The sequence below is a fragment of the Streptomyces echinatus genome, assembly GCF_014203595.1.
Classification (GTDB): Bacteria; Actinomycetota; Actinomycetes; order Streptomycetales; family Streptomycetaceae; genus Streptomyces; species Streptomyces echinatus.
Genome location: NZ_JACHJK010000007.1, coordinates 57,672 through 114,626 on the forward strand (window position 1 = coordinate 57,672; position 56,955 = coordinate 114,626).

Sequence of the window (56,955 nt, forward strand, 5' to 3'; positions counted from 1 at the left end):
ATATCCGGCCGGGCGCTCGGCGACGTGTTCGCCAGGCCCGAGACGCTCGGCGTCGTGCTCGGCCTGGTCGTGGGCAAGGCGGTCGGCATCTTCGGCGGCACGTGGCTGACCGCCCGCTTCACCCGCGCCCAGCTCAGCACGGAGCTGGCCTGGGCCGACGTCTTCGCCGTGGCCTCGCTCTCCGGGATCGGTTTCACGGTCTCGCTGCTCATCGGTGAGCTGGCCTTCGAGGGCGACGCCGTGCTCACGGACGAGGTGAAGGCGGCCGTCCTCACCGGATCGCTGATCGCGGCGGTGTGCGCGACGGTGCTGCTGAAGCTGCGCAATGCCCGGTACCGCGGGCTGTGCGAGGACGAGGAGCGCGACGAGGACCTCGACGGCATCCCGGACGTCTACGAGCAGGACGACCCGGCGTACCACCTCCGCATGGCCGCGATCCACGAGCGCAAAGCCGCCGAACACCGGCGTCTGGCGGCCGAGCGGGCGGCCGAGGCACGCCACGGGCTTGCCGAAGTACCGGGCGGGGCAGGCGAGGAGAGCGGCGGTCCGGCATGATCTGACGAGACGGTACAAAACAAGACGGCCGCACACGCACGACGGCTACCCGGATGGCCGTACGGAACCGACGGCCGTTCCACACAGCGCATGTGCGGCACGAGAGACCTCTGAGGGAGAACGCGATGAGCGCACCCGACGGCAGCCCGGTCGGCGCCGAACGCAGCATCGGCCAGCTGTTCGCCTCGGCGACGACCGATTTGTCGGCGCTGGTGCACGACGAGATCGCCCTGGCCAAGGCCCAGCTGAAGCAGGACGTGAAGAAGGGCGCGGTGAGCGGTGGCGCCTTCTCGGTCGCCGGCGCGGTGCTGGTCTTCTCCCTGCCGATGCTCAACTTCGCCCTGGCGTACGGCATCAGGACCTGGAGCGGCTGGAACCTGGCCGTCTGCTTCCTGCTGTCCTTCGCGGCCAACGTGCTCATCGCCGGCTTCCTCGCGCTCATCGGCGTGGTGTTCGCGAAGAAGGCCAAGAAGAGCCAGGGCCCGCAGAAGGTGGCCGCCTCGATGAAGGAGACGGCGGGCGTCCTGCAGAACGCCAAGCCGCACCCGCGCCCGGAACTGCCCGAGGACCGGGCGCCCGCGGCCATCAAGGCTGTGGCACGCTCGTCGTCATGACGGACCCCGCCGCCCTCTCACCCGTGCGGATCGACCTCCCGGACGGGAGGCAGGTCACCCACCGGGATGTCGCCGCCAACGGCGCCCGCTTCCACATCGCCGAGCTGGGCGACGGCCCCCTGGTGCTGCTCCTGCACGGCTTCCCGCAGTTCTGGTGGACGTGGCGGCACCAGCTGGCCGCGCTCGCGGACGCGGGCTACCGGGCGGTGGCGATGGACCTGCGGGGCGTCGGCGGCAGCGACCGCACGCCCCGCGGGTACGACCCCGCCAACCTGGCCCTGGACGTCACCGGGGTGATCCGCTCGCTCGGCGAACCGGACGCCGCGCTGGTCGGCCACGACCTCGGCGGCTATCTGGCGTGGACGGCGGCGGCCATGCGGCCCAAGCTCGTGCGGCGCCTCGCCGTGGTGTCCATGCCGCATCCGCGGCGCTGGCGCGCGGCCATGCTGCGGGACGCCCGGCAGACGGCCGCCAACTCCTACATCTGGGGGTTCCAGCGGCCGTGGCTCCCGGAGCGTCAACTCACCGCGGACGAGGGCGCGCTGGTGGGCCGGCTGATCCGGGACTGGTCCGGGCCGCGGCTACCCGAGGACGCGGCCGTGGAGACGTACCGGCGGGCCATGTGCATCCCCTCCACCGCGCACTGCTCGATCGAGCCGTACCGCTGGCTGGTGCGCTCGCTGGCCCGCCCGGACGGCGTGCAGTTCTACCGCCGGATGAAACGGCCGGTGCGCGTGCCGACGCTGCATCTGCACGGCTCGCTGGATCCGGTGACCCGCACGCGCAGCACGGCCGGTTCGGGCGAGTACGTCGAAGCGCCGTACCGCTGGCGGCTGTTCGACGGCCTCGGCCACTTCCCCCACGAGGAGGACCCGGCGGCCTTCTCCACCGAACTGGTCAACTGGCTCAAGGATCCCGAGCCCGACCGGTGACCGTTCTGTGAGCAATTGGATGCGCGGAGTATCCGTATCGTGAACAGATGTCCCCCGAACGGCCACATGCCTGCCGCATAGGCCAATTGGGCGGCGCGGAGGCGGTTATCGACCTTCGGGCGGGGGCACACGTCGGGGTATGGGCTGGACGCACGACTACAGTGACGCACCCCGCAACCGCCGCTCGGCCGCTGGCCTGAGCATGCCTCAGCGAGGCACCCCGCAACTCGCGGATGGCGACCTCCGGGTGGGAATTCCGCGTATCCTCCGCCGCCGGGCCCGCTGGGTCTCGGTGCGCCTGCGTCACCCGCGGGCCTGACGCCGCCGCGCCGTCCTACAGGGCGCAGCTGTCCGTGTCCACCTGCTCGTTCGCCGTACGGCCCCGTTCGATGTCGGCCCGGATCTCGTCCGACGTCAGGGCGTAGCCCGTGTCCGCGTCATCGAGGGACTTGGCGAACACCACTCCGTACACCTTGCCGGCCGGAGTGAGCAGCGGGCCGCCGGAGTTGCCCTGACGGACGGTGGCGTACAGGGAGTACACGTCGCGGCGGACCGTGCCGCGGTGGTAGATGTCCGGGCCGTTGGCCGTGATGCGTCCGCGGACCCGCGCCGCGCGCACGTCGTACGCGCCGTTCTCGGGGAAGCCCGCGACGATCGCGCCGTCGCCTCCGCTCGCGTCCTGGTCGGTGAACCGCAGCGAGGTCGCCCTCAGGTCCGGTACGTCGAGTACCGCGATGTCGCGCTTCCAGTCGTACAGCACGACCTTGGCGTCGTACTTGCGGCCCTCGCCGCCTATCTGCACCCGCGGCGCGTCGACTCCGCCGACCACGTGCGCGTTGGTCATCACACGGCGGTCGGCGAAGACGAACCCGGTGCCCTCCAGGACCTTGCCGCAGCTCTGGGCGGTGCCGGTGACCTTGACGATGGAGCGCTGGGCGCGCAGGGCCACCGGGCCGTTCGCGAGGGCCGGGTCGGGCGGCTGCACGTCCTTGATCGGCTCGTCCGAGAACGGGCTGAAGACCTGCGGGAAGCCGTTCTGCGCGAGCACGGAGGAGAAGTCCGCGAACCAGGTGTCGGCCTGTGCGGGCAGCGCCCGGGAGACGCCGAGGAGCACCTTGGAGCCGCGGACCTCCTTGCCGAGCGTGGGCAGGGTCGTGCCGGCCAGGGCGGAGCCGATCAGCCAGGCCACCAGGAGCATCGCGACGACGTTGACCAGCGCTCCGCCGGTGGCGTCCAGGGCACGGGCCGGGGACCAGGTGATGTACCTGCGCAGTTTGTTGCCGAGGTGGGTGGTCAGGGCCTGGCCCACGGAGGCGCAGACGATGACGACGACCACGGCCACGACGGCGGCGGTGGTGCCGACCTCCGTCCTGTCGGTCATGGCGTCCCAGATGACGGGCAGCGTGTACACGGCGACGAGGCCACCGCCCAGAAACCCGATCACCGACAGGACGCCGACGACGAAGCCCTGGCGGTAGCCCACCACCGCGAACCACACGGCCGCGACGAGCAACAGGATGTCCAGCACGTTCACTGCTTCAGGCCTCGCCTACTCACTCCGCTCCCAGCAGCTCGGCCGGGGCCCGGGGGTCGCCCCGGGCGATACAGCACGGGGATCACCCTGTCATGCGTGCCAGTCGAGCGGGACCTGCTTCGCACGGTCCCACGGGCGTTCCCAGCCCGCGTAGTGCAGGAGGCGGTCGATCACTCCGGCCGTGAATCCCCACACCAGGGCCGATTCGACCAGGAATGCCGGACCGCTGTGGCCTCTGGGATGGACGGCGGTGGCGCGGTTGGCGGGATCCGTGAGATCCGACACGGGGACGGTGAAGACCCGGGCGGTCTCCTTCGGATCGACGACGCCGACCGGGCTGGGCTCGCGCCACCAGCCGAGCACGGGTGTCACGACGAAGCCGCTGACCGGGATGTACAGCCGGGGCAGGACGCCGAAGAGCTGCACACCGGAGGGGTCGAGCCCGGTCTCCTCCTCGGCCTCGCGCAGCGCGGCCCGCAGCGGGCCGTCGCCCTGCGGGTCGCCGTCCTCGGGGTCCAGTGCGCCGCCGGGGAAGGACGGCTGTCCGGCGTGCGAGCGCAGGGAGCCCGAGCGCTCCATGAGCAGCAGCTCGGGGCCGTGCGCTCCCTCGCCGAACAGGATCAGCACGGCCGACTGCCGCCCGGAGCCGTTCTCCGGCGGCAGGAAGCGGCTCAGCTGGAGCGGCTGGACCGTCTCGGCGGCGTGCGCGACGGGATCCAGCCAGTCCGGCAGCCCTTCCTTGCTGAGCGTCACCGGACCGCCTCGTGTCTCGCTTGCCCTCGTCATCGCCACCCCCGTCGCTCTGCCTTCTCCAACGCCCGAGGGCCCCTAGATCGTTCCGTCACGCGGCCCCCAGCGGCGGCGCCGGTCTGCCGCCCGCGTCGAGGTAGGCCTGCGGTGGCTTCAGCCGCTGCCCGGGGAAGCCGCCCTTCTCGTACTTCAGGAGCTTTTGCGCCTTCTCCGGGTCGGTCTCGCCCTCGCCGTAGGCCGGGCAGAGGGGGGCGATGGGGCAGGCGCCGCAGGCGGGCTTGCGGGCGTGGCAGATCCGGCGGCCGTGCCAGATCACGTGGTGGGACAGGTCGGTCCAGTCGCTCTTCGGGAAGAGCGCGCCGACGGCGGCCTCGATCTTGTCCGGGTCGGTCTCCTCGGTCCACCGCCAGCGCCGGACCAGCCGCTGGAAGTGGGTGTCCACGGTGATCCCGGGCCGCCCGAAGGCGTTGCCGAGGACGACGAAGGCCGTCTTGCGGCCCACGCCGGGCAGCTTGACCAGGTCCTCCAGCCTGCCGGGCACCTCGCCGCCGAAGTCCTCGGTGAGGGCCTTGGAAAGCCCTATGACCGACCGGGTCTTGGCGCGGAAGAAGCCGCAGGGGCGCAGGATCTCCTCGACCTGCTCCGGGTCGGCGGCGGCGAGGTCCTCGGGGGTGGGGTACCTGGCGAAGAGAGCCGGGGTCGTCTGGTTGACGCGCAGGTCGGTGGTCTGGGCCGACAGCACCGTGGCGACCAGTAGCTGGAAGGGGTTCTCGAAGTCCAGTTCCGGGTGGGCGTACGGGTACACCTCGGCCAGCTCGCGGTTGATGCGGCGGGCCCGCCGCACCAGGGCGGTGGACGACTCCCCGGACGGCGGCCTGACGGCGATCTTCTTCACGGCCGCGGCCTTCTTCTCGGCACCCTTGGCGCCGGCCGCCTTCTTCGCGGCACCCCTGGCCCCGGCCGCCTCCTTCTCGACGCTGCCGACGGCGACCGCCTTCTTCGCCGGCGCGGCCTTCTTCGCGGGCGCGGCCTGCTGCGAGGAGTTCTCCGGAGCTACGACAGCCTTTTTAGCCGATTTGCGTGTTTTACTACTTCCTCCGGAAGCGTGTTCGCCCACAGCGGAATCGCGACGTACAACCACCCGCCCAGCCCCCTTGGCCTGTGCTCTCACCGGCGATTTGGACACCCGGCCAGCCTAAAGCCCGGCGCCGACATCCGCCCCGGACCCCGTGGACCGGCCCCCGATTGGACCCCTGACGCTTACCCCGGGACACCTGTGCGGCATCCTTGTGACAGATCACACTGTTTGGACCGTCCGGCAAAACGGGGAACACGGTCCCCTGGTACACCGGGGAGCAATATCCCCTGAGCAGGTCGACAAGGAGAGAACTCGTGGACGACGTTCTGCGGCGCAACCCGCTCTTCGCGGCTCTCGACGACGAGCAGGCCGCGGAGCTTCGCGCCTCCATGAGTGAGGTGACCCTCGCACGCGGCGACTCACTCTTTCATGAGGGGGACCCAGGCGACCGGCTGTACGTCGTCACCGAGGGGAAGGTCAAGCTGCACCGCACTTCCCCCGACGGCCGGGAGAACATGCTCGCCGTCGTCGGCCCCGGCGAACTGATCGGCGAGCTGTCGCTGTTCGACCCGGGCCCGCGTACGGCGACCGCCAGCGCGCTGACCGAGGTCAAGATGCTCGGCCTGGGCCACGGCGACCTCCAGCCCTGGCTGAACGTGCGGCCCGAGGTGGCCGGCGCCCTGCTGCGCGCCGTCGCCCGCCGGCTGCGCAAGACCAACGACGCCATGTCGGACCTGGTCTTCTCCGACGTCCCCGGCCGCGTGGCCCGCGCCCTGCTGGACCTCTCGCGCCGCTTCGGCGTGCAGTCCGAGGAGGGCATCCACGTCGTCCACGACCTCACCCAGGAGGAACTGGCCCAGCTGGTCGGTGCCTCCCGCGAGACCGTGAACAAGGCCCTCGCGGACTTCGCCCAGCGCGGCTGGCTCCGGCTGGAGGCACGCGCCGTGATCCTGCTCGACGTCGAAAGGCTGGCCAAGCGGTCACGCTGACCGTCCCGGGGGCTGCCGCCCCCGGAACCCCACCCCGGCCCGACCGGCCTCGTCCCAGGGCGCCGGACGGGCTGTCACGGCTGTCCCGCCTCCGAAAACCGGCTGTCCGGGGCAGTCGTACGCGGCACAGTGGCCCCATGAACCGCTCGGACCTCACAGACGGCACGGCCCGCACCAGCGGCACGCACGGCGTGGACGGGGCCGGGGCCGTCCGCCGTCCCGGACTCGACGCCCAGGGCTTCATCGCCCGTGAAGGCTCCCTCACGCGGGTGCCGGACGTCTTCCGCCCGGTCGTGGCCGCCGCCCGCGACCGGCTCCCGGACGTATTCGGGGAACGGCTGCACAGCGCGTACCTCTACGGGTCGATTCCGCGCGGCACCGCGCGCGTGGGGCGCAGCGACCTGGACCTCCTGGTCGCCCTGCGCGAGGAGCCGGCCGACGCGGACCGGGACGCCGTACGGGCCCTCGGGGAGGCGGTGGACGAGGAGTTCGGACAGATCGACGGCGTCGGCACGCTGCTCTACGGGCGGGAGCGGCTGCTGAGTGAGATGGAACGGTACGACCTCGGCTGGTTCGTCGCCTGCCTGTGCACCCCGCTGCTCGGCGAGGACCTCGCCGAGCGCCTCCCCCGCTACCGCCCCGACTCCCTGCTCGCCCGCGAGACCAACGGCGACCTCGCCCGCCGGCTGCCGGGCTGGCGGGAGCGGATCGAAGGGGCCCCGGACACCGAGGAGGCCCGCCGGCCGCTCGTGCGCTTCATGTCCCGGCACCTGGTCCGCACCGGCTTCACCCTGGTCATGCCCCGCTGGCAGGGCTGGACCAGCGACCTGCGGGAGATGGCCGAGGCGTTCTCCGCGTACCACCCCGAGCGGGCGTCACAGATGCGTACTGCGGCCCACTACGGCTACGAACCCGTCGGCGACGCGGGCGTCCTGCGGTCGTACGTGGACGACCTCGGGCCCTGGCTCGCCGAGGAGTACGCGCGCGTGCACGGCACCAAGGCGCCTCGACCGGACTAGGGCCCTGCCTGGACCAGGCCCCCTCCGGATCAAGCCGGCCCGGCCCCGCACCCACGGCAAGGTCCGGACGGCGGGCCTCAGATCAGCCCGTGGTCGCTGAGGTAGTCCAGCTGGGCCCGGACCGAGAGTTCCGCCGCCGGCCACAGTGAGCGGTCCACGTCGGCGTAGACGTGGGCGACGACCTCGGCCGGGGAGCGGTGGCCGTCCTCGACCGCGGTCTCCACCTGGGCGAGCCGGTGGGCGCGGTGGGCGAGGTAGAACTCGACGGCGCCCTGGGCGTCCTCCAGGACCGGCCCGTGGCCCGGCAGGACGGTGTGCACGCCGTCGTCCACCGTCAGGGACCGCAGCCGCCGCAGGGAGTCCAGGTAGTCTCCGAGCCGGCCGTCGGGGTGCGCCACGACCGTCGTACCGCGCCCGAGGATGGTGTCTCCGGTCAGCACCGCCCGGTCGGCCGGGAGATGGAAGGACAGCGAGTCCGCGGTGTGCCCGGGTGTCGGTACGACCCTCAGTTCCAGGCCGCCGACGGCGATCACGTCGCCCGCGGCCAGGCCCTCGTCGCCGAGTCGCAGGGCCGGGTCGAGGGCACGCACGCGCGTGGCGGTGAGTTCCGCGAAGCGGGCGGCGCCCTCCGCGTGGTCGGGGTGACCGTGGGTCAGCAGGGTCAGGGCTATGCGCCTGCCGGCCTTCTCGGCGGTGTCGACGACGTTGCGCAGGTGGTCGTCGTCCAGCGGCCCCGGGTCGATCACGACGGCCAGGTCGGAGTCCGGCTCGGCCACGATCCAGGTGTTGGTGCCGTCCAGGGTCATCGCGGAGGCGTTGGGCGCGAGGACGTTGACCGCCCGTTCGGTGGCCGGTCCCGAGAGGACTCCGCCCCGGGGCTGGCCCGGCAGGGCACTTGCGTCGGTCATGCGGGGCCTCCACCGGTGGTCGACGGGGTGGTGGGCGCAGTGACGGCCGGAGGGTCCGCCGGGCTGTTCTTCCGCGTACCCGCCTCGACGGCCGGCAGCTCCGCCTTCGTCGCCTTCGCCGCCGTCGTCACCGTCGCGGTCCCGGCCGCCGGGACGTGCTTGGTGAACTCGTCGTGGCCGGGCCAGGACAGGACGATCTCGCCGTCCCTCAGGCGGGCGCGCGCCAGCACCGGCGTCATGTCGCACCCGGGCGCGGCGGCCAGCGTCTCGGCGGCGGTGCCGTACGGGAGCAGCTGGCGCAGGGTGGCGACGGTGGGCGGCATCATCAGCAGCTCGCCCTTGTCGTACCCGGCGGCGGCCTCCGCGGGGCGGATCCACACCGTGCGGTCGGCCTCCGTGGAGGCGTTCCGGGTGCGCTGTCCCTCGGGCAGGGCGGCCACGAAGAACCACGTGTCGTAGCGGCGGGCCTCGAACTCCGGGGTGATCCACCGGGTCCAGGCGCCCAGCAGGTCCGAGCGCAGCACCAGGCCGCGCCGGTCGAGGAACTCGGCGAAGGACAGCTCGCGCGCGACCAGGGCGGCCCGGTCGGCCTCCCAGTCGTCCCCCGTGGTGTCGCCGACGACCGACTCCGGGTCGGGCCCGGCGAGCAGTACGCCGGCCTCCTCGTAGGTCTCCCGTACGGCCGCGCAGACGATCGCCTGGGCGCCCGCCTCGTCGACGCCGAGCCGCTCGGCCCACCACGCGCGCGTGGGGCCCGCCCAGCGGATCTGACGGTCGTCGTCACGCGGGTCGACACCGCCCCCGGGATACGCGTACGCGCCTCCGGCGAAGGCCATGGAGGCGCGTCTGCGCAGCATGTGGACGACCGGGCCGTCCGGGGTGTCCTTCAGGAGCAGCACCGTGGCCGCGCGCCTGGGGGTCACCGGGGTGAGCGAGCCGTCCGCGAGCGCGCGGATGCGGTCCGGCCACTCCGGGGGGTACCACTGACCGTTCGCCATGGCCGGAGGCTATCCCGTATAGGGCGAATGTTCGAGAGGGGCCCGGGGCCCGCGGGGCCGCGGTGGACTACTGGGCGAGCTCCACCTGGATCTCGACCTCGACCGGCGCGTCCAGCGGCAGCACCGCGACGCCGACCGCGCTGCGCGCGTGCACGCCCTTGTCGCCGAGGACCTCGCCGAGCAGCTCGCTGGCGCCGTTCACGACACCGGGCTGGCCGGTGAAGTCGGACGCCGAGGCGACGAAGCCGACGACCTTCACCACGCGCGCGATACGGTCCAGGTCACCGACGACGGACTTCACCGCGGCGAGCGCGTTCAGCGCGCAGGTGCGGGCCAGGTCCTTGGCCTCCTCGGGCGTGACCTCGGCGCCCACCTTGCCGGTGACCGGCAGCTTGCCCTCCACCATCGGCAGCTGGCCGGCGGTGTAGACGTACACGCCGGACTGCACTGCGGGCTGGTAGGCGGCCAGCGGCGGTACGACGGCCGGCAGGGTCAGGCCCAGTGCGGCCAGCTTGGTCTCGACCGCGCTCACGCCGGCTTCTCCTGCTTCTCGCGCTTGAGGTAGGCCACGAGCGACTCCGGGTTCGGACCCGGCACGACCTGCACGAGCTCGTAACCCTGATCGCCCCAGCTGTCCAGGATCTGCTTGGTGGCGTGGATGAGCAGCGGCACGGTCTGGTATTCCCACTTCTTGGTCATGGGGGCGACTGTAGCCGCTGTGGCCCAGGGGTCCCGCGGCCCACCACGGCCCCCGTTATCCACAGCCTCCCGCGTGAGTGTCGGCCGGACTGGTTAGTCTCGAAGACGTGAGCAGGCTCCAGGTCGTCAGCGGCAAGGGCGGGACCGGAAAGACCACGGTCGCCGCCGCACTCGCGCTGGCCCTCGCGACCGAGGGGAAGCGGACGCTTCTCGTGGAGGTCGAGGGCCGGCAAGGCATCGCACAACTCTTCGAGACGGAGGCGCTTCCGTACGAGGAGCGCAAGATCGCGGTCGCACCGGGAGGTGGCGAGGTGTACGCCCTCGCCATCGATCCCGAACTGGCCCTTCTGGACTATCTCCAGATGTTCTACAAGCTCGGTGGCGCGGGCCGGGCCCTGAAGAAGCTCGGCGCGATCGACTTCGCCACCACCGTCGCGCCCGGCCTCAGAGACGTCCTCCTGACCGGCAAGGCGTGCGAGGCCGTGCGCCGCAAGGACCGGTCGGGGCGGTTCGCGTACGACTACGTCGTCATGGACGCCCCGCCGACCGGCCGCATCACCCGCTTCCTGAACGTCAACGACGAGGTGGCGGGCCTCGCGAAGATCGGCCCGATACACAATCAGGCACAGGCCGTCATGCGGGTGCTGAAGTCGCCGGAGACGGCGGTGCATCTGGTGACGCTGCTGGAGGAGATGCCGGTCCAGGAGACCGCCGACGGCATCGCCGAACTCCGCGCGGCACGGCTGCCGGTGGGCCGCGTCATCGTGAACATGGTCCGGCCCGAGGTGTTGGACGCGGCCGACGTGGAACTCGTACGGACCGTGGAGCGTTCCTCAGTGGCACAGGCGCTCTCGACGGCCGGGCTGGGCGGGGCCCGGCGCGGCGGGAACGCCGAGAAACTGGTGGACCCGCTGCTGGAGCAGGCCGCGGAGTACGCCGAGCGGCACGCGCTGGAACAGGAGCAGCGCGCGGTCCTCGGCGCACTGGACCTGCCACAGCACGAACTGCCGCTGCTCGCCGAGGGCATGGACCTCGCGGGCCTGTACGAACTCGCCACCGAGCTGCGGAAGCAGGGGTTGTCATGAGTCCGGACCGGGCGGAGGCGCGCGAGGCCCCCGAGGGGCGCGGGACGGCCGGGGCGCAGGAGGCGGCCCGGCGCCTGTCCCCCGCGCGCGTGCTCGACATCGATCCGCTGCTGGACGACCCGAAGACCCGGATCGTGGTGTGCTGCGGGTCGGGCGGGGTCGGCAAGACGACGACCGCGGCGGCCCTCGGGCTCCGGGCCGCCGAGCGGGGCCGCAAGGTGGTCGTCCTGACCATCGACCCGGCCAAGCGGCTGGCCCAGTCCATGGCCATCGACTCCCTCGACAACGTGCCACGCAAGGTGAAGGGCACCGAGGGCGACGGCGAGCTGCACGCCATGATGCTCGACATGAAGCGCACCTTCGACGAGGTCGTGGAGGCGCACGCGGACCCGGACCGGGCGGCCGCGATCCTGTCGAACCCCTTCTACCAGTCGCTCTCCGCGGGCTTCGCCGGCACGCAGGAGTACATGGCGATGGAGAAGCTGGGGCAACTGCGGGCGAAGGACGAGTGGGACCTGATCGTCGTCGACACCCCTCCGTCCCGCTCGGCGCTGGACTTCCTCGACGCGCCCAAGCGGCTCGGTTCCTTCCTGGACGGCCGGCTCATCCGCCTGCTGACCGCGCCGGCGAAACTCGGCGGTCGCGCGGGGATGGCGTTCCTCAACGTCGGCATGTCGATGATGACCGGCACGCTCGGCAAGCTGCTGGGCGGTCAGCTGCTGAAGGACGTGCAGACGTTCGTGGCCGCGATGGACACCACCTTCGGGGGCTTCCGCACGCGCGCGGACGCCACCTACAAGCTGCTCCAGGCGCCCGGCACGGCCTTCCTGGTGGTGGCGGCCCCGGAGCGGGACGCGCTGCGCGAGGCCGCGTACTTCGTGGAGCGGCTGGCCGCGGAGGACATGCCGCTGGTGGGTCTGGTGCTGAACCGGGTCCACGACAGCGGCGCCGGCCGGCTGTCGGCCGAGCGGGCGCTCGCCGCCGCGGAAAATCTTGAGGACGCCCGCATTGTGGATCAGGCGGACGGGAAAGCTGGACTTCGTAACTCTCCCGACACGTACGGCAGTTCACGACCTCCCGCATCCGAGACCGCAGCCGCTGCTCCCGAGGAAGGCTCCCCCGCCGACACGGAGCGCTCCGTCGACCGGCTCACCGCGGGCCTGCTGAGGCTGCACGCCGAGCGCATGCGGCTGCTCTCGCGCGAGCGGCGCACGCGCGACCGCTTCACCGCCCGCCACCCCGAGGTGGCGGTGGTCGAAGTACCCGCGCTGCCCGGCGACGTCCACGACCTAGTGGGCCTGCGTGACATCGGTCACCGGCTGGCGGCCGAACGGCCGGAGCACCCAGAACACCCGGAGCACATATAAGACACACCGCACGGACAGCTCAGCAACAGCTCGGCACGGCCGGCTCATCGCGCACACGGGCTCCGCGGACCCCAGCAGGGGCGCGCACGGCGCACATCGGCACTCGAACGGCGCAACCCGGCCACCTGGTCACCTGGTCACCTGCAGGACCGCAAGGCACCCGCAGGCCGGCACGACGGCCGTGTCCCGGCGCACTCCTGCCGTATCACCGCCGAACGCCTGCCGTATCCGCACGGCTCACCTCGGCGCACGTACGGCATGCGCGGCGGTCGTGGCCGGACGCGGCTCGCGGTCAGCCGCACGCAGGCACATGCGCGGCGGCCGCGGCGGTCACCATGATCACCGCTGGGCGGCACACGCGGACACGGACGCGGTGAGAACGGACGGCCGCCACGAGGCAGACCGGTCCGGAGCGTTGTGCCCCTGGAATGTGCCGGAGCGTGCCGAAGGGTGTCGCCCTCAGCTCACGGCCGCGTAGTTCTCGTACACCTCGTCGTTGTCGAGAGGCACGATCCCGGTGCCCCGCTCGTACTCCGAGCGGGCGGTTTCCAGCAGTCTGCGCCAGGAGGTCACGGTGGGCCGCCGACGCAGCAGTGCGCGGCGCTCCCGCTCCGTCATGCCTCCCCACACGCCGAACTCGACGCGGTTGTCCAGCGCGTCCGCCAGGCATTCGGTGCGTACCGGGCATCCGGTGCACACCGCCTTGGCCCTGTTCTGCGCTGCTCCCTGAACGAACAGTTCATCCGGATCGGTAGTGCGGCAGGCAGCCTGCGCACTCCAGTCGGTTACCCAGCCCATACCGGCGCCGTCCTCTCCCGAATCGAGGCTCCCCCACGGCGGCAGCGGCATATTCACCGCCGCCAGTTGAGGACGTTACGGAAGGTGGGGACAGCGCAACACCCCCTTCGGGCCCAATCTTGAATGGCCCGAACGGACTATGGGTAAGCGGCAGATCACCCGCGGGAGTGAGCCGACGACATGAGTGACCATCCCGGCAAACCGGGGCACTCGTGGTACGTCACACCGGGCGCCAGGTGACACACGCGGCGGATTCGGACTCATCACCCTCGGGAAGCGGGCGCGCTCCCCGGAAATTCCGGGCTACGTCCGGAATGCTTCGGGGTCGCCGGACGTATGGATACATGACCGCACTGCTGTGACAGTTGAGAGCAGCTTAGGCCAAGGCCTGTGCGCGTGTCCGGCGAATGGGAACGTAGGCGTCCCGCTTTGCCGTGCCGTGACGCGGACCGGCGCGCCCGGGCGGAATCCCCGGCGTTACATCACGATCCGGCACCCGGAACATCCCGAGAAGCGGTCGCTCCTTCGGAAGGCTCAACACTACGGATTAGGCTGCCCCCATGCCAAAGAAGCGCTCGGGCGGTGGTCTGTCGCCCATGCAGCAGGCCGCGAAGTTCCTCGGTGTCAGTGTGCTCGCCGGAGCAGTGATGGCGGGCATCGCGCTGCCCGCGGCCGGCGCGCTGGGCCTCGCGGCCAAGGGCTCGGTCAAGGGATTCGACGAGATTCCGGCCAACCTGAAGAGTCCGCAGCTGAGCCAGCGCACCACGATCCTGGACGACAAGGGCGACCAGATCGCGACCGTCTACTCCCGCGACCGTACGGTGGTCGACCTCAAGGAGATCTCGCCGTACGTGCAGAAGGCGATCGTCGCGATCGAGGACTCGCGCTTCTACAAGCACGGCGCGGTCGACCTCAAGGGCGTGCTGCGCGCCCTGAACAAGAACGCTCAGGAGGGCGGGGTCGCCCAGGGCGCCTCCACGCTCACCCAGCAGCTCGTGAAGAACTACTTCATCGAGGAGGCCGGCGACGACCCGACCAAGGTCGCCGAGGCCACCCAGCAGACCCTGGGCCGCAAGATCCGCGAGCTGAAGTACGCGATCCAGATCGAGGACAAGCTCGGCAAGAAGAAGATCCTCGAGAACTACCTGAACATCACCTTCTTCGGCGAGCAGGCCTACGGTGTCGAGGCCGCCGCGCAGCGCTACTTCTCCAAGCACGCCAAGGACCTGAACCTGCAGGAATCGGCGCTGCTGGCCGGCATCGTGCAGTCCCCGAGCCGCTACGACCCGGTCAACGACGAGGCGGAGGCCACCAAGCGGCGCAACATCGTCCTGCAGCGCATGGCGGAGCTCGGCGACATCTCCCAGAACGAGGCCGACCAGGCCAAGGAGAAGCCGCTCGGCCTGCACACCAGCCGCCCCAAGAACGGCTGCATCACCGCGGTGAAGGGCGCCGGCTTCTTCTGTGACTACGTCCGCCAGGTCGTCCTCACCGACCCGGTCTTCGGCAAGACCAAGGAGAAGCGGGCCAAGCTCTGGAACCAGGGCGGCCTGACGATCCGTACGACGCTCGACCCGCAGGCCCAGGAGTCCGCGCAGGAGTCCATCAAGGACCACGTCTACAAGAGCGACGCGGTGGCGACCGCCGCGACCATCGTCGAGCCCGGCACCGGCAAGATCCTCGCCATGGGCCAGTCCCGGCCGTACGGCGTCAACATCCGGAACGACGAGACGACGATCAACCTGTCCGTCAACCACGACATGGGCGGCGGCGTCGGGTACCAGCCCGGTTCCACGTTCAAGCCGATCGTCGCCGCGGCGGCCATCGAGGGCGGGAAGCAGCCCACGCAGGAGTACTCGTCGCCGTACGAGATGACGTACCCGAGCCCGGTCTCCGCGTGTGACGGCAAGGTGTGGCGCGACGACCCGCGCAAGCCCACCAAGCTGACCAACGAGAACGAGGAGGAGCGCGGCCCGTACGGCATGAAGGAGGCGACCGCCAAGTCGGTCAACACCTACTACGTGCAGCTGATCAGCGACATCGGCATCTGCCCGGTCGTCGACATGGCCAAGAAGATGGGCGTGCAGCGCGCGGACGGCCGTCAGATCCGGCAGGCGCCCTCCATCGCGCTCGGCACCCAGGAGATGTCCCCGCTGACGATGGCGAGCGCGTACGCCGCCTTCGCCTCGCGCGGCATGTACTGCACGCCGGTCGGCATCGAGTCGGTCACCAAGAAGGTCGGCAGCGAGCAGAAGTCCCTGGCGGTGCCGAGGTCGACCTGCTCGCGGGCGATGTCGGAGAACACGGCGGACACGGTCAGCACCCTCCTCAAGGGCGTGGTCGAGGACGGCACGGGCCAGGAGGCCGGTCTCGACAGCCGCGCGAGCGCGGGCAAGACGGGTACGACGGACGAGCGCTACGCGGCCTGGTTCGTCGGCTACACCCCGAACATGGCCGGTGCGGTCTGGGTCGGCGACCCGCAGCACAAGCGGAAGATGACCGGCATCACCATCGGCGGTGTCCCGTACGACAAGGTCTACGGCGGCAAGGTGCCGGGCCCGATCTGGCGCGACATGATGAGCGGCGCGCTGGAGGGCAGGCCCGCTCCGGACTTCCATCTGATCGACATCCCCGACGACACCGACGACGAGGACGACCAGGGACGGGGCGACCGGGGCGATCACCACGGGCACAACGGGAACAACGGGGACACGACGGGACAGTTGATCGGGGGACTGATCGGCGGTCCGACGGACGGGGGTCCGGCCAACGGCGGAGCCACGGGTGACACGACCGGCGGTATCGGCGGCGCGTTCCCGACGCCGACCTTCTCCGTCCCCGGGAACTTCATCCAGGGCCAGAGCAACGGCGGGGCCAACGGACACGGCAACGGCGGCCGCCACTAGCGTCGCCGACGGGACGTTCCCGGCACCGGCCGCGGTACGACAGCGGGGCCGCACCTCCGAGAGAGGTGCGGCCCCGTGGTCGTGGAGACGGCCCGGGAAGGCTGCCGTGGAGGGCCGAACGGACACCGGGCGGCGGGAAGCACGACGGGCAGCCGGCGGCGGGCGGCGGGCGGCGGGCGGCCGGAAGCACGACGGGCGACGGGCAGCCGGCGGCGGGCGGCGGGCGGCGGGAAGCACGACGGGCTGCTGGCGACGGGCGACGGCAGCTCAGCCATTCGAGTGGATTCCTCAGCCTCCGAGGCGCGGCTCGCTCAGCGCCCCTGACACCTGGTCCTCGGCTCCGGCCCGGCCGCTCACTCGGCGCCCGTGAAGCCCGGTCCTCCGGCTCCGGGCCGGCCTTTCCGGCTCCGGGACCGGCATTCACGGGCGCGCCGGACGGCGTGCCCGGAGCCCGTCGCCGTCGGCCGGCTCCGGGCCGGCTTCGCTGCTCCGGACCGGCAGCCCGGCTCCGGACCGGCAGCTTCCGGCTCCAGCCCGGCTGCCCTTGAGGCCCGGCTTTCTCAGCCCTGGAGCAGCTTCTTCACGACGGCGGCGACGCGGCCACCCTCGGCCTGGCCGGCCACCTTCGGGTTCACGATCTTCATGACGGCGCCCATGGCCCGCGGCCCCTCGGCACCGGCCGCCTTCGCCTCCTGCACGGCCTGGGCGACGATCGCGTTCAGCTCCTCGTCGGACAGCTGCTTCGGCAGGTAGTCGGCGAGCACCTCACCCTCGGCCTTCTCCCGCTCGGCCTGCTCGGCGCGGCCACCCTGTGCGAAGGCCTCGGCCGCCTCGCGGCGCTTCTTCGCCTCGCGGGTGATCACCTTGAGGACCTCGTCGTCGGAGAGCTCCCGCTTCTCCTTGCCCGCGACCTCCTCCTTGGTGATCGCGGTGAGGGTCAGCCGGAGCGTCGAGGAGCGCAGCTCGTCGCGCCCCTTGATCGCGGCGTTGAGGTCGTCCTGCAGCTTCGACTTGAGCGTGGTGGTCATGGCCACGATTGTCGCAGGTGCACGACCGCCCGGGCCGCCCATTTAACCGGCGGCCGTTCTCGCTCCGACCAACCGGTCTGACACCATGGGCACATGCACGCGCGATACGGAGTTCCCCTCGGGATCATGGCGGCCGGTGCCGCCGGCCTGGTGTACGCGGCGGGCTTCGAAGCCCGTTCCTTCCGCCTCCGACGGGTCACCGTCCCCGTCCTGCCCCCGGGTATGGGCCCGCTGCGCGTGCTGCAGGTCTCCGACATCCACATGGTGAGCGGCCAGCGCAAGAAGCAGCGCTGGCTGCAGACGCTGGCCGGGCTGCGCCCCGACTTCGTGATCAACACCGGCGACAACCTGTCGGACCCCGAGGCCATCCCCGACGTCCTGGACGCCCTGGGCCCGCTGATGGAGTTCCCGGGCGCGTATGTGTTCGGCTCCAACGACTACTACGGCCCGAAGTTCCGGAACCCCGCCCGCTACCTGCTGGAGAAGGCGAGCGGACGCCACGGCCTGAACGGCAACGCGCCGGCGGTCGGCGTGATCCACAACCGGTGGGAGGACCTGCGGGACGGCTTCGACGCGGCGGGCTGGCTGAACCTGACCAACACGCGCGAGGTCCTCAAGATCGAGGGCGTCTCCATCGAGCTGACCGGCCTGGACGACCCCCACATCAAGCGCGACCGCTACGCCCGGGTGTCCGGCGGCCCGTCGGGGACGTACGACTTCTCCATGGGCGTGGTCCACGCTCCCTACCTGCGCGTCCTCGACTCCTTCACCGCGGACGACTACCCGCTGATCCTGGCCGGTCACACCCACGGCGGCCAACTGTGCATCCCCTTCTACGGCGCCCTGGTCACCAACTGCGACCTGGACGCGGACCGCGTGAAGGGCCTGTCCACGCACACGGCCGAGGGCCGTACGTCGTACCTGCACGTCTCGGCGGGCTGCGGCACGAACCGCTACACCCCGGTGCGCTTCGCCTGCCCGCCGGAGGCGACGCTGCTGACGCTGGTGGGCAGGGAGTAGGGGCGGGGGACTCCCCCTCACCCGCCCGGCCCAACCCACATGGCCCCGCCCTCCGCCCGCTCCTAGCGTGAGGGCATGACCGCCCCGATACCCCGGGACATACCGGACCTGCCCGCGGTCCCGGGCCCACCGATACTGCTGCCCGCGCCGGTCCCGGCCTCCGCCGTGGTGGCCCCGATCCGCCGCCCCGCGATCGCCGTGTTCCGCCTGCTGACCGCCGTGGCGGCGGCCGGCGGCGTCGCACTGGAACTCCTGCTGGGCCCGCCCGCCCGCATCCTGAGCTACTTCAGTGTCCAGGCCAACATCCTGCTGACCTTGGTCATGCTGCTGTCGGCCGCGAGGGCGTGGCGGGCCCGCCGCCCGCTCCCGTCCGCCCTGACAGGAGCCGCGCTGCTCTACGCCGTGGTCGGGGCGCTGGTCTACCACCTGCTCCTGGCCCATACGACGCCCCCGTTCTCCATGACCGGCGCGACGGCGGTCCCGGAGCGCTGGCACGCTCAGTGGACGGCCCTCCAGGTCCTGCACGTGCTGGTTCCGACAGCCGCGGTGCTGGACTGGCTCCTCCTCACTCCCGCGGGCCGCCTGCACCTCCGCCAGGCCGCGGCCTGGCTCCTCTACCCCCTGGCCTACCTGGCCTTCACCCTCATCCGGGCCGCCTTCCTGCCGCCCTCGGACCCGTCCCGCTACCTCTATCCCTTCCTGGACGTGACGGCCCACGGCTACCGCAGCACCCTGGCGAACGCCCTCCTGCTCGGCCTGGCGATGTACGCCCTGGGCGTCCTCCTGGTGGCCCTCGACCACGCCCGCCCGACCCCGATCCGCCACCGTGTCTAAACCGGATTTCGTCTACAGCCACCGGTGGGCTAAAGTAAACGACGTCGCCGCGACGAGCAGCGACATCGGGGTGTAGCGCAGCTTGGCAGCGCGCTTCGTTCGGGACGAAGAGGTCGTGGGTTCAAATCCCGCCACCCCGACGCTGGTCAGAGGCCACATACCAATTCGGTATGTGGCCTCTGTCGCGCTCAGGGAGCCAAACAGGGGGCCCAAGGCTTCCGATCAAGCCTCGTAGGCGGTCGCCTCGCGCCGCTGGGCAATGATCACGTCCATGGCTTCCGCACCCTCGGTGATGACCGGCCGGAGCTGCTTGCGGTAGACAGCCTCCGTCATCGCCTGACCGGTGTGACCCAAGCTGTGCAATGCGTTCCAGCGGGATGCCGTGATCAGAAAGCAGCGAGACAAAGCTGTGCCGCAGCTCGCGCGGCGTCCACTCAGGGGCCAGCCCCGCTTTCTTCACGATGGCCTTGAAGTCACGCCGCACGTTGGCAGCGTCGAGCGGCTCCCCGGACCGCGTCGTAAAGACGCGGCCGGCCGGGCTTCACTCCATCCCTCGGGGGCCCTCTCCTGCTTCTGCCACTGCTTGTGTTCCTGGAGGACGTCGACGACCTGCCTCGGCAGAGCGGTGGTCCGCCGGCTCTTCCTGGTCTTGGTCTCGCCGTGTGTGCGCACCGATCGCCACACGGCGACGTGAGGCGGGATGCCGTCGTTCGTCTCCAGGAAGATGTGATCCCAGGTGAGGGGCCGTGCCTCCTCGGTGCGCACGCCACTGAGGAGTGAGAGCACGAAATAGGCGTACAGCCGCGAGGGACGAGCCGCAGCGAGCACAGCTTCTGCCTGCCTGAGGTTCAGGGCTTTGCTCGGACGCCCCTGGCCGTCCTTCCGGAGCGGTGACGAGCAGGGCGACGTTCCGCGCAGCCTTGTCTCTGCGCTGAGCCTGCTCGATAGAGCGGCGCAGGATGGCGAGCAGGTCGCGGAGACTGCGCGTCGCCAGAAATCCGGCCCTCCCGTCCAGCCAGTCATCGACGTCGTCCGCGCTGAGGTCTTTCAGCTTGGCTTTGCCGATGAACGGGATCAGGTGCTTGTTGGCCATCGAACGGTTCTTCCCGATGGTGCCCTTTTCGTCACGCCCCTTCAGGCCACGCTCCAGCCAGTCGTCCACCGCGTCGGCCACGGTGTAGTTGGCCGGCGTCTTGACGCCCGATTGCAGTTCCTTCTTCAGCTCCCGGATCTTCTGGCGGACCTCGCGGTCTTGGTCTTGCCGTAGACCTTCGGCCGGCGGCGCTCGCCGTTCGGGACATACCCGAGGGACACGGCCCCCACATAGCGGTTCTTCGCCGCGTCCCAGTAGATCGTGTCCCCACCATGGCCAGCCCTGCGGACCTTCGGGGTCTCGGTCATGTGGTGTTCTCCAAACGAGCGGGCCGCGCCCGATGGCGCGGCCCGGCTGATGCGAACGAACGGAGGTGAGACAGGCGGCGGCTTCGGACATCAGCGGACCATCAGTGCAGGTGAGGAACACACCAGGCCAAGGCAGTGCCCTTACCCAAGTTGCTTCTGGGTGGCGTCCGATGACGGGCAACGGCGAAGAATGCGCGGGGTTGCTCAACTCGTCCGTATGGCCCCATGCACGGGGAGTCGGAAAGACGCGAGTCGAGCACGGCACTTAGCGTCTGTCGCGGCGATCATCAGCGCCGCGGCGGTCCCGTATGTCCATGCCGGGCATCGATCACCGCCTTCATCAGGAGCACGCCATCGCACCTCTGGTGTGGCGCATTGCAGGAGGTCTGCATGTCGGGAATCACGGTACGGGGGGCATCGGAGCAGGGAAGCAGGGACCGAAGTCGCGGGAGCACAGGTCCGTGGTGGGTGCTGGTGCGGACCTGGGTGGCGGGGCTTGCGGTCCTGGCCGGCCTGGCCGTCCCGATCGCCATGGCCACGCCCGCCGCCGCGCAGACCGGCACCTTCACCTATGCCACCAACTTCGGCTCGGACAGCGTGTCGGTGATCGACACCGCCACCAACACCGTCACCGCCACCGTGCCCGTCGGCGACGGCCCCTTCGACGTGGCGGTCACCCCGAACGGCACCCGCGCCTACGTCGCCAACAACAACTCGGACAACGTGTCCGTGATCGACACCACCACCAACACCGTCATCGCCACTGTCCCCGTCGGCGACAGCCCGCGCGGCGTGGCGATCACCCCCGACGGCACCCGCGCCTACGTCACCAATCTCGGCTCCGACAACGTGTCCGTGATCGACACCACCACCAACACCGTCACCGCCACCGTCCCCGTCGGCAACGGTCCCCGCAGCGTGGCGATCACCCCCGACGGCACCCGCGCCTACGTGGTCAACAACCTCTCGAACGACGTGTCCGTCATCGACACCACCACCAACACCGTCATCGCCACCGTCCCCGTCGGTGTCAACCCCGTCGGCGTGGCGATCACCCCCAACGGCACCCGCGCCTACGTCACCGACCAAGGTTCGGCCGACGTGTCCGTCATCGACATCGCCACCAACACCGTCATCGCCACCGTCCCCGCCGGCACATCCCCCGTCGGTGTGGCGATCACCCCCGACGGCACCCGCGCCTATGTCACCGACAACGCCGAGGGAAATGTGCGGGTGATCGACACCGCCACCAACACCGTCGTCGGGAGCCCCATCCCCGTCGGCGTCAGCCCGAACGAGGTGGCTATCACCCCGGACGGCACCCGCGCCTACGTCGCCAACGCCGGCTCCGACAACGTGTCCGTGATCGACATCGCCACCAACACCGTCATCGCCACGGTCCCCGTCGGTGACGTCCCCGTGGGCGTGGCGATCGGGACCCTCGCCTCGGAGCGCATCCCGACCACCCTGACCCTCAAGGTGCAGAAGAAGTGGAAGTGGAAGAACTCCAGGGGTGCCGGGGGCGATGACGGCGTCACCCTCAAAGCGCAGCTGACCGCAGAAGGCCGGCCGCTGGCAGGCAAGGAGATCGAATTCACCACCGACTCCACCGTGCTCTGCACCGACACGACCGACAGCAGGGGCAAGGCCACCTGCAAGGTGCCCGGCAAGCAGCCCAACGAGATCTGCTACACCGCCACCTTCGCCGGCGACGACACCTACGAGCCCTCCACCGCGACCGTCTGCAAGAGCAAGGACCACAAGGACGACCTCTGGTCAGAACTGCCCGCCCCGAGCGACATCCATGACGATGTCCACGACCTCGTGCAGAACACCATTGCCTCGGCAGGCCTGCCCGGCTGAGACACCCGGACCGGTCCAGGACGCGCTTGACGCTGAAGGCCCCCCTCCCGCCTCCCGTAGGCCGGTGTGGGGGCGCGGTCTCCACTGTGTTGTGAAGGCAGAGGGGCAGTGCGAGGCCGATCACTCCGACCAGGGCGGCCACGGTTGGAAGCGACAGAGCCGTCCTGGATAGCCCCGTTCTCCGGACTCTGGCTACCGAAAACCCGGCTTGCAAGGCGCGGTACCGGGGGCCGGACAGGGGGCCAAACGGTAAAGCCGCGCGAGGACGGTCCCGATCACTAATGGACTGTGGCAGCGACGTACGAGCAGGCCAGTAACCCCGAACCAAAGGACCCAAAGGGTCCAGATCGCGTTCGGGACGAAGCGGTCGTGGGTTCAAATCCCGCCACCCCGACGCTGGTCAGAGGGCCAATCGCATGATCGCGATTGGCCCTCTGTCGTGCTCGGGGGCCAAACGAAGTTGATCAGGGTCCCCAGTGTCAGGGCTGCGGGTTCGTCCACATGGGGTCCTCATCCACAGGTCGCCCGAGCGTTCGGACCGAATCACGCAGGCGAGGGCTCGTCTGGAGGCGGACAGCATGAACCAGGGCTGCGCGGGCGTTCTCTACCGGCCGGCGCAGTTCCAACCACGCTTCCTGTCCGGCCCGGCCACCATGGATCGCTGAAGCGTTCTTCGCCGAGGTGGACACCGACTCCGCGGCGAACGCGTGAACAAGCTCAAGCCGCGGTTCGGTATTTGATCAAACTACAAAGCCCACGACGTCTGAATCGGTCAGAGTCGTGGGCTTCTTCTGTCTCACTGGTCACGGAGGGGCGGCCCGACGGAACCGCGTCGTGGCCGTTCACCCAGGTCGGCGTGCAAGCCAGCCGGAAATGATCGCAGCTTCCCAAGGGCTCAGGCACCGTCGTCACGGGCCGGCCGTTGCGGCTTGCTCCGGCCTACGGAGCCGGCGGCGTTGTTGAGGCCGGTGGGGGTGCAGCGAGACACACACGTGCCTGATCGGTTCCCGGCACGAGGCTGAACCGTCACTGGGACGTCCGAGGCCGCTTAGCAGTGGCAAGGACGACCAGCGGACTGGCAGGCAGGTGCTTCTCCTGAACCGCTCCAGCGGGAGAAGGAGCGAGTGTCTAACTGCGTGACAACGCCGACGCACCTCGGTGGACCACCACGAACGTCTGCGGACCATCCGACACAGGTGAGGGGCAGACCAGCCCAAGGCACAGCCCTCCCCCAGGTTGCTCCGGGACGAAGAGGTCGTGGGTTCGGATGCCGCCCCCCGGCACAACTCAAGGCGGACATCGCCACCTCCACGCCGGTGGCGGCAAGGAGCCAGTTGTGTCCGGCTGTGGCGGGGACGGGCGACGGTGATCCTGACGGGCACTCTCCGGCATGCGCTGCCGGAGCTCCCGCGGCGTCCACTCGGGCTTCAGGCCGGCCTCTGCACGACGGCGCACGGGTTCTCTTCGAGGACGTCGGCGTCCGCGCGCCGCCCGCAAGGGCGTCCCCCATCCCGGACAGGCATCCCAGGTTCCCCTGTTTCTGCAGGTGGCCGGGGTGGGATCGTTCCACCGTTGCAGGTTGGGCGGCAGCCGTTGTCCCCAGCCCACACGGCATCCGATGCTACGGATGTCGCACCGGCTGAAGCGGCCGACCGCGCCGGCAGCCCCACGGCACCCCACCCACCGTGCACCCGCCCCTGGGACAACCCACTCTTGGGGCGACCGGGATGCGGGGCGTGGAGGCTCAAAAAGGCGTCTGACCGTCACTGCCCAAGTGGCGTGGCGCGGCGGCCCGGTACGCACCTTGATCCGCAGTGCCGGGCCGCCGACCCGTGCGACCTCATACCGATCGGAGAAGGAACATGCGTATGAACATGAAGTCCCTTACGGGCCGCCGTGTGGCCGTGGCCGCGGGTCTCGTCCTGGCACTCGGGGGCGGTCTGTCGGCACAGGCCTCCGCCACCGGGCCGCTGACGATCGGCGGGAAGGCCGGGGACGCGGTGGCGCACCGCTCGGGCGGCAGTGGTGCCAAGGGCACCGTCGCCCCCTGCTCCCAGGAGGTCCTCGGGGTCTCCGCCACGAAGGAGCCCGCGGACAGCGAGGACGCCAGGCACCTCCTCCTCACCGTCCAGAACGCCGGCGACAAGAAGTGCAACCTCTACCGCTACCCCCTGGTGCGGCTCGGTGCCGGGAAGAACACGGCCCGCGTGATCGAGGAGAGCGACCCGAACCCGGGGGTCCCCGTCACCCTCGCTCCGGGTGAGGAGGCGTATGCCGGTCTGCTCGTCAACGGCCCCATGGACGAGTACGAGGCGAGGAGCATCACCCTCAGCCTCCAGGGGCGCAAGCCCGGCAGCAGCGCGGGCAAGCCGATCGATGTCCCCATGCCCGTCGAGACGTTGTACGCCAACGACTTCCAGCGGGTCACCTACTGGACGACCGCTCCCGGCTTCGCCCTGGATTTCATCATGTCGAAGTGACGGGTTTCGACCGGGAACGCTTCCCAGCGGCCGGCCGGAACGGTCGCACGGCCTGCTGAACACCGGCTGAAACCGGGCCGATGGGCGGGGGTGCGGCGGGCCGGTCGACGCGCCCGCCGCCGTGGCCGGCGGCGGCACGGGTTCGCCCCGGCCATGCTCCGGCCGTGCCCTGTCCATCACCGCTCGCAGAGCGAATCGAACAGTTCACAGAATTCTTGGAGATCTGATGAAGTCCGTCATCCAGAAGGCCGCAAGCTTCGCGGGGGTCAGCGTGGCCGCCGCAACCATGTCCGTGACTGGCGCGTCCGCGGCCCACGCGGAGCCTCCCACCCAGGGCTGCCCGTACCCCTACGTCTGCTTCTACGTGGACAACGACGCCTTGCTCGCAGGCAGGCCGATCTCGAAGTACAAGGACGTCACCAGTGGCTATCAGGCGGTCACCCCTCGGCCGCACTACGGGGTCCTGAACACCCGGAACGACGACGTGGTGTACCTGCGGCTCCAGAGCGGGGGCTCGATCTGCCTGGAGCCCAACACCCAGACCGTGTTCGCCGACGCCTACAGCGTCAACGGAATAAGGATCTCCAGCAGCTCCACGTGCTGAATCCGCCTGTTGTTTCGTCAGTCGCCGGGCTCGGTCGTGTCGTCGGAGGTGGCCATGGGGACCCAGCCGGAGGGGTTGCGGTACCAGTAGTGCGGTAGCCCCTCGATGGTGGTGGTGCGGAACGGGCGGCCGTGGTCGTCGATGCGCACCGTGCCGGTCCGGCCCTGTGAGGACCAGTCGAGTTCGACGTACCAGTCGCAGGTGCAGGAGTCGGTGCGCGCGGAGAGCAGCAGGACCTCCGGTTCCCGCAGGGACACCTGGTAGGGGAAGTCGACCGCGGGGTCCGGTCTGTCCGGGTCGTTGCCGGGGACCGAACGGGCCAGGGGTCGGTGCGCGTCGAGGTTCACGGAGAAATGGCGGGGGATGAGGATGGCCCCGCAGCCTTCGTACATGGAGTAGGCGATGCCTCGGCCGGCGGCGGGGGTGGTGCGGCTGACCACGCGCACATGCAGCGCCTCCAGGATGACGGCGGCGGAGCCGCGTCCCTGCACCGAGATCCGCAGATGGGTGGTGCGCCCGTGCACCGCCCCCAGGGACGTGGCCCACGCGGCGGCGTCCTGCGGGGCCGGCGGCGGCGGAACCTGCCGCGGTGGCTTGGCGATGACGTAGTCATGGTCGCATTCGGGTCGCCAGAGGTGGGAGTTGGCCGTCCAGGTGAGCGGGACCGGCGGTGGGACCGGGCCGGCGCTCGACCGGTTCTCCTGCGGGCTGCCGCTGGGCGTGGCAGGCGCCGAGGGTTGCGGTGTGGTGTGGGCGGAGGCCGACGGCTCATCGCCGCCGGAGGGGGGTCCGGCAGTGGACTGTGGGCTGCCGCTGGGCGTGGCCGGCGCCGAGAGTTCCGGTGTGGTGTGGGCGGAGGCCGACGACTCACCGCCGCCGGAGGAGGGTCCGGCAGCGGATGCGGCGAGGCCGGCGAGCGCGAAGGCGAGCGAGGCCGCCAGTGCCATCGATCGCACGGACCGTCGTCGGGGGCGCCCGGCGCGGGGCCGCCGGTCGGCCGGCGAGACCGGCTCCGGACGCACGCCGGCCGACGAGGTCGGCCCCGGGCGCGGGTCGGCCGGCGAGGTCGGCGGGGTCGGCTCGGGTGTCTCGTCCGCTGGGCTGTGGTGGCTCACGGATGCGGCCGCTGCCGCGGTGCTCGTGGTGTCGCGGGGCGCCGGTGCACGTCGGGCAGCGGATCGGCGTGGTCGTTTCCGTGCCGCCACGGCCAGGATCCACCGGCGGTGCAACTCCACTCGTTCCTCGGCGGAGGCGCCGCAGAGTGCGGCGAACCGCTCGATCCCGGTGAAGTCCAGGGGGACCGCCTCTCCGGCGCAGTAGCGGTGCAGCGTGGAGGCGTTCACGCCCAGACGGTGGGCCAGCGCCGCGTAACTGCGGTCTGTGCGCTCCTTCATACGCGTCAGCAGCAGCGCGAACTCCGCTACGTCATCGTGGATTGCATCCATGTGGTCCGTACTCGCATCCGTCCGTCGCCGTGCGCGCTCATGTCCCGATCCGGGACGACATCCCAGGCACTCCCCCGTACCTGCACGTCAATACGGCTGGGGCGGTTCCAGCGTTGCGTCGTCCCTCTCCTTGAAACCACCCCTCACTCAGCGCGAGCAAGCCCCCCGTCCCATAAGGACTTGATGACCCGCCGCCATACCGGCGCCGCCCCGGCGCGCCACCACACACCGGACGAAGAGGCCGCGGGTTCAAACCCCGCCACCCCGACCGTCGTTGAGGCGCCGCACGGGGCCGCGCGCCGGCGGGACCGGGGTTCCGGCACCGCACCGTGGCTCGTCGAAGGGCAGTGTCGGTGAGCGGCCGGCCGAGTGAGGAGAAGGCACTCGGCCGGCGCGGCCGTCCGCTCGGGGCTCAGTCCGGAAGGTGCAGGGCGGTTCGCGCGTCCGGTCCGGCCCATCCGTCCGCGGTTCTCCAGACGGTTCCCACCCCGAAGACGTCTCGGAGCGCACCCACCGCCCAGTCCTGCGCCGGCGGCTCGGACAGGACCAGGAACCGGTGATCGACGGTACGGGGCTCAAGGTGTTCGATCTCCATGAGGCGTGCCGCGCCCGCGCGCAGGTCGGTGTGGGCCGAGCGGCCCGCGCCGAGCACTTCGTACAGGCACAGGCCCTTCGGACCGCCCACGATCACGTCGGCCGCGGGAGAGTCCGAGGGGCGCAAGCCGGCCCTCAGAAGGGCCGCCTTCAGTTCGAAGCGCACGGCTTCGTGGGTGTTGCACTCTCTGTCGGCCTCCGCCCCGAGGGCGAGTTCGCGTGCCAGGGCCTCGCCGTGGGCCGGCCGCCCGGTGGGCTCTGGTGCGGAGGTGTCCGTGGGAGCGGCAAGGTCCGCGGCGGGGTCCGTCAAGGGAGTGTCCTTCTGGTCTTCCTGGTCTTCTTGGGTTGTCCGGTGCCCGGCCGTGGTTCCGTCGGATCCGGGGGTTCCGTCGGGCTCGGGGGCGTTCGGTCGCGCGGGGCCGCTGTCGGGCGGCGGCGTGGGGGCGGGGGCAGCAGGTGTGGTGTCCGGCTCGGCGGGTGGCTCGCTGTCGAACCGCCGGAACAGTTCCTCGCGGGCCTGTGCCAGGGGGCCGGCCCAGTGCTCGAACGCGGGATCGGCCGCCAGGGCCGCCCGCAGGCCGGGGGCCGCCGAGGTGACCGCCAGACGTGTGCGCTGTGCGAGGTCCGCCAGGGCGGTCAGCCGGTCGCGGTCCGCCGCGCCCAGCAGGCGCCATACGCTGAGCCAGTCGACCCGGTCCCGGCGCAGGCACCGGTTGGCCATGCCCTTCAGTTCCGAGAGACGGTCCGCGGTCCCGGGCGGGACCGTGCCACCGCCTTCGACGATGTCCCGGAGCGCGTCGAGTGCCCCCAGATAGCGCGGTGCCATCCGGGCACTGATGGGTCTGCGCCCGAAGTCGCCGGCCGCGACGAGACTCACCGGTCCCTCGTTCCGCGTCACCCAGGCGTCCAGCCGGGAGCCGGCCCTGGGCGTGGGCTCCCCGTGACGGGAGACGAGCAGCAGGGTCCGCTCGGTCGCCGGAGCGAGAGCCCTGACCTTCCAGTGGGCCCCCGGCCCCGGGCCGAGCACGCGCACCTTGACCTGGGTGCCGATCGGCAGCTCCCCGGCGCCCCGGGGTCCGCTGCCGTCCGGCGTGCCGGCGGTCCCCGTCGCGGAAGCCGGGCCGGCGTCCGCGGGCGGGGTGGCGGAGGACGCTGAGGTGTCGTCGGCTTCGTCGGCGGTGCCCAGTTCCCGGGGCAGCGGGGTCGTGTGCAGGACGGTCAGCGTCTGGGTGCTCCGCGTCAGTGCGACGTACAGCTGCCGCAGTCCGGCCGGACCGCGGTCGGCGATGACCGACGGCTCCAGGACGAGCACGTGGTCGAACTCCATGCCCTTCGCCTGTGCGGCGGGGAGCACGGACACCGTGCGCAGCCTCTCCTCGGTCATGCCCTCCACGCGGTCCACGCGCCGGCGGACCTCTTCGAGCCAGTCGGAGTCGTCGGGCACGACGACCGCGATCGACCGCAGGGACTGCCCGTCGTCGGTGCCGACGAGGCGGGCCGTACGGTCCGTGGTCTCCTCCAGCAGACCCCAGGGGGTCGTCGGAACGAGCCGGACCGCGTCCTCGCCGGCCGTCCGCACAGCCGTCGGATAGGGCAGAGAGGGTGCCACGGCACGGGCCAGGGGAGCCACGAAGTCCATGATCTCCGCGGGCACGCGGTAGCTGGTGTTCAGCTCCGCCACCCGCCAGTCCCCGTGGTCCGAGAGGAGTCCGCCGAGCCGCTCCCAGCCGTCGTACGTGTGCGGACCGGTGGCCTGCGCCAGATCACCGAGCACCGTCATGGAGCCGGTCGGGCAGCGCCGGCGCAGTGACCTGGCCTGCATCGGGGTCAGGTCCTGTGCCTCGTCGACCACGATGTGCCGGTACCGCTGCGGGGTCTCACCGGCGAGCAGGAACCGGAGTTCCTCGAGGCAGACCAGGTCGTCCTGGGTCCAGGGTTCGTCGTCCGCGTTGTCCGCCCTCGGCCGTCGCAGGGCGGCCTGCTGTTCCTCGTCGAAGTCCGGTGCGGCGCACTCGCCGAGTCTGCTGCGTGAGTCGAGCAGGCTGCGCAGTGCCTCTTCGGGGCTCAGCTGCGGCCAGGTGCGCTCGACGAGGGCGGTGACCTGCCGGTTGCGCTCCAGATCACGGCGTACGGTCCGGTCCCGGCTGCGGCGCGGGGCGATCCGTACGAGCTCGCTCAGGAGCCGGTCGACGAGCAGGGTACGGAAGCGGTCCCTGCGCACCCGGTACGCCCCGGCACCCTCGCGGGCGTCCTGGAGGAGGGCGAGCACCTCCGAGCGTGGGAGCCGGAGGGCCAGGCTGCCCACGGTGACGACGAAGGCCGCCTCGTCCTGGGCGTGCGAGGGAGCGGACACGAGGGAGTCCAGGGCTTCCGGGCGGCACTCGCTCTCCACTCGCCGCCGCAGGACGGCGGCCATCCGTTCGTCGGACTTCACCAGCCGGGCGGCGACGGTGTCGGTGCCGCGGATCTCCCCTTCCCACAGCAGGGGCAGCTGGACCGCGGTGACGTTGCGGGTGCCGAGGGTGGGCAGGACTCGGCCCACGTAGTCGAGGAAGTTCTGGTGCGGTCCTACGACCAGGATGTCCTGGGCGCGGAAGTGGTCGTTGTTGACGAGCCAGGTCACGCGGTGCAGGCCGACCGCGGACTTACCGGTTCCGGGACCGCCCTGGATGACCAGGATGTCCGCGGGCGAGCCGGTGACCAGGGCCATCTGGTCGCGCCGGATCGTCTCGACGATGTCCCGCATCCGGCCGCTGCGGGACCGGCGCAGTTCCCGGAGCAGGAAGTCGTCGACCGGCTGGGGCCTCCTTCGCTGCCCGCGGGCGACGTCGTGGGGCGACGGGGCGGGCCGGGGCGGTACGGCTCCCTGCTCGCCCGTCCGCTCCCGGCCGGTACGGTCGCCACCGGTCCGGTCGTCGTCGAACGGCTCCTCGCCGGTCCGGCCTTCGCCTGTCCGGTCGTCGTCTGCCGCGTGCGGTGTTCCGGGGCCGTGCGGGACGGCTTCCGGCGCGGCTGGGCCGGTGGCGGGCGGTTCCTGAACGGCGGTCCCGCTCTCGGACGTCGGCTTCGGCTTCGGCGCCCCGGTCCGTAACCCCCCGGCCCCCGGTGCTCGGGCCAGGGCCCGGGTGATCTCGTCGCGGTAGTCCTCGACCGTGCGACCGGCGCACCGCAACTGCCGCCGCAGCAGTACCTCACCGGGTGTTTCCGGCAGTGCGTTGTGCCAGCGCACGGCGAGCGGGGTCGTCCAGTTGACGACCACCTGGTCCCGGTTCTCGGGGTCGAACACCTGGCGGCGGCCGACGTAGAACGTCTCCGGCTCGTCGTCCCCCGGCTCCTGGACGTCGACCCGGCTGATGACCAGGGCCTCTCCCCCGAGACCGCCGTAGCTCTCCGCCGTCGCCTCCGCGCCCTTGCGGACCGCGATGCCGTCCTTGCCGCTCGCGGAGGCCTTCGCCGCCGTCTGCCCGGTCAGTTCCGCAAGTCGGGCCTCGTAGCAGTCGTAGGCGCGGTCGACGGCCTTCTGCTCCACGGCGATGGCCGCGGCTCGTGATGTCGTACCCACGTGTGTTCCCCTCCTGCAGCGCTGTGCGCGCTGTCGCGGGCCGGGGCCCGCGCCTCCCCTGGTACAGAAGTAGCAGAGAACGGTGCCCGGACCGGTGCGAACGGGCAACAAGGGGATCGGCGGGAGGGTTTCACGTGAAACAACCTCGGCGAGATGTTCGCGCCCGCCCCCGCCGGTGAGGACGCCGGTGCATAGGCCCGTCAGGAGGTGAGGACGGAGATGCCGTCGCCGAGCAGCTTCAGTCCGAGGACGAAGAACAGGACGGCCATGACGGCGACATTGTGCTGAGCCGCCCAGTCCTTCCAGTTCCCGAGCGTGGTCTTGGCCCGCTCCCCGCCGAGGAGGTAGACGCCCAGCGGGGCCAACAGGCCGAGGCTGGCGACCAGGACGAAGACCGCCAGTGAGGCGATCTGCTGGCCGGCCGGCAGTCCGGCCGAGCCGATCGCGGCGCCGGCGGCGATGGTCAGCGGCGCGTTCTTGGCGTTGAGCGCGGCCAGGGCCAGCCCGAGTCCGAAGACCTTCACCGGCGTGAGGCGGTCGATCGCGCCCATCCACTTCGGCAGCCGTGCTTCCGAGGGGTCCTTCGGGCGCCGGTGCCACAGCCGGGCGCCGAAGACGACGAGGAACAGGCCGAGTGCGAGCTTGAGTGCTCCCACCCAGGTGGCCGGGTGATTGTGGGAGGAGGCGCCCGCGGGGGAGGCCACCGCCAGCATCACCGCGCCCAGGACCGAGAGGCCGAGGATCCAGCCGACGGTGAAAAGCAGTCCGTTGGAACGTCCCCGGGGTGTGGCGAGGATGAGGATGACCGCGATGATCGGGAGCGGGCTGACCGCGACGCCGGCCGCGAGGCCCAGCACGTCGCCGAGAACTTTGCCCATGGTTGCCTCCGGAGGGGAGTCAGGGCGGCGATCCGGTTGAGCAGGGCCGGGCAGGGAACCAGGACGGGCGGACATCGGTGTTCCCGACCACCCGGGTGGCGCGACGCGTGACGTGTGTTCGCTGTGCCGCTGTCCTCACCGCCGTGTACACGCGATGGACCGAGCGGGCGGCGTACGGCAACCCGGAACGTCGTAACCCCATCTTCCTGCGCCCTGCCGGATCTGTCCTCGCGGAGCTGCTCCGGCCACCGGGCACACCGGCCGGGTTCCCGGGGTGACCCAGCGCTCAGGGGCGAAGATGCGCGGCGGTGCGTTCGTGGTGACGATGAAGAGGTGAGGGCGATGGCGCCCCGTGGCCGTGCGCTTGGAGACCCTCGCACCGATCGCAGCAGGAGGCTCACGATGACTGCGACGTCAGGTGCACCCCAGTCGGCTCACCCCGAGCGTCCGGGCAGGTCGGACGGGGTCTGCACGGAGTTCACCGTCTTCACCAGGATCAAGCCGGGCGAGGGCGACGCGCTGCGCAAGGATCTCGCCGCGCTGTCCGACGCCGGGGACGACGCGCGCGTCCACGCGGCGGTGCGTCAGATCGGCACCCTGCACGACGCACGGCACGTGATCTTCGACGACGACACCCGGTTCATGTTCGCCAGTGTCTTCGACGGCTCTTGGGACTCCTACATCGACGACTTCGCCCAGACGGTGGTCGGCGCCCGCTTCGACAAGGTCTTCTCGCACAGCGAGGGGTTCCCCGGCGTCACCGATCCGCACGTGAAGGACTGGTTCGTCGCCCACCAGGCACCCGCGGAGGTGTTCCTCAGCGCCTACCCCGATCTGACCGTCCAGCAAATCTGGAAGGACCAGCGCGTGGACGACGCGTTCCAGGAGGTGCTGGACACCCCCGCGTTCCGGGCGGCGCTCGACAACCCGGCCAACGCCGAGCTGGTCTCCTCACCCGCCTTCCAGAAGCTGCTGAAGGAAGCCGAGGCCTAGAACCCGGACACGACCGGTCTCCGGGGCCGGCCCGACGTCGGTGTGACCCGACCCCGGGGCGTCCCCCGGAGGGCCGCTCCGGCAGAGCCGATGTGGAGGCACGACGGTCATGAACACCGTGGACAGCGGCAACGCGGCGAGCGTGCGCGTCGAGATCGACGACGTCCAGAGCGGGGCCCTGCGTCCACGGCCCGTTCCCTACGCGGGCAAGTTCCTCTTCCTGCACGTCGACGACCGCCGGGCGGGGCGCGCCCTGTTGCGGCGACTGCTCCCGGTGACCTCGGGCGGGCTGCCCGACGCGGACCGTGGCCGGGACGCCTGGGTCGCCGTGGCGTTCACCCATCAGGGTCTGCGGGCACTGGGGGTGCCCCAGGAGTCGCTGGACAGCTTCCCCCAGGCGTTTCGTGAGGGCATGGCCGCACGGGCGGAGCTGATCGGCGACGTGGGCGAGAGCGCGCCGGCCCACTGGGAGGCGCCGTTCGGAACGGGCGAGGTGCACATCGCGCTCAGCGCCCTCTCCTCCGATGTGGCACGGCTGGACGAGGAACTGGAGGGGGCCCGCGCCGCCTACGAGGACACGCCCGGTGTCCGGGTGATCTGGCAGCAGGAGGTCCGCCAGCTGCCGACCGGGCGCACCACCTTCGGCTTCCGGGACGGCATCAGCCATCCGAACATCGAGGGTGTCGGACTGCCCGGTTCCAACCCGCGGGAAGCCCCCGTCAAGGCGGGCGAGTTCATCCTCGGCTACCCCGACGAGACCGGCGGCCTGCCGCCCATGCCCGTCCCCGAGGTCCTGGGCCGCAACGGGACCTACGTGGCCGTCCGCAAGATCCACACGTCTGTGGCGGCCTGGCGCCGGTTCCTGCGCGCGAACAGTTCCAGCGCCGAGGAGGAGGCCCTGCTGGCGGCGAAGATGGTCGGCCGCTGGCCCAGCGGCGCGCCGCTGACACTGTCACCGGAGCACGACGATCCGGAACTGGCGGCCGATCCGCACCGCGTCAACGACTTCCTGTACCGGGAGGACGACGACCGCGGCCTGCGGTGCCCCGCCGGAGCGCACATCCGCCGCGCCAACCCCCGCGACGCCACCATCATCGGCGACGCGCGGATGCATCGCCTCATTCGGCGTGGCACCACGTACGGCCCGCCGTTGCCCGAGGGCGTGCTGGACGACGACGGTGCCGACCGCGGGCTGGTCGGTGTGTTCATCGGGGCCCATCTGGAGCGGCAGTTCGAGTTCATCAAGGCCGAGTGGGTCAACGACGGGAACTTCATCGGTTACCCGGGCGAGAAGGACCCGGTGGCCGGGCATCACGGCGGAACCGGCAGCGTCACCATTCCGGAGAAGCCCGTCCGGCGGCGACTGCGGAACCTGCCCAGCTTCGTGGTCACCCGCGGCGGCGAGTACTGCTTCCTGCCGGGCCTGCGTGCCCTGCGCTGGCTCGCCGAACTGGAGGACTGACCACGGGCCCCGGGCCCCGAGGTCCGGTCACGCTTTCCCGGGAGAGGTCGCGTCATGGCAACTCAGTTCGTCCGCTACACACCTGACGTCGAGAAGGACGACCCCCGTTTCGACCAGAACCTGCAGACGGTGATCAAGAAGACCGAGAGCTACATCGCCGAGTCGGTCGGCGCCGGCGGCACCGGACGGGCCCTGCGGGACGCCCATGCCAAGGGCTACGGGCTGGTCCGGGGCGAGGTGGAGATCCTGGACGGACTGCCTCCCGAGTACGCCCAGGGCATCTACGCGACGCCGGGAACCCACGACGCGCTCATCCGCTTCTCCAACGGCTCGCCCCACGCTGGGGCCGACGCGCGGCTGGGCGCCGCCACCGGGCTGGCGCTGAAGATGTTCGGCATGCCGGGCCCGACCCTGCTGGAGGACGAGCCGGACACCGGCACGTTCGACTACGCGAACATCAACGGGCCGATCTTCTTCTGCAACACGGTCGAGCACTACCTGTTCATCCAGGATCTGTTCCTGAACGCGCCGGCCTACTTCGCCCAGGGACGCCCCGGCATGCATCGCTTCTTCACCGATTTCGTGACCGGCAAGGGAACGCTGGACCGGGACGACTGGGCGTGGGACGAGTTCCTGGCCTACCTGCGGCTGTCGAAGACACCTCCCGTGAACCTCCTGTTGTCCAGCTACTGGACGATGGGCGCCGTCCGGCACGGGGACCACATCGCCAAGGTCCGCTTCACCCCCGAGCCGTCCGCCGCCGCCAAGGTGGTCCGGCGCGACCTCGACACGGCTTCCGAGCAGGAGGTCTTCCGGCCGGCTCTGCAGGCCGAACTGCTGGAGCGGCCCTTCACCTTCGACATCCAGGTACAGCTCTGCACCGACCTGGCGCGCATGCCGGTGGAGGACACCACCGTGGAGTGGCCCGAGCGGCTCTCGCCGTCCTTCACCGTGGCGAAGCTGCGGCTGCCGCGGCAGGACATCTCCGGCCCGGAGAACCTGGAGAAGATGGACGCGCTGTCCTTCACACCGTGGCGGGTCACCGCCGAGCACGCGCCCCTGGGGAACATCATGCGGGTCCGCAAGGAGGTCTACCGCCGGTCCTCCATCGAGCGCCACCAGCTCAACCGGCAGCCGCGCACCGAGCCCCGCAGCGCCGACGAGGTGCTCGGCCCCCTTCGGTGAGGCCGCCGACGCACTCGCGGCGCCGGCCGGTCACTCCTGGCCGGTCACTCCTCGGTGCGCGTCCCCCACACGGCTCGCAGGTCCGCGCACCGGACGGTGACCGACGCGTCGGTCAGCGCGATCTCGTGGACGCATCCGCCGTCCTCGCCGGGGAGGATCTCGTCGAGGAGCACGGTGTCGGCCCGCATCCAGTCGATGCAGTGCTCGTAGTCGACGGAGAAGTGCGTCACGCCCGAGTAGCTGATGCGCAGGCCGGCGTCGTGCTTGAACCGGTTGGGCGCGAAGTCGAGGACCAGGCCGCCGCTCTTGTCGGTGGCGAGGTGGATCCCGGCCAGTTCCAGGTCCTTGACGCAGCGGGCCGCGCCCGCGATGTCGTAGTGACCGGGGTCGGTGGCGAAGGACCGGGCGCCCGGGGGCAAGGCGGTGCGCAGGCGTGGCAGTTCGGCCAGGTAGGCCCGCGGGTCCACGAAGAACCCGGCGTCGTCCCAGACGGCCGTGACGTACTTCATCGGCACCCCTCCGCGGCGGGAGGCGGCCGCCTCCCCGGACGGCATTCTCGCCGCCGGGCGGGATTCCCGCGGAGGCGGGATCCCGGCGGAGGGCCGGTGCCGCGGACCGTGCCGCCCGCGAGCCGCTCTCCGGGCGTCGGATGCCGCCGCGTGGGCGATCGGCGCGGCGGTGCCGACGCTCACAGGTCCAGCCGGTACGGCAGCAGGCACACCACCACGTCGGTACGGGACCGCAGCACCGTGGCGAGGAGCAGTCCGCGCTGGTTCTGGAGGATCTCGTAGCGGCGGTGGCGGGGTTCCACCTCGGGGATGAGGACGGCGACCTGGCGTCCGTCCCGCGCGGCGCGCCGCACGTAGTCGACGACCGGCTGGACCAGGGACCGGTGCGGGCTGTCGATCACGTCCAGGCGTACCCCCGGATTCCAGCGGTCCCAGGCCGCCCGCAGGGCGCGCCGCTTGTCCGGGTCGGCGTGGACGGCGACCGCCACGACCTCGTCGCCGAGCGCGAGGGCCGCGCCGAGCGCGTGCCGGGCGAGCTTGCTGACCTCGCCGAGGGGGACGATGACCAGGCTGGCGCCGCGGCGGTCGGGCGGGGCGGGGACGCGGCCGAGGCCGAGTTCCTCGCCGACGGCCGTGTAGTAGCGCTGGATGCGGGCGAACAGCAGCATCAGCAGCGGGACCGCCACCACCACGACCCAGGCGCCCTCCAGGAACTTGGTGGTGAGGAGGATGACGCCGGCCAGGGTGGTGAGCACGGCCCCGGTGCCGTTGATCAGTGCCCGGTGTTTCCAGCCGTCCGGCTTCCCGCGGGTCCAGTGCAGGACGAGGCCCAGCTGGCTGAGCGTGAAGCCGATGAAGACGCCGATCGCGAAGAGGGGGATCAGCCGGTGGGTGTCCGCGTCGGTGGCGAGGAGCAGCAGTGCCGCCGTCAGGGCCAGTGCGGCCACGCCGTAGCGGTAGACGGGGCGTTCGGCGCGCAGGCCGAACAGGTGGGGCAGACGGTGGTCGCGGGCCAGCAGGCTCATCAGGACGGGGAGGCCGCCGAAGCTGGTGTTCGCCGCGAGGAGCAGGACGAGGGTGACGATGAGGTTGGTGGCGTAGTAGAGCCAGCCCGTGCCGAACGCGCCGGCCGTCAGCTGGGCCAGGACGGTGACGTCGCCGCGCGGGGCGACGTGGTCGCGGCGGATCAGGACCGCCAGGCCGATCAGCATCACGCCCAGGAGCGCGCCGAGCATGAGTTCCGTGCGCTGGGCGCGCCGCACGCGGGGGGTGCGGAACGTCGGTACGGCGTTGGCGATGGCCTCCACGCCCGTCAGCGCCGAGCAGCCGGACGAGAACGCCTTGAGGATCAGCAGCAGGCCGAGGGACTCGTGGGCGGGGAAGGACAGGTGGGTGCCGACGGTGGCCGCCGGGTGCGAGCGGAGCAGGTCCACGACGACGACGCCGAGGATCGCCGCGACGAACAGCGCGGTGGGCAGCATGAGCACCCGGGCGCTTTCGGTGACGCCCCGCAGGTTGACCACCGTCAGCAGGGCCAGGCCCACCAGGCAGACCAGCAGCTTGTCGCGGGCGAGGGAGGGGAAGGCGGAGGCGAGCGCGTCGGCGCCGGCGGCCAGGCTGACGGCCACGGTGAGCACGTAGTCGACGACCAGGCTGGCCGCGCCGAGCAGCGCGGCGGTCGGCCCGAGGTCCTTCTCGGCCACGGCGTAGGCGCCTCCGCCGTCCGGGTGTACGGCGATGACCTGGCCGTACGACACCACCAGTGTGGCGAGCAGGAAGACGATCGCCAGGGTGACGGGCAGCGTCGCGGTCAGGGCGCCGGTGCCCGCGGCCACCAGTGCCAGCACGATCGCCTCGGGGCCGTACGCCACCGAGCTGAGGGCGTCCAGGGACAGGGCCGCGAGGCCCTCCAGGCTGGTCAGCCGGTGCTTCTCGCCCTCGCCCGGGCACAGCGGGACTTTCGGTCGCAGCTCGCGGCGTGCCAGGCCATAGACCATCGGGACCTCGTCGGGGCCGGTCGGGCGGTGGGCCCCAGTCTGCTGCGTGGGGTGGTGGCGCGCCTCCTGGTGTGGCCCGGGCGGGTCGGCCGGTGTGGTGAGGGAAGGCCGGCCCGCCCGGGGGTCGCGGTGGGCCCGTGGACGTGGCCCCGTCCACGGGCCCGCGCCGACGGGACCGCGGCTACAGGCCCACGTCGCGGCCGCGGATGTCCGCCAGGGACTCGCGGCGCACCAGGAGGCGGGCGATCCCGTCGCGCACGGCGACCACGGGCGGGCGGCCGACCAGGTTGTAGCCGGAGGCCATGGACAGCTGGTAGGCGCCGGCCACGGGTACGGCGAGGAGGTCGCCGGGGCGGGCGTCGGCGGGCAGGTCCACATCGGCGGCGAGGATGTCACCGGCCTCGCAGTGGCGGCCCACCACGGTCACCCGCGTGCGGTGCGCGGTACTGGGCCGGCCCACCAGGCGGGGTGCGTACCGGACTCCGTACAGGGCCGGACGGGGGTTGTCGCTCATGCCGCCGTCGACCGCCACGAACACGGTGTCCCCGGTGTGTTTCACGGACAGGACGTGGTAGACGGCGATGCCCGCCGGTCCGGCGATGGCCCGCCCGGGTTCGATGATCAGGCGCGGGACGGGCAGCCCGGCCGTCGCGCAGGCGTCGGCGAGTTCGGCGCGGACCTTGCGGGCCAGCGCCGTCAGGTCCAGGGCCTCCTCGCCGGGGCGGTAGGCGATGCCATGGCCGCCGCCGAGGTCGAGTTCGGGCAGGACCAGGCCGTGCTGCTCGTACAGACGGCTCATCAGGCCGACCAGGCGGCGTACGGCGACGAGGTACGGCTTGACGGATGTGATCTGCGATCCCAGGTGGCAGTGCAGGCCGGTGAGTTCGAGCTGTGGCTGGTCGAGGATGCGGGCGATGGCGTGCTGGGCGTAGCCGTCGGAGACCGACAGGCCGAACTTCTGGTCGTCGGTGCCGGTGCGGATCTTCTCGTGGCCGCCCGCGCTGACGCCGGGCACCACCCGGACCATCACCTTCTGGTGGCCGTCCGGACCGACGGCGGCGGCCAGCCGGGCGATCTCGGCGGGGCTGTCGATGACGATGCGGCCGACGCCGAGGCGCAGGGCGGTGTCCAGGTCGCGCGGTGACTTGGCGTTTCCGTGCAGCACGATCCGCTCGGGCGGGAAACCGGTGGTGACGGCGAGTTCGAGTTCGCCGGCGGAGCAGACGTCGAGGCCGAAGCCCTCCTCGTCCACCCAGTGGGCCATCGCCCGGCACAGGAACGCCTTGGCCGCGTAGAGGACTTCGGCGTCGGGGAAGGCGTCCCGGTAGGTACGGCAGCGGTCGCGGACCTCGGCCTCGTCGAGGACGTAGACGGGGGTGCCGAAGCGGTCGGCGATCTCGGCGAGCGGTACGCCGCCCACGGCGAGGGCGCCGTGCGGGGGTTCGGTGGTGGAGGCGGGCCACACCGAGAGGCCGTCGGCGGTGGCGGGTTGGTGAACCGTGGTCATCGTGGCTGCCCCTCTCAGGCGATCCGTGCGATCCGTCGCGGGAAGGCGGGTGCCGGTGCGGGCGTCGGCCCGGGGGCGGGTGCGGAGAACCGCGGGTCCACCGTGACGGTGGTGACACCGAGCGGCGCGGTCAGCGCGCGCAGCGCGGGCTCGGCGAGCCGGATCCACGCCTGGCCGCGGCCGAGGGTGGCGGTCAGCCGGCGCGCGGAGGTGAAGCCCACGGCGGTGCGGTGGCCCGGCGGGGTGCGGAAGAGCCGGGCCACGCACCCGGAGGGACCCGGCCGGACCGGGACGTACAGGGGTCCGGCCGGGGACCGATCGGAGGGCTCGGAGTCGTCGCCGTAGCGGTGTTCTGGCATGGGGTGCCTCCTGAAAGGCAGGAGAGGAGTGATCGGGGACGCCCCGGCGGCGGGGAGGCGACCGGGGCTCGCCGTCGACGTTATGCCCGGTTCCCCTCGCTGCCGGACGTGCCCTGACGGGACGCTTACGGTGATCCGGGGGACCTTGACGGGATGCTGACGGGCCCGGTGGCCGGGTCCGTCACGGGTCGTCAGAAGGGCGCCAAGAACGGGCGTACGGCCTGTTCGGACGGGACACACGGAGGTGAGATGGACAAGATTCCGAGGAGGATCCGATGTCCGAGTCCCGCCCGCCCGCCGCCCCTCGCGTCCTCGTCGGTGTGAGTGGTTCGCCGGGCAGCCTGACCGCCCTGGCGCGGGCCGCCGACGAGGCGCGGTGCCGTGGTGCGCAGCTGTGGCCGGTGCTGGCCTGGGAGCCGCCCGGCGGGGATCTCGCCGCGCGCAGGCAGCCGGTCGAGTCCGTCACGGCCGACGAGTGGGAGGGGCTGGCGCGGGAGCGGCTGCTCCAGGCGCTGTCCGAGGTGTTCGGCGGCCCGGAGACCGGGTTGCCGGGGCAGGCCCTCCTCGTCCGGGGCTCCCCCGGACCGGCGCTGGTGCGGACCGCCGGACGGGACGGTGACGTCCTCGTCGTCGGCGCCGGAGGGCGGGGCCGGCTGCACCGCGCGCTGTGGCCGTCGGTCGGCCGCTACTGCCTCGCCCACGCCGGCTGTCCCGTCCTCGCGGTGCCACCGTCTCCGCTGCGCGCCGCCCTGACGTCCCTGCACCGCCGCAACGCCCTGGGGCTACGGCTGGACACCGGGCTGCTGGAGCGGGACTTCGAGACGGTGCCGCCGGACGCCTGAGTCCGACGGCCCGGCGTAGGTCGTCCTCCCCGACGAGCGTCCGGGTCAGGGGTGTGAGCCTCTTCTCCCGTGCCGTTCGGACGAGCGCGTCACTTGTGGGCGACGAGGCCCTTGAGCGCGGTGTTGAGCTCCAGGACGTTCACCCGCGGCTCGCCGATGAAGCCGAGCGTGCGGCCGTCGGTGTGGTCCTCGACCAGCTTCTCCACCTGGGCGACCGGCAGGCCGTTCTTCGCGGCGACCCGGTGGACCTGGAGCCCGGCGTAGGCCGGGGAGATGGCCGGGTCCAGGCCGGAGCCGGAGGAGGTGACGGCGTCGGCGGGCACCTGGGACGGGTTCACGGTGCAGCCGGGGACCGAGTTGTCCTTGACGACGGCGGCCTTGGCGTCCTCGACCTGCTTGAGGAGGTCCCCGCTGTCGGCGGCCAGGTTGGTCGCGCCGGACAGGATCAGCTTGTACCGCGTGTTGATGCCGTTGGCGCCGAGGCCGTTGGCCGGGCGGCCCTGGAACCACTTCAGGTCCGGGTCCGGGGTCTCCTGGCCCTTCTTCAGCGGCAGGTCGTACGACTGCCCGATCAGGGACGAGCCGACGACCTTGCCGTCCGCCTTGATCTCGGATCCGTTCGCCTTGTCGCGGAACAGGGCCTGGGCGATGCCGGTGACGGCCAGCGGGTAGATGACGCCCGTCACCAGGGTCAGCACGAGCAGGGCCCTGAGGCCCGCCCCGAGCAACCGGGCGGTGTTCGTGACGGAGTTGTTCATGGTGATCAGCACGCCTTTGAAAGGTCACAGCCCGGGAATGAGGGAGAGGAGCAGGTCGATGATCTTGATGCCGATGAACGGGGCTATCAGGCCGCCGATGCCGTAGATCCCGAGGTTGCGCCGCAGCATCCGGTCGGCGCTCATCGGCCGGTAGCGCACGCCCTTCAGGGACAGCGGCACCAGGGCGATGATGATCAGCGCGTTGAAGATGACCGCGGACAGGATCGCGGAGTTCGGCGAGGACAGGTGCATGATGTTCAGCTTGTCCAGGCCGGGGTGGACCGCCGCGAACAGCGCCGGGATGATCGCGAAGTACTTCGCGACGTCGTTGGCGATGGAGAACGTGGTCAGCGCGCCACGGGTGATCAGCAGCTGCTTGCCGATCTCGACGATCTCGATGAGTTTGGTCGGGTCGGAGTCGAGGTCGACCATGTTGCCGGCCTCTTTCGCGGCCGACGTGCCGGTGTTCATCGCCACGCCGACGTCCGCCTGGGCGAGTGCGGGCGCGTCGTTGGTGCCGTCGCCGGTCATCGCGACCAGCTTGCCGCCGGCCTGCTCCCGCTTGATGAGGGCCATCTTGTCCTCGGGGGTGGCCTCGGCGAGGAAGTCGTCGACGCCCGCCTCCTCGGCGATCGCCTTCGCGGTCAGCGGGTTGTCACCCGTGATCATGACCGTCCTGATGCCCATGCGGCGCAGCTCCACGAACCGCTCCCGCATGCCGTCCTTGACGACGTCCTTGAGGTGGATGACGCCGAGCACCCGGGCGCCGTCGGTGTCCTCGACCGCGACGAGCAGCGGGGTGCCGCCGGCCTCGGAGATACGGTCGGTCAACGCCTGCGCGTCCTCGGCGACTTCCCCGCCCCGCGCCTCGACCCAGGCGATGACGGAGGCGGTGGCGCCCTTGCGGATCCTGCGGCCGTCGGCGTCGACGCCGGACATACGGGTCTGGGCGGTGAACGCGAACCACTCGGCGCCGGCCAGTTCGCCCTGGTGGCGTTCGCGCAGCCGGTACTTCTCCTTGGCCAGGACGACGATCGAGCGGCCCTCGGGCGTCTCGTCGGCGAGGGAGGAGAGCTGGGCGGCGTCAGCCACCTCGGCCTCCGTGACGCCGCGCACCGGCAGGAACTCGGCGGCCCGGCGGTTGCCGAGGGTGATGGTGCCGGTCTTGTCGAGCAGCAGCGTCGAGACGTCGCCGGCGGCCTCCACCGCCCGGCCCGACATGGCCAGCACATTGCGCTGCACCAGACGGTCCATGCCCGCGATGCCGATCGCGGAGAGCAGGGCGCCGATCGTGGTCGGGATCAGGCAGACCAGCAGGGCCACCAGCACGACCATCGTCAGGTCGGTGCCCGCGTAGCCGGCGAACGGCGGCAGGGTGGCGCAGGCCAGCAGGAAGACGACGGTCAGCGAGGCGAGCAGGATGTTCAGCGCGATCTCGTTCGGCGTCTTCTGCCGTGCCGCGCCCTCGACCAGGCTGATCATCCGGTCGATGAAGGTCTCGCCCGGCTTCGTCGTGATCCTGACGACGATCCGGTCGGAGAGGACCTTCGTACCGCCCGTGACGGCGCTGCGGTCGCCACCGGACTCCCGGATCACCGGAGCGGACTCGCCGGTGATCGCCGACTCGTCCACGGACGCGACACCCTCGACGACGTCACCGTCGCCCGGGATGACGTCACCGGCCTCGCAGACCACCAGGTCACCGATCGTCAGCTCGGTGCCGGGGACCCGCTCCTCGGTGCTCCCGACGAGCCGGCGGGCGACGGTGTCGGTCTTGGCCTTGCGCAGGGTGTCGGCCTGCGCCTTGCCCCGGCCCTCGGCGACCGCCTCCGCCAGGTTGGCGAAGATCACCGTCAGCCACAGCCAGGCACTGATCGTCCAGCCGAACCAGTCGCCCGGGTCCTTGACGGAGAAGACGGTGGTCAGCACCGAACCGATCCACACCACGAACATCACGGGCGACTTGACCATCACCCGGGGGTCGAGCTTGCGCAGCGCCTCCGGCAGCGATCTGACCAGTGCCCCGGGGTCGAAGAGGCCGGCTCCGACACGGCCCTCGGCGGGCCGGTGCCCGGTCGGTGCGTCGCTGTGCGGCGCAAGGGTGGGAGTGGACATGGAGTCCTCGTACTTCTCGGTGTCGGTGGTCATCACGCAAGCCCTTCCGCGAGCGGGCCCAGGGCCAGGGCCGGGAAGTAGGTGAGACCGGTGATGATCAGGATCGCGCCCACCAGCAGACCGGTGAACAGCGGCTTCTCGGTGCGCAGGGTGCCCGCGGTGACCGGGACCGGCTTCTGCCCGGCGAGCGAGCCGGCCAGCGCCAGGACGAACACCATGGGCAGGAAGCGGCCGAGCAGCATCGCGAGTCCGGTCGTGGTGTTGTACCAGTCGGTGTTCGCGTTCAGGCCGGCGAAGGCCGAGCCGTTGTTGTTGGCGGCCGACGTGAACGCGTACAGCACCTCGGAGAACCCGTGCGCACCGGAGTTGAGCATCGAGTGCGGCGGGGTCGACAGCGCCATCGAGGCCGCGGTGAAGACCAGCACCAGCGCCGGAGTGATCAAGATGTAGCAGGCGGCGAGCTTCATCTCCCGGCCGCCGATCTTCTTGCCCAGGTACTCGGGCGTGCGGCCCACCATCAGACCGGCGATGAACACCGCGATGACCGCCATGATCAGGATGCCGTACAGGCCCGAACCGGTACCGCCGGGCGCGATCTCGCCCAGCATCATGCTCAGCATCGTGATGCCGCCGCCCAGGCCGGTGAAGGAGGAGTGGAAGGAGTCCACCGCACCGGTCGAGGTCAGCGTGGTCGCCACCGCGAAGATCGACGAGCCGCCGACCCCGAAGCGGACCTCCTTGCCCTCCATCGCGCCGCCGGCCGCCTGGAGCGCCGGGCCGTGGTGGGCGAACTCCGTCCACATCATCAGCGCGGTGAAGCCGAGCCAGATGGTGAACATCGTGGCGAGGATCGCGTAGCCCTGCCGCACGCTGCCGACCAGCACGCCGAAGGTGCGGGTCAGCGCGAACGGGATCACCAGGATCAGGAAAACCTCGAAGAGGTTGGTGAACGGGGTCGGGTTCTCGAAGGGGTGCGCGGAGTTGGCGTTGAAGTAGCCGCCGCCGTTCGTGCCCAGCTCCTTGATGGCCTCCTGCGAGGCCACCGCGCCGCCGTTCCACTGCTGCGAGCCGCCCATGAACCGGCCGACCTCGTGGATGCCGGAGAAGTTCTGGATGACGCCGCAGGCGACGAGCACCACGGCGGCGATCGCGGCGAGCGGCACCAGGATCCGCAGGGTGCCGCGCACCAGGTCGGACCAGAAGTTGCCCAGCTCGCCGGTGCGCGAGCGGGCGAAGCCGCGCACCAGGGCCACGGCGACGGCCATGCCGACGGCGGCGGAGACGAAGTTCTGCACCGCCAGACCGGCCGTCTGCACGACGTGACCCATGGTCTGCTCGCCGTAGTACGACTGCCAGTTGGTATTGGTCACGAACGACACGGCCGTGTTGAACGACTGCGCCGGGTTCACCGAGGAGAAGCCCAGGGAACCGGGCAGCACGCCCTGGAGCCGCTGGAGCAGATAGAGGAAGAGGACTCCCACCGCCGAGAACGCCAGGATGCCCCGCAGGTACGCGGGCCAGGTCATCTCGGTGTCGGGATCGGCACCGATGCCCTTGTAGATCCACTTCTCCACCCGCAGATGCTTCGGGGAGGAGTAGACCCGGGCCATGTGATCGCCGAGGGGAATGTAGACGAGTGCCAGCGCGCCCACGAGAGCGATCAGCTGGAGTACGCCTGCGGAAACGGGACCCATACGGCGCTCAGAACCTCTCCGGGAAGATCAGGGCGAGGACGAGATAGCCCAGCAGGGCGACGGCCACGATCAGGCCGACGATGTTCTCGGCGGTCACAGCTTGGTCACCCCCTTGGCGACAAGGGCCACCAGCGCGAAGGCCGCGATCACGGTGACGACGAAGGCCAGATCGGCCATCGCGAACTCCTGGAATGAGGTTCGGAAACGGACGATTCGAGGAAACCGCCCCCCTGGCCGGATTCCACCGCCCCTTGACGCCACCCTTACGGCGCCCCGCACCCCTTTGACGCGCCCCTTACGCCCCGGACACGAACCGGGAGTGGTGCCTCGCCGCGCGCCGGCGGCTAGCGTTCGGCGCCGGCGGCCGGCCGAGTCCCTCGGACCAGGGCGACCGCGCCGCAGACGGCCGCGGTCGCCGCGAGGCCGCCGAGCATGACCAGGCCCACGCCGATCGCGAAGAGGCCGGTGGAGTCGTCCGACCAGTCGTACCAGGCCGCGGCAGTCAGACCGGCCGTCGTCCCGAGGACCACGCTCGCGGGGTGGCGCCTGGCCGCGGCCCAGCACACCGCCACCAGCAGGGTCAGGACCAGCCCGATCACCTGCCACGCCTGGTACGGGCCGGTCGTCGTGCCGTCCGGCCGTACGTCCCGCTGCCGGTCCCAGCCCAGCCAGACGGCCCAGGCAACCGGCGCCACCACGGCCGGAACGAGGGCCGGCAGCATCCGGAGAAGAGGTCTCATCATCCCGTTGCTCATGCGCCCACCCTGGCGCCGCCCGGCGGCGCCGGACAGAGCGGACATACTCAGGTCCGTCCGAGTACACACGGCCGGGGCGGGGGTCGCGCGAGGCCGGGATCTAGGCTTCTTCCTGGAGGAGATTCGCTTCGTCCGTGCAGTCTGTTGAATCATGAAGGAAGCCCGTTGAACTTCTGGTCGATCTATCAGCACGGCTTCGCGCGCGTCGCCGCGTGCACGGGCCACACCGTCATCGCCGATCCGCCCGCCAACGCCGAAGCGGTCCTGCGCCAGGCACGCCGGTGCGCGGACGAGGGCGTCGCCGTCGCCGTCTTCCCCGAGCTGGGCCTGTGCGGCTACTCGATCGAGGACCTGCTGCTCCAGGACGCGCTGCTCGACCAGGTGGAGGCCGCGCTCGCGACGGTCGTGGCCGGCTCGGCGGACCTGCTGCCCGTGCTCGTCGTCGGCGCCCCGCTGCGCCACCGCCACCGGATCTACAACTGCGCCGTGCTCATCCACCGCGGCCGGGTCCTCGGTGTCGTACCGAAGTCGTACCCGCCGAACTACCGGGAGTTCTATGAGCGCCGGCAGATCGCCGACGGCCACGACGAGCGGGGCGGAACCCTCCGCGTCGCCGGCACGGAGGTGCCGTTCGGGGTGGACCTGCTGTTCGCGGCCGACGACGTGCCCGGACTCGTGCTGCACACCGAGATCTGCGAGGACATGTGGGTGCCGGTGCCGCCGAGCGCGGAGGCCGCCCTCGCCGGGGCGACCGTACTGGTCAACCTCTCCGGCAGCCCGATCACGGTCGGCCGGGCCGAGGACCGCAGGCTCCTGTGCCGCTCGGCGTCCTCCCGCTGCCTGGCCGCGTACGTCTACGCGGCGGCCGGACTGGGCGAGTCGACCACCGACCTGTCCTGGGACGGGCAGACCATGATCTACGAGAACGGGGTGCTGCTGGCCGAGACCGACCGCTTCCCGCTCGGGGACCAGTACGCGGTGGCCGACGTCGACCTCGACCTGCTGCGGCAGGAACGGCACCGGATGGGCACCTTCGACGACAACCGCCGGGCGCACGGGTCGCGGACCGGAGACTTCCGGACGGTCTCGTTCGAGCTGGACCCGCCGCTCACCGACCTCGGACTGCGGCGGCGCGTGGAGCGGTTCCCGTTCGTGCCCGCCGACCCCGAGCGGCTCGCCCTGGACTGCTACGAGGCGTACAACATCCAGGTCGCGGGGCTCCAGCAGCGCCTCGCGGCGATCGGCGGCCCCAAGGTCGTCATCGGCGTCTCCGGCGGCCTGGACTCCACGCACGCGCTGATCGTCGCCGCCCGGGCGATGGACCGCGCGGGCCGGCCGCGCAGCGACATCCTGGCCTTCACCCTGCCCGGCTTCGCCACCAGCGACCACACCAAGGACAACGCCCACCGGCTGATGCGCGCGCTCGGCGTCACGGCCGCAGAGCTGGACATCACGCCGACCGCACGGCTGATGCTCAAGGAGATCGACCACCCGTTCGCCTCCGGCGAGCCGGTCTACGACGTCACCTTCGAGAACGTGCAGGCCGGCCTGCGCACCGACTATCTGTTCCGGCTGGCCAACCAGCGCGGCGGCATCGTCCTCGGCACCGGCGACCTCTCCGAGCTGGCGCTCGGCTGGTCCACCTACGGCGTCGGCGACCAGATGAGCCACTACAACGTCAACTCCGGCGTGCCGAAGACCCTGATCCAGCATCTGATCCGCTGGGTCATCAGCAGCGAGCAGTTCGACGACGAGACCGGCGAGATCCTGGCCGCGATCCTGGACACCGAGATCAGCCCGGAACTGGTGCCGGGCGAGGAGATGCAGTCCACCGAGTCGAAGATCGGCCCGTACGCGCTGCACGACTTCACCCTCTTCCAGGTGCTGCGGTACGGCTTCCGCCCCTCGAAGATCGCCTTCCTGGCCTGGCACGCCTGGCACGACCCGGCGTCCGGCGCCTGGCCGCCCGGCTTCCCCGAGGCCAAGCGGGGCTCGTACGACCTCCCCGAGATCCGGCACTGGCTGGAGGTGTTCTGCCGCCGCTTCTTCGCGTTCTCGCAGTTCAAGCGCTCGGCCATGCCGAACGGGCCCAAGGTCTCGGCCGGCGGCTCCCTCTCCCCGCGCGGCGACTGGCGCGCCCCGTCCGACGGCAACGCCGAGGCGTGGCTGAGGGACCTCGACCGCTTCGACCGGCCGGAGAAGGAGGCGTAGGCGCGGCCCCCGGCGGGTCCGGCGCGCACGGCGTCCCCGCCCGCGGCCGGGTCAGTTGTTCCAGGTCTCGTCGTACGGGTCGGACGGCACCGGGACCGGCCGGACCGAGGTGACCTCCAGGTACGGGACCGGGCCGTCGTTGACCGGGTCGTGGGTGAGGCGGGGGGTGTACCTGCCCGTCACCTCCAGCCAGGCGTCCGGCCGGAGGACCGGCGGCAGCTTCCCGGTCAGGGCGATCTTCACCGGCTGGGCGTCCGCGGCACAGCAGTTGAGGGCCATGCGCACCAGGTAGGCGGCGCCCGAGCGGTCCAGGGCGAGGAAGCCGGTGACCCGGACGGGCCGGCCGTGCAGCGAGCGGCCGTGTCCGTAGGCCGCGCGGGAGGCGTAGTCGACGACGGAGAGCGGGACCGGGTCGCCGTCCGGCAACGGGCCGTAGGCGTACGGCTTCTGCAGGGCCGTGCCGGAGCGCAGGGCGCTGTACGAGCCGAGGGCCGGCGGGGCGATCAGGATGAGGGCGAGGAGCGGCAGCAACAGCAGCCAGGCGACGCGGGGTTCGGGGTGCGCGTGCTCCCGCGGGCCGCTCCGCCGGCCGCGCCGGCGCTCGTACCAGGCCGTCGCCAGAGCCGTCGCGATCAGCACCGCGCCCGAGAGCAGCAGCAGCGGGCGCAGGTCCGCCTTCACATAACGCAGCGCGAGGTCGGTGGCGCCCGCGTGCAGCAGCACGGCGCCGAGCAGGAACAGGACGGCCGCCTGGGCCTGGCGGTTCACAGCAGCACCGCCCCGGTCAGCACGGCACCCGCGACCGCCAGCGCGAAGGTGGCGGGGGCGAACCTGAGCGCGAAGCCGCGGCCGAAGGTACCGGCCTGCATCGCGAACAGCTTGAGGTCGATCATCGGGCCCACCACCAGGAACACCAGCTTGGCCGTCGGGGAGAACTGGGTGAGGGAGGCCGCGACGAACGCGTCCGCCTCCGAGCAGATGGACAGCACGACGGCCAGCACGGCGAGGGCGAGCACCGAGACCAGGGGGATGCCCGCCGCCGTGCCCAGCCAGGCAGCCGGGACCGCCGCCTTCAGCGTGGCGGCGGACATCGCGCCGAGCACCAGGAAACCGCCGGCGTGCATGATGTCGTGCCGGACCGAGCCCCAGAACGCCTCTCCCCTGGTGGCGCCCTCGTGTGCGCCGTGGGCCGGCGGGCGCAGCCAGTCCGTACGGCCCAGCCGCTGCCACAGCCAGCCCATCGCACAGGCCACCAGCAGGCTCGCCAGGAACCGGCCCAGGACCATCTCCGGGTGCCCGGGGAAGGCGACGGCGGTGGCGGTCAGCACCACCGGGTTGATCGCCGGCGCGGAGAGCAGGAAGGCGAGGGCGGCGGCGGGAGGCACGCCCCGGCGGACCAGCGCGCCCGCCACCGGTACCGACGCGCACTCGCAGCCCGGCAGCACCGCGCCCGCGACGCCCGCCACCGGCACGGCCAGCGCGGGCCGGCGCGGCAGGGCGCGCGCGAAGAACGACGCCGGGACGAACACCGCGATCCCCGCCGACAGCAGCACGCCGAGCACCAGGAAGGGCAGCGCCTGCACGGTCACCGCCACGAACACCGTCATCCAGCTCTGCATCGCCGGAGTGCCGAGCAGCCCGCGGATCGGGGACTGGGCGAGCACCGCGAGCAGCAGGACGAGCGTCAGCACCAGCGGGGAGCTGAGCCGCCGGCCCGCCCGGCCGGGCGGCTGCCCGGCAGGTCGTACGTCCGCGCCCGGCGGGGCGTCCTCGGTGATGGCCACGGCTGGTTACCTCCGGCTGCTGCTCTCCCTCCCCCTGCGTACGCGGTCCCCGGCAAAGGCGTTCAGCCATTGCTGGAACCACGCATCTTCTTGGGCCACTCTTTTCCCTTGTGGCGAGCGTTCCGTACCAAGGAGGGCCAGGAGCCCCGCAGGCGCACATGGTGGTGTGCGGTGACGACGGGCTCGCGCACCGGCTGGCCGCCGAGCTGCGCGGGGTCTACGGCGAACAGGTCACCCTCGTCGTACCGCCGAACGGCCGCACCGCCCGGCCCCCCGTGGTCGGCCGGGCCCGGGCCGCGTCGGCGCTGTTCGACCGTGTGGTCAGCGCCGCGGTGGGCGGCCGGGCCGGCGCGGCCGGGCAGCCCCCGGGACCGAACCCCGGCCCGCGCACCGAACTCGACGGTGTGCTGGAGGCCACCGAACCGGCCGAGGAGGTGCTCGCCGAGGCCGGGGTGGCCCGGGCCGCCGCGCTGGCCCTCGTGTACGACGACGACGAGACCAACATCCGGGCCGCGCTGACCGCCCGCCGCCTCAACCCCCGGCTGCGGCTCGTCCTCCGGCTCTACAACCGGCGGCTGGGCCAGCACATCGAGGAACTCCTCGACCAGGCCGCCGCGCTGGCCGCCGGGGAGGAGGGCGGTCCGGGCACCGGCGCCGAGACCTCCACGACCGTGCTGTCCGACGCCGACACCGCCGCGCCCGCGCTGGCCGCCACCGCGGTCGCCGGCACCAGCAAGGTCGTCCAGACCGAGGGCCTGCTGCTGCGGGCCGTGGAACGGCCGCTGCCCGCGGACGGGTCCGGCTCCGGCGGGCAGTACACCCTCGCCCTGCTGTCGGGCGGCGATCCGGACGGTGGCGGGGAACAGCAGCCGCGGCTGCTCCCCGACGACGAGGAGGTGCGGCAGGCCGCCGGGCGGCACGCCGTGGTGCTGGAGCACGTCTCCTCCGCGGCCGGTACGCCGTCCGCCGCGCCCAGCGGCCGGATGACCGGCGTGATGCCGCTCGCCTCCCTCTTCTCCCGGCGGCTGCGCTGGTCCCTGGCCGGCCTGGGCGGCTGCGTGGTCGGCCTCGCCGTCGCCCTGTGGCTGGTGACCGGCATCCATCCGCTGCGCGCCTTCTACGTCACCCTCCTCGACCTGTTCGCGATCGACGACCCGGCCCTCGGGGCGCCCCTCGGCCGGCAGCTCCTGCAACTCCTCTCCGCGCTCCTGGGGTTGCTGCTCCTGCCGCTGCTGCTGGCGGCCGCCCTGGAGGCGTTCGGCACGTTCCGCACGGCCTCCGCCCTGCGCAGGCCGCCCCGCGGCCTGAACGGACACGTGGTCCTGCTCGGGCTGGGCAAGATCGGCACCCGCGTGCTGACCCGGCTGCGGGAGCTGAACATCCCGGTGGTGTGCGTCGAGTCCGACCCGGAGGCCCGCGGACTCGCCACCGCCCGACGGCTGCGGGTGCCCGTGGTCCTCGGGGACGTCACCCAGGAGGGCGTCCTGGAGGCGGCCCAGATCCACCGGGCCCGGACGCTGCTCGCGGTGACCAGCGCGGACACCACCAATCTGGAGGCCGTGCTGTACGCGCGGACCGTACGGCCCGATCTGCGCGTGGTGCTGCGGCTGTACGACGACGACTTCGCCACCGCCGTGTACCGCACCCTGCGGGCCGCCTACCCGCACGCGCTGACCCGGAGCAGGAGCGTGACCCACCTGGCCGCCCCCGCGTTCGCCGGGGCGATGCTGGGGCGGCAGGTGCTGGGGGCCGTCGCCGTGGAGCGGAGGGTGCTGCTGTTCGCCGCGGTCGACGTGGACGGGCATCCCCAGCTGGAGGGGCGGGCCGTGGGGGAGGCGTTCCGGGCGGGGGCGTGGCGGGTGCTGGCGGTGTTGGGGCGGGCCGACACGCCTTCCGGTCATGTGCTGGAGAAGGGGGACCGGGTTGTGGTCGCCGCTACTCGTCGGGGGCTCGCGGAGTTGCGGTGACCCTCCAGGGGGCTCCGCCCCCTGCCCCCGGCCTGCCCACCCACCCGACCGGTCAGGGAGTCAGGTGGCGTTCCGCGAATTCCAGTTCCAGCCGGACCTGCTTGATGCGCTCCTCCACCACCAGTGAGCCGTGGCCCGCGTCGTACCGGTACACCTCGTGGACCGCGCCCCGGGTCTCCAGTCTCTTGACGTAGTTGTCGATCTGGCGGATCGGGCAGCGCGGGTCGTTGACGCCCGCCGAGATGTACACCGGGGCCTTGACCTGGTCGACGTAGGTCAGCGGGGAGGACGCCTCGAAGCGCTCCGGGACCTCCTCCGGGGTACCGCCCAGCAGGGTGCGGTCCATGGCCTTCAGGGCCTCCATCTCGTCGTGGTAAGCGGTCACGTAGTCCGCGACCGGCACCACCGCGATGCCCAGCGCCCAGGCGTCCGGCTGGGTGCCGACGCCGAGCAGGGTGAGGTACCCGCCCCAGGAGGCGCCGGTGAGGACCAGGCGGGCGGGGTCGGCGAGTCCGGAGGAGACCGCCCAGTCGCGGACCGCGGCCACGTCCTCCAGCTCGATCAGGCCGACCCGGTGCTTGAGGGCGTCGGTCCAGGCGCGGCCGTAGCCGGTGGAGCCGCGGTAGTTGACGCGGATCACCGCGTAGCCGTGGTCGACCCAGGCGGACGGGCCCGCCGCGAAGGAGTCGCTGTCGTGCCAGGTCGGGCCGCCGTGCAGGTCGAAGACCGTGGGGAGGGGACCGGTGGCGCCCGCCGGCTTCTGGATCAGGGCGTGGATGCGGCCGCCGGGGCCCTCCACCCAGACGTCCTCCACCGGCACGGAGGGCGGGCAGGCCATGCCGGGAGGATCCAGCACCACTCCCCCGGCCGTGGAGCGCACCACCGGCGGCTCCGCGGCCGACGACCACAGGTACTCCACGCTGCCGTCGGGGCGGGCCGTCGCGCCGGAGACCGAGCCGGGCGGGGTGGGGATGCGGGTCAGCTCGCCGGTCGCCGGCTCGTACCGGAACAGCTCGCTGCGGGCCTCGAAACCGTGGACGACGAGCAGGGCCGAGCCGTCCGGATACCACTCGGCGGCGACGTCACCCGGCAGGTCCAGGGCCAGGTCGGTCTCCTCGCCCGTCGCCACGTCCCACACCAGCGGCTCCCAGCGGCCCCGGCGCTGGTGGCCGATGAGCAGCCGGGTGTCGCCGTCGACCGGGGCGAAGCCCAGCACCTCCAGACCCAGCTCCTCGGTGCCGCCCTCGGTGTCGTCCAGCTCGGCGACCGTCGTGCCGTCCGGACGGAGCACACGCAGGGCCGCGTGCATGGCGTCGCCGTGCTCCGTGTGCTCGACGGCGATCAGGGAGCCGTCGTGCGACAGGTCGCCGACGCCCGCCGACTCCCGGTGCCGGTAGATCTGCACCGGGTCCGCACCGGCCCGCGCCAGGTGGATGGTCGTGCCGTCCTCGTCGGTGGAGCGGCCGATCACCGCCGTACGGCCGTCGCGGGACAGGGCGAGACCGGCCGGATAGGAGGGGCCCAGACCGGGCACGGCGGGCTCGTCCGGGCCGCCCGTGAAGGGCTGGCGGCGCCAGATCCCGAACTCGTCGCCGTCCTTGTCGTCGAACCACCAGATCCACGCGCCGTCCGGGGAGAGCACGCCGTCCGTCGTGCCGTTCGGCCGGTCCGTCGCCTGTCGCTGCCCGCCCGTCGCACGGTCCCAGGCGTACAGCTCGTACGTCCCCGTCGCGTTCGACACGAACAGGGAGCGGTCCGGCGCGTCCTCCGCCCAGTCGGGCAGCGAGACCCGCGGCGCCCGGAAGCGCTTCTCCCAGTCCGGCATGTCCGGTGTGTCCGGCGTCCTGCTCTCACTCATGGCCCCAGTCATGCGCCCATACTGCCTGGCCGCGCCGACAATTGGGTGGCGGGTGTGCGCAGCCTGTGGATAACTTCCGGACCATGAACGTTTCCACCGCCTCCGCCCGCGTTCCCGAGGGCTGGCGCGAGGTCAACCGGGCCATGTGGGACGAGCGCGTCCCCGTCCACGTCGCCGGGTCCTTCTACGACCTCGACGGCTTCCGCACCCGCCGCGACGACCTGCGGGACTTCGAGAAGGCGGAGGTCGGGGACGTCACCGGGAAGTCGCTGCTGCACCTGCAGTGCCACATCGGCACCGACACCCTCTCCTGGATCCACCACGGCGCCGCCCGCGTCGTCGGCCTGGACTTCTCCGCGCCCGCCGTGGAGGCGGCCCGCGCCCTGGCGGCCGACCTCGGCCACGGCCCCGAGCGGGCGGCCTTCGTGACCGGTGACGTGTACGACGCGGCCGAGACCGTGCCCGAGCCCTCGTACGACATCGTCTACACCGGGCTCGGCGCCCTGTGCTGGCTGCCGGACATCCGGCGCTGGGCGGAGACGGCGGCCTCCCTCGTCAAGCCGGGCGGCTTCCTGTACCTCGCCGAGTTCCATCCGTTCACCGAGGCCCTGGACGACGCGACCGGCACCCGGATCGTGCGCGACTACTTCTCCCGGGGCGCCCAGGTGTGGGACGAACCGGGCACCTACGCCGACCAGGACGCGGTCACCGTCAACAACCGCAGCGTGGAGTGGCAGCACACCCTCGGCGACGTCGTCTCCGCGCTCGCCGCGGCCGGACTGCGCATCGAGTTCCTGCACGAGCACGACGTGTCGCTCTTCCCGCGCTTCGACAACTTCGAGGTGCGCGACGGCTACCACCGCTTCCCCGAGGACCATCCGCGCATCCCGCTGATCTACTCGCTGAAGGCCGCCAAGAGCTGACCCGCGGCCGAGCCACCGGGCCGGGCGCCGTACCGTGGAGGGCGTGTACCGCTTTCTGCTGACACCCCGCTGGTGGGGCATCAACGTCTTCGTGCTGCTCGCCATCCCGTTCTGCGTCTTCATGGGGTCGTGGCAGCTGAGCCGGTTCGAGGGCCGGGTACAGGACCACCGCGCCGCCGGCGAGCAGGCCGCGTCCGGCCGGGACGAGGCCGCCCGCCCGCTGCGGACGATGCTGCCCGTCGACAAGAGCACGTCGGGGCGGCGGGTCACGGCGAGCGGGCGGTACGGCGAGCAGCTGCTGGTGCCCGGCCGGGAGCTGGACGGCAAGCGCGGTTTCTACGTCCTCACCCTGCTGCGCACCGGTTCCGGCAAGGCGCTGCCCGTGGTGCGGGGCTGGCTGCCGGGCACGGCGGACGCCGCCAGGGCTCCCGCCGCGCCGGCCGGTGAGGTGACCGTCACCGGCGCGCTGCAGGCGTCCGAGACGCCGGGGGACAACGGGGTCGGCACGCAGGGCGGGCTGCCCGCCGGACAGACGGCGGCGATCAGCTCCGCGACGCTGGTGAACCTGGTGCCGTACCGGCTGTACGACGCCTGGGTGACGCTGGACAAGGGCGACGCCGGGATGAAGGCGGTCCCCGCGAGCGCGCCGGACGGTACGGGGCTGGATCTGAAGGCCTTCCAGAACCTCGGTTACACCGGCGAGTGGTTCGTGTTCGCGGGGTTCGTGGTGTTCATGTGGTTCCGGTTGCTGCGGCGGGAGATCGAGTTCCAGCGGGACGCCGCGCTGGGCCTGGTGCCGGAGGAGCCGGAGCGGGCGCCGGTCGTGAGCGGCTGAGCGGTGTCCGCGGGGGTGCGGGGTCCGGGCGTCACCCCGTGGCCAGCACCCCGGTGTAGTAGACCGTCCCCGCGCACGCCCCGGGTACCACCGCCGTCGCCGTCGGGGCACCGCCCTGAGCCGTGTGGCTGATCGCGACGCTGCCGTCGGCCGTGCCGTCCTCGGTGGCCAGCTGGGTCGTGGTGCCGTCCGCGCCGGTGGTGTCGGACGTACCGCCGGAGGCGCTCGTCTCCTGGGTCTGCGTCGGGTCGGGCGAGGGCTGGCCCGTGTCGGGTCCGTCCGTGCTGCCGCCGGTGGTGGGACAGGTCTCCGAGGGCACGAAGGCGAACTGTTCCTCGTACACCGCGCCGGGCTGCAGGACCAGCGAGGTGACCTCGAGGGACGGGTCGGGCAGGGTGGTCGCCGCGTCCCCGGCCACATGCCGGACCACGCTGATCTTGGACTGGTCGGCGGCGCCCTGGGCCGTGGGCGTGACGGTGCCCGGGCCCGCGACCGTACAGGCCGCCTCGGAGACGTTGGTGACGCGGAAGCTGCCGTAGACGGCGCCCGCGGAGTCGGGGGCGTTCACGGTGCCGGTGGCCGAGCCCAGCTGGATCGCCGTGCACAGCGGGACGTCCGCGGACAGGGTGGCGGAGGGGTCGATGCTGCCGGGGGCGGTGCCGGTGTGGCCGCCCTTGTCGTGCTTCTCGTCGGGCTTGCCGGGCTCCTTGCCGGGCTTGGACGTCGGGCTCCCGGGATCCTTCGGGCTGCTCTTGCCGGGGCCCTTGTTCTCGCCCTGGCCGGTGCCGCCCTGGGCCTGGGACGACTGGCCGGCCATGGCGGTGTTGGGGTCCGAACCGCCGGCCCGGGAGACGTGCACGAGGGCGGGGATCGCGGTGCCGATGAACAGGGCCGCCGCGGCCACGCCGACCACGGCCTGCCGCTTGCGGGCGCGGCGCGTGGGTACGGCCCGGCGCAGGTGCTCCAGCGTGCCGGAGCGCGGTTCGAGGTCGTCGACCGCCGCGTGCAGCAGGCTCCGCAGAGCCGACTCGTCCGAGCCGAGCCCGTCGAGGTCGTCGAGGCCGCCGAACCCGTCGCTGCCCGGGCCGGGCTTCTCGGGGCCCTTGTCGTCGGGGCCGTGGTTCACAGTTCCGTTCCCAGCGTGCGATTGCGTGTGCTCTGGCGCGTGACGCCCCGTCGGCTCGCGCCGGGCGCGGGGCTCGTGACGTTCGGGGGAGTGGTGCTCACGGGAGTGACCGTCAAGGGAATCGCCCCCTTCGG

General features: G+C 71.7%; 47 protein-coding genes, 1 tRNA gene and 1 pseudogene (1 of these 49 cut by a window edge). 23 read left to right on the plus strand and 26 right to left on the minus strand.

All coding sequences use genetic code 11. The features are described 5' to 3' along the window. The 4 genes from nhaA to FHS34_RS42640 form a co-directional block, all read left to right on the plus strand. Positions 1 to 555, plus strand: the 3' end of a protein-coding gene (nhaA, locus tag FHS34_RS20110; RefSeq protein WP_184967338.1) for a Na+/H+ antiporter NhaA. 882 nt of this gene lie to the left of the window's left edge; only the last 555 of its 1,437 coding nucleotides appear in the window; its start codon lies beyond the left edge, outside the window; it ends in the stop codon at positions 553 to 555. Between the two features lie 125 nt (positions 556 to 680). Beyond that, entirely contained in the window at positions 681 to 1,169 is a 489-nt protein-coding gene (locus tag FHS34_RS20115) for a phage holin family protein (RefSeq protein ID WP_184967340.1), read from the plus strand. Next, positions 1,166 to 2,101, plus strand: a complete 936-nt coding sequence (locus FHS34_RS20120) for an alpha/beta fold hydrolase (RefSeq protein ID WP_184967342.1) — start codon at positions 1,166 to 1,168, stop codon at positions 2,099 to 2,101. Before FHS34_RS20115 ends, FHS34_RS20120 begins: the two co-directional genes overlap by 4 nt. Positions 2,102 to 2,240: 139 nt before the next feature. Further along, positions 2,241 to 2,420 (plus strand): hypothetical protein, encoded by a 180-nt coding sequence (locus FHS34_RS42640; protein ID WP_225817466.1) that lies wholly within the window; start codon positions 2,241 to 2,243, stop codon positions 2,418 to 2,420. 15 nt (positions 2,421 to 2,435) lie between these two features. Here FHS34_RS42640 and FHS34_RS20125 read toward each other — a convergent pair whose 3' ends face one another. From FHS34_RS20125 to nth, 3 genes are all read right to left on the minus strand, one after another. Next, entirely contained in the window at positions 2,436 to 3,635 is a 1,200-nt protein-coding gene (locus FHS34_RS20125; protein WP_184967352.1) for a MarP family serine protease, read from the minus strand. A gap of 90 nt (positions 3,636 to 3,725) precedes the next feature. Next, entirely contained in the window at positions 3,726 to 4,421 is a 696-nt protein-coding gene (locus tag FHS34_RS20130; protein ID WP_184967354.1) for an NUDIX hydrolase, read from the minus strand. A gap of 55 nt (positions 4,422 to 4,476) precedes the next feature. Beyond that, complete coding sequence (gene nth / locus FHS34_RS20135) at positions 4,477 to 5,502, minus strand: endonuclease III (RefSeq protein WP_184967357.1); 1,026 nt, start codon at positions 5,500 to 5,502, stop codon at positions 4,477 to 4,479. Positions 5,503 to 5,777: 275 nt separating this feature from the next. On the opposite strand from nth, the gene FHS34_RS20140 reads away from it, so the two are divergent. Then, a complete protein-coding gene (locus FHS34_RS20140) occupies positions 5,778 to 6,452 on the plus strand; it encodes a Crp/Fnr family transcriptional regulator (protein WP_073887802.1) in 675 nt (224 codons plus the stop codon). A gap of 269 nt (positions 6,453 to 6,721) precedes the next feature. Further along, positions 6,722 to 7,471: a nucleotidyltransferase domain-containing protein gene (locus tag FHS34_RS20145; protein WP_372478571.1), complete on the plus strand. Its 750-nt coding sequence runs from the start codon at positions 6,722 to 6,724 to the stop codon at positions 7,469 to 7,471. A gap of 77 nt (positions 7,472 to 7,548) precedes the next feature. On the opposite strand, the gene FHS34_RS20150 is transcribed toward FHS34_RS20145, so the two are convergent. From FHS34_RS20150 to sp36, 4 genes are all read right to left on the minus strand, one after another. Then, complete coding sequence (locus FHS34_RS20150) at positions 7,549 to 8,379, minus strand: MBL fold metallo-hydrolase (RefSeq protein WP_184967359.1); 831 nt, start codon at positions 8,377 to 8,379, stop codon at positions 7,549 to 7,551. Beyond that, positions 8,376 to 9,377, minus strand: coding sequence for an NUDIX hydrolase (locus FHS34_RS20155; RefSeq protein WP_184967361.1), 1,002 nt, complete (start codon positions 9,375 to 9,377; stop codon positions 8,376 to 8,378). The genes FHS34_RS20150 and FHS34_RS20155 overlap by 4 nt, the downstream gene beginning before the upstream one ends. Positions 9,378 to 9,444: 67 nt before the next feature. Further along, complete coding sequence (locus FHS34_RS20160) at positions 9,445 to 9,909, minus strand: RidA family protein (protein WP_184967363.1); 465 nt, start codon at positions 9,907 to 9,909, stop codon at positions 9,445 to 9,447. Further along, positions 9,906 to 10,076 (minus strand): Sp36 family protein, encoded by a 171-nt coding sequence (gene sp36 / locus FHS34_RS20165; protein WP_184967365.1) that lies wholly within the window; start codon positions 10,074 to 10,076, stop codon positions 9,906 to 9,908. The genes FHS34_RS20160 and sp36 overlap by 4 nt, the downstream gene beginning before the upstream one ends. A gap of 107 nt (positions 10,077 to 10,183) precedes the next feature. On the opposite strand from sp36, the gene bagA reads away from it, so the two are divergent. Next, on the plus strand, positions 10,184 to 11,161 hold the full coding sequence (gene bagA / locus FHS34_RS20170; protein WP_184967367.1) for an ATPase BagA: 978 nt from the start codon (positions 10,184 to 10,186) through the stop codon (positions 11,159 to 11,161). Continuing rightward, complete coding sequence (gene bagB / locus FHS34_RS20175; RefSeq protein ID WP_184967369.1) at positions 11,158 to 12,528, plus strand: ATPase BagB; 1,371 nt, start codon at positions 11,158 to 11,160, stop codon at positions 12,526 to 12,528. Before bagA ends, bagB begins: the two co-directional genes overlap by 4 nt. Before the next feature lie 459 nt (positions 12,529 to 12,987). Here the strand turns inward: bagB and wblA are convergent, their stop codons facing one another. Beyond that, positions 12,988 to 13,326: a transcriptional regulator WblA gene (wblA, locus tag FHS34_RS20180; protein ID WP_063777071.1), complete on the minus strand. Its 339-nt coding sequence runs from the start codon at positions 13,324 to 13,326 to the stop codon at positions 12,988 to 12,990. A 560-nt stretch (positions 13,327 to 13,886) separates the two neighbouring features. Between wblA and FHS34_RS20185 the strand changes: the two genes are divergently transcribed. After that, positions 13,887 to 16,232 (plus strand): transglycosylase domain-containing protein, encoded by a 2,346-nt coding sequence (locus FHS34_RS20185; RefSeq protein WP_184967379.1) that lies wholly within the window; start codon positions 13,887 to 13,889, stop codon positions 16,230 to 16,232. Positions 16,233 to 16,792: 560 nt separating this feature from the next. Here the strand turns inward: FHS34_RS20185 and FHS34_RS20190 are convergent. Continuing rightward, positions 16,793 to 17,260, minus strand: a complete 468-nt coding sequence (locus tag FHS34_RS20190) for a GatB/YqeY domain-containing protein (protein ID WP_184967381.1) — start codon at positions 17,258 to 17,260, stop codon at positions 16,793 to 16,795. Between the two features lie 93 nt (positions 17,261 to 17,353). Here FHS34_RS20190 and FHS34_RS20195 point away from each other — a divergent pair, with 93 nt between their 5' ends. The 3 genes from FHS34_RS20195 to FHS34_RS20205 all read left to right on the plus strand — a co-directional run bounded on the left by FHS34_RS20195 (position 17,354) and on the right by FHS34_RS20205 (position 19,254). Further along, a complete protein-coding gene (locus tag FHS34_RS20195; protein WP_184967383.1) occupies positions 17,354 to 18,280 on the plus strand; it encodes a metallophosphoesterase in 927 nt (308 codons plus the stop codon). A 75-nt stretch (positions 18,281 to 18,355) separates the two neighbouring features. Then, positions 18,356 to 19,114 carry a Pr6Pr family membrane protein gene (locus tag FHS34_RS20200; protein ID WP_184967385.1) on the plus strand — a complete coding sequence of 253 codons (759 nt, stop codon included), beginning with the start codon at positions 18,356 to 18,358 and terminating at the stop codon, positions 19,112 to 19,114. Positions 19,115 to 19,180: 66 nt separating this feature from the next. Continuing rightward, positions 19,181 to 19,254: transfer RNA gene (locus FHS34_RS20205), tRNA-Pro, on the plus strand. Positions 19,255 to 19,336: 82 nt separating this feature from the next. On the opposite strand, the pseudogene FHS34_RS44425 reads toward FHS34_RS20205, so the two are convergent. Further along, a pseudogene (locus FHS34_RS44425) lies at positions 19,337 to 20,515 on the minus strand (site-specific integrase). 468 nt (positions 20,516 to 20,983) lie between these two features. On the opposite strand from FHS34_RS44425, the gene FHS34_RS20215 reads away from it, so the two are divergent. The 3 genes from FHS34_RS20215 to FHS34_RS20225 all read left to right on the plus strand — a co-directional run bounded on the left by FHS34_RS20215 (position 20,984) and on the right by FHS34_RS20225 (position 25,462). Continuing rightward, positions 20,984 to 22,378, plus strand: a complete 1,395-nt coding sequence (locus tag FHS34_RS20215; protein WP_221509187.1) for a beta-propeller fold lactonase family protein — start codon at positions 20,984 to 20,986, stop codon at positions 22,376 to 22,378. A gap of 1,868 nt (positions 22,379 to 24,246) precedes the next feature. Beyond that, positions 24,247 to 24,858 carry a DUF4232 domain-containing protein gene (locus tag FHS34_RS20220; protein ID WP_184967389.1) on the plus strand — a complete coding sequence of 204 codons (612 nt, stop codon included), beginning with the start codon at positions 24,247 to 24,249 and terminating at the stop codon, positions 24,856 to 24,858. 226 nt (positions 24,859 to 25,084) lie between these two features. Continuing rightward, positions 25,085 to 25,462: a hypothetical protein gene (locus FHS34_RS20225; protein WP_184967391.1), complete on the plus strand. Its 378-nt coding sequence runs from the start codon at positions 25,085 to 25,087 to the stop codon at positions 25,460 to 25,462. A 17-nt stretch (positions 25,463 to 25,479) separates the two neighbouring features. On the opposite strand, the gene FHS34_RS20230 is transcribed toward FHS34_RS20225, so the two are convergent. The 3 genes from FHS34_RS20230 to FHS34_RS20240 all read right to left on the minus strand — a co-directional run bounded on the left by FHS34_RS20230 (position 25,480) and on the right by FHS34_RS20240 (position 31,941). Beyond that, positions 25,480 to 26,907 carry a helix-turn-helix domain-containing protein gene (locus tag FHS34_RS20230; protein ID WP_184967393.1) on the minus strand — a complete coding sequence of 476 codons (1,428 nt, stop codon included), beginning with the start codon at positions 26,905 to 26,907 and terminating at the stop codon, positions 25,480 to 25,482. Positions 26,908 to 27,319: 412 nt separating this feature from the next. Then, on the minus strand, positions 27,320 to 31,063 hold the full coding sequence (locus tag FHS34_RS20235; RefSeq protein ID WP_184967394.1) for a helicase domain-containing protein: 3,744 nt from the start codon (positions 31,061 to 31,063) through the stop codon (positions 27,320 to 27,322). Positions 31,064 to 31,263: 200 nt separating this feature from the next. Continuing rightward, positions 31,264 to 31,941: a GAP family protein gene (locus tag FHS34_RS20240; protein WP_184967396.1), complete on the minus strand. Its 678-nt coding sequence runs from the start codon at positions 31,939 to 31,941 to the stop codon at positions 31,264 to 31,266. Positions 31,942 to 32,343: 402 nt separating this feature from the next. On the opposite strand from FHS34_RS20240, the gene FHS34_RS20245 reads away from it, so the two are divergent. From FHS34_RS20245 to FHS34_RS20255, 3 genes are all read left to right on the plus strand, one after another. Then, complete coding sequence (locus FHS34_RS20245) at positions 32,344 to 32,934, plus strand: hypothetical protein (protein ID WP_225817464.1); 591 nt, start codon at positions 32,344 to 32,346, stop codon at positions 32,932 to 32,934. A 109-nt stretch (positions 32,935 to 33,043) separates the two neighbouring features. After that, on the plus strand, positions 33,044 to 34,396 hold the full coding sequence (locus FHS34_RS20250; RefSeq protein WP_184967400.1) for a Dyp-type peroxidase: 1,353 nt from the start codon (positions 33,044 to 33,046) through the stop codon (positions 34,394 to 34,396). A gap of 54 nt (positions 34,397 to 34,450) precedes the next feature. Continuing rightward, positions 34,451 to 35,581 carry a catalase family protein gene (locus FHS34_RS20255; protein ID WP_184967402.1) on the plus strand — a complete coding sequence of 377 codons (1,131 nt, stop codon included), beginning with the start codon at positions 34,451 to 34,453 and terminating at the stop codon, positions 35,579 to 35,581. Between the two features lie 44 nt (positions 35,582 to 35,625). On the opposite strand, the gene FHS34_RS20260 is transcribed toward FHS34_RS20255, so the two are convergent. From FHS34_RS20260 to FHS34_RS20275, 4 genes are all read right to left on the minus strand, one after another. Further along, the gene (locus FHS34_RS20260; protein WP_184967405.1) at positions 35,626 to 36,090 is read right to left on the minus strand and encodes a hypothetical protein; all 465 of its coding nucleotides are present in this window, start codon (positions 36,088 to 36,090) and stop codon (positions 35,626 to 35,628) included. 179 nt (positions 36,091 to 36,269) lie between these two features. Next, entirely contained in the window at positions 36,270 to 38,087 is a 1,818-nt protein-coding gene (locus tag FHS34_RS20265; RefSeq protein ID WP_184967407.1) for an APC family permease, read from the minus strand. A 181-nt stretch (positions 38,088 to 38,268) separates the two neighbouring features. Next, complete coding sequence (gene lysA / locus FHS34_RS20270; protein WP_184967409.1) at positions 38,269 to 39,594, minus strand: diaminopimelate decarboxylase; 1,326 nt, start codon at positions 39,592 to 39,594, stop codon at positions 38,269 to 38,271. Between the two features lie 14 nt (positions 39,595 to 39,608). Beyond that, positions 39,609 to 39,953: an SAV_915 family protein gene (locus tag FHS34_RS20275; protein ID WP_184967411.1), complete on the minus strand. Its 345-nt coding sequence runs from the start codon at positions 39,951 to 39,953 to the stop codon at positions 39,609 to 39,611. 275 nt (positions 39,954 to 40,228) lie between these two features. On the opposite strand from FHS34_RS20275, the gene FHS34_RS20280 reads away from it, so the two are divergent. Beyond that, complete coding sequence (locus FHS34_RS20280) at positions 40,229 to 40,795, plus strand: universal stress protein (RefSeq protein WP_184967412.1); 567 nt, start codon at positions 40,229 to 40,231, stop codon at positions 40,793 to 40,795. A gap of 89 nt (positions 40,796 to 40,884) precedes the next feature. Here the strand turns inward: FHS34_RS20280 and FHS34_RS20285 are convergent, their stop codons facing one another. From FHS34_RS20285 to FHS34_RS20305, 5 genes are all read right to left on the minus strand, one after another. Continuing rightward, positions 40,885 to 41,553 carry a potassium-transporting ATPase subunit C gene (locus FHS34_RS20285; RefSeq protein ID WP_184968081.1) on the minus strand — a complete coding sequence of 223 codons (669 nt, stop codon included), beginning with the start codon at positions 41,551 to 41,553 and terminating at the stop codon, positions 40,885 to 40,887. Positions 41,554 to 41,577: 24 nt separating this feature from the next. Then, entirely contained in the window at positions 41,578 to 43,701 is a 2,124-nt protein-coding gene (kdpB, locus tag FHS34_RS20290; RefSeq protein WP_184967414.1) for a potassium-transporting ATPase subunit KdpB, read from the minus strand. Next, positions 43,701 to 45,362 (minus strand): potassium-transporting ATPase subunit KdpA, encoded by a 1,662-nt coding sequence (gene kdpA, locus FHS34_RS20295; protein WP_184967416.1) that lies wholly within the window; start codon positions 45,360 to 45,362, stop codon positions 43,701 to 43,703. Before kdpA ends, kdpB begins: the two co-directional genes overlap by 1 nt. A 7-nt stretch (positions 45,363 to 45,369) precedes the next feature. Beyond that, the gene (gene kdpF / locus FHS34_RS20300) at positions 45,370 to 45,459 is read right to left on the minus strand and encodes a K(+)-transporting ATPase subunit F (RefSeq protein ID WP_037659531.1); all 90 of its coding nucleotides are present in this window, start codon (positions 45,457 to 45,459) and stop codon (positions 45,370 to 45,372) included. A 247-nt stretch (positions 45,460 to 45,706) separates the two neighbouring features. Then, entirely contained in the window at positions 45,707 to 46,117 is a 411-nt protein-coding gene (locus FHS34_RS20305; protein WP_184967418.1) for a hypothetical protein, read from the minus strand. A 165-nt stretch (positions 46,118 to 46,282) separates the two neighbouring features. On the opposite strand from FHS34_RS20305, the gene FHS34_RS20310 reads away from it, so the two are divergent. Beyond that, entirely contained in the window at positions 46,283 to 48,328 is a 2,046-nt protein-coding gene (locus FHS34_RS20310) for an NAD(+) synthase (RefSeq protein ID WP_184967420.1), read from the plus strand. Between the two features lie 51 nt (positions 48,329 to 48,379). Here the strand turns inward: FHS34_RS20310 and FHS34_RS20315 are convergent, their stop codons facing one another. Both FHS34_RS20315 and FHS34_RS20320 read right to left on the minus strand, forming a co-directional pair. After that, positions 48,380 to 49,096: a TIGR03943 family putative permease subunit gene (locus tag FHS34_RS20315; protein WP_184967422.1), complete on the minus strand. Its 717-nt coding sequence runs from the start codon at positions 49,094 to 49,096 to the stop codon at positions 48,380 to 48,382. Next, on the minus strand, positions 49,093 to 50,112 hold the full coding sequence (locus tag FHS34_RS20320; RefSeq protein ID WP_184967424.1) for a permease: 1,020 nt from the start codon (positions 50,110 to 50,112) through the stop codon (positions 49,093 to 49,095). The genes FHS34_RS20315 and FHS34_RS20320 overlap by 4 nt, the downstream gene beginning before the upstream one ends. Before the next feature lie 158 nt (positions 50,113 to 50,270). On the opposite strand from FHS34_RS20320, the gene FHS34_RS20325 reads away from it, so the two are divergent. Then, positions 50,271 to 52,079, plus strand: a complete 1,809-nt coding sequence (locus FHS34_RS20325; RefSeq protein ID WP_184967427.1) for a potassium channel family protein — start codon at positions 50,271 to 50,273, stop codon at positions 52,077 to 52,079. A 52-nt stretch (positions 52,080 to 52,131) separates the two neighbouring features. On the opposite strand, the gene FHS34_RS20330 is transcribed toward FHS34_RS20325, so the two are convergent. After that, a complete protein-coding gene (locus tag FHS34_RS20330; protein ID WP_184967429.1) occupies positions 52,132 to 53,937 on the minus strand; it encodes a S9 family peptidase in 1,806 nt (601 codons plus the stop codon). Positions 53,938 to 54,020: 83 nt separating this feature from the next. Between FHS34_RS20330 and FHS34_RS20335 the strand changes: the two genes are divergently transcribed. Both FHS34_RS20335 and FHS34_RS20340 read left to right on the plus strand, forming a co-directional pair. Further along, positions 54,021 to 54,860 (plus strand): class I SAM-dependent methyltransferase, encoded by an 840-nt coding sequence (locus FHS34_RS20335; RefSeq protein ID WP_225817463.1) that lies wholly within the window; start codon positions 54,021 to 54,023, stop codon positions 54,858 to 54,860. A gap of 43 nt (positions 54,861 to 54,903) precedes the next feature. Further along, positions 54,904 to 55,695: an SURF1 family protein gene (locus FHS34_RS20340; protein ID WP_184967431.1), complete on the plus strand. Its 792-nt coding sequence runs from the start codon at positions 54,904 to 54,906 to the stop codon at positions 55,693 to 55,695. 31 nt (positions 55,696 to 55,726) lie between these two features. Here FHS34_RS20340 and FHS34_RS20345 read toward each other — a convergent pair whose 3' ends face one another. Next, entirely contained in the window at positions 55,727 to 56,821 is a 1,095-nt protein-coding gene (locus tag FHS34_RS20345; RefSeq protein ID WP_184967433.1) for a hypothetical protein, read from the minus strand. Positions 56,822 to 56,955 lie beyond the last annotated feature (134 nt).

Bases quoted from the DNA above. Each gene is read 5' to 3' on its own strand.
- FHS34_RS20260 (WP_184967405.1), bottom strand. From the start codon at position 36,090: ATGAAGTACGTCACGGCCGTCTGGGACGACGCCGGGTTCTTCGTGGAC.
- FHS34_RS20155 (WP_184967361.1), bottom strand. From the start codon at position 9,377: ATGGCGAACGGTCAGTGGTACCCCCCGGAGTGGCCGGACCGCATCCGC.
- FHS34_RS20250 (WP_184967400.1), top strand. From the start codon at position 33,044: ATGAACACCGTGGACAGCGGCAACGCGGCGAGCGTGCGCGTCGAGATC.
- bagB (WP_184967369.1), top strand. From the start codon at position 11,158: ATGAGTCCGGACCGGGCGGAGGCGCGCGAGGCCCCCGAGGGGCGCGGG.
- FHS34_RS42640 (WP_225817466.1), top strand. From the start codon at position 2,241: ATGGGCTGGACGCACGACTACAGTGACGCACCCCGCAACCGCCGCTCG.
- FHS34_RS20120 (WP_184967342.1), top strand. From the start codon at position 1,166: ATGACGGACCCCGCCGCCCTCTCACCCGTGCGGATCGACCTCCCGGAC.
- FHS34_RS20185 (WP_184967379.1), top strand. From the start codon at position 13,887: ATGCCAAAGAAGCGCTCGGGCGGTGGTCTGTCGCCCATGCAGCAGGCC.
- FHS34_RS20230 (WP_184967393.1), bottom strand. From the start codon at position 26,907: ATGGATGCAATCCACGATGACGTAGCGGAGTTCGCGCTGCTGCTGACG.
- FHS34_RS20200 (WP_184967385.1), top strand. From the start codon at position 18,356: ATGACCGCCCCGATACCCCGGGACATACCGGACCTGCCCGCGGTCCCG.
- FHS34_RS20190 (WP_184967381.1), bottom strand. From the start codon at position 17,260: ATGACCACCACGCTCAAGTCGAAGCTGCAGGACGACCTCAACGCCGCG.
- FHS34_RS20150 (WP_184967359.1), bottom strand. From the start codon at position 8,379: ATGACCGACGCAAGTGCCCTGCCGGGCCAGCCCCGGGGCGGAGTCCTC.
- FHS34_RS20325 (WP_184967427.1), top strand. From the start codon at position 50,271: ATGGTGGTGTGCGGTGACGACGGGCTCGCGCACCGGCTGGCCGCCGAG.
- FHS34_RS20225 (WP_184967391.1), top strand. From the start codon at position 25,085: ATGAAGTCCGTCATCCAGAAGGCCGCAAGCTTCGCGGGGGTCAGCGTG.
- FHS34_RS20275 (WP_184967411.1), bottom strand. From the start codon at position 39,953: ATGCCAGAACACCGCTACGGCGACGACTCCGAGCCCTCCGATCGGTCC.
- wblA (WP_063777071.1), bottom strand. From the start codon at position 13,326: ATGGGCTGGGTAACCGACTGGAGTGCGCAGGCTGCCTGCCGCACTACC.
- FHS34_RS20130 (WP_184967354.1), bottom strand. From the start codon at position 4,421: ATGACGAGGGCAAGCGAGACACGAGGCGGTCCGGTGACGCTCAGCAAG.
- FHS34_RS20255 (WP_184967402.1), top strand. From the start codon at position 34,451: ATGGCAACTCAGTTCGTCCGCTACACACCTGACGTCGAGAAGGACGAC.
- kdpB (WP_184967414.1), bottom strand. From the start codon at position 43,701: ATGACCACCGACACCGAGAAGTACGAGGACTCCATGTCCACTCCCACC.
- FHS34_RS20265 (WP_184967407.1), bottom strand. From the start codon at position 38,087: ATGGTCTATGGCCTGGCACGCCGCGAGCTGCGACCGAAAGTCCCGCTG.
- FHS34_RS20335 (WP_225817463.1), top strand. From the start codon at position 54,021: ATGAACGTTTCCACCGCCTCCGCCCGCGTTCCCGAGGGCTGGCGCGAG.
- lysA (WP_184967409.1), bottom strand. From the start codon at position 39,594: ATGACCACGGTTCACCAACCCGCCACCGCCGACGGCCTCTCGGTGTGG.
- FHS34_RS20305 (WP_184967418.1), bottom strand. From the start codon at position 46,117: ATGAGCAACGGGATGATGAGACCTCTTCTCCGGATGCTGCCGGCCCTC.
- FHS34_RS20240 (WP_184967396.1), bottom strand. From the start codon at position 31,941: ATGGGCAAAGTTCTCGGCGACGTGCTGGGCCTCGCGGCCGGCGTCGCG.
- kdpA (WP_184967416.1), bottom strand. From the start codon at position 45,362: ATGGGTCCCGTTTCCGCAGGCGTACTCCAGCTGATCGCTCTCGTGGGC.
- FHS34_RS20115 (WP_184967340.1), top strand. From the start codon at position 681: ATGAGCGCACCCGACGGCAGCCCGGTCGGCGCCGAACGCAGCATCGGC.
- FHS34_RS20285 (WP_184968081.1), bottom strand. From the start codon at position 41,553: ATGAACAACTCCGTCACGAACACCGCCCGGTTGCTCGGGGCGGGCCTC.
- FHS34_RS20280 (WP_184967412.1), top strand. From the start codon at position 40,229: ATGTCCGAGTCCCGCCCGCCCGCCGCCCCTCGCGTCCTCGTCGGTGTG.
- FHS34_RS20195 (WP_184967383.1), top strand. From the start codon at position 17,354: ATGCACGCGCGATACGGAGTTCCCCTCGGGATCATGGCGGCCGGTGCC.
- FHS34_RS20245 (WP_225817464.1), top strand. From the start codon at position 32,344: ATGACTGCGACGTCAGGTGCACCCCAGTCGGCTCACCCCGAGCGTCCG.
- FHS34_RS20330 (WP_184967429.1), bottom strand. From the start codon at position 53,937: ATGAGTGAGAGCAGGACGCCGGACACACCGGACATGCCGGACTGGGAG.
- FHS34_RS20220 (WP_184967389.1), top strand. From the start codon at position 24,247: ATGAACATGAAGTCCCTTACGGGCCGCCGTGTGGCCGTGGCCGCGGGT.
- sp36 (WP_184967365.1), bottom strand. From the start codon at position 10,076: ATGACCAAGAAGTGGGAATACCAGACCGTGCCGCTGCTCATCCACGCC.